Here is a 45,139-nt window from a genome sequence, read left to right as displayed (position 1 = left end):
GAAATGGAAAAACATCGCCTTGTTCACTTTAAGACAGAACGTATATACAGATCCTCAGGTGCCGATGCAGGTTGAACAAAAGATATATAAGATCGGAGAGCCTACGACAGATTCGCCTCTGGCGATCACGACAAATTTCTCTCTCACATATTTTATTGTCTCTGGAGAGATCGAAAACAGCAAAACCCCAAGCTGGCTGGCTGTAATGGATTGCGAAGGATTATCTGTCTTGACTGCATGGGCAGCAGGAAAGTTCACTGCCTCAAAAATAGCTCAATTCATCAAGGACAGCGGCGTAGAAAACATGGTCAAACACCGTGAACTGATAATCCCAGGATACGTTGCTATATTGAGCGGTGCAATCGAGGAAAAACTCGAAGGCTGGAAAGTTACCGTTGGTCCCAGAGAGGCAAACGCACTTCCGGCTTTCTTTAAAGCAAGAAACTAGTTAAAAGCTAAATTTTTTAAAAATAACCGTTTGATTAAAAAACGAGGAGGTCAGGATGTCCAAGCTAATTGCATCTGCAGCCATTAGAGGCGCTAACAAACTTGTTAAGCAGGCTGAAGAGATGCTTGAAAAAGTTACTGCTGAAAAAGGCAAGGATTATGTTTTTGAGTTCCCGGACACTGCATTTTATCTGCCTATGATATATGCGATGACCGCATTTCCTGTGAAAACACTTGCAGATATGAAAGTTGCGCTAGGCATGGCAAAAGATATGCTTCATGACGAACCTGATGAAAAACTCTGGAAACCGTATCTTGGAGAAGCGCTTGATTCAGGAATGGCAACATTGTTTGCAGAGGAGATACTGCTTGCTCTTCGCTATATAAAAGGACTTGAACCTGTAAAAGATGCGGAAACAGGGTTTGTCTATAATGGTTTTATCACTGACACAATACAGCGCAATTTAGGAATACAGCTGGTTGACGGGACAATGCCAGGCTTTGCCGCGATAATCGGCGCTGCGCCGACAGATGATATAGCTGTAAATATAGTAAGAGAACTACAGGAAAAAAACATCCTCACATTTCTTTCAGGCCAGTCTAATGGGAACAGCGTAACAAAACAGCTACTAAGAAAAGGAGTTGAGCTTGGCTGGGATACAAGAATTGTTCCATTAGGTCCTGACACCGAACACACACTTTATGCCTTAGACTGGGCAATCAGAGCATCATTAATTTTCGGCGGCAAAAAGCCCGGTGATTTTAAAGAACATCTGAAATATCAAAAAGACAGAGTATTTGCCTTTGCAATTGTGCTTGGTCCTCTGGATGACATCAAATGGTCAACAGGCGCAGGCGCAATCAATATGGGATTCCCTGCAGTAGGCGATACAGATATTCCTGTAATCCACCCAACAGGCGTTTGTATATATGAAGAAGTTGATAAAGAACTTGATCACAGCAAGATAGTCCAGAGAGCTATCGAAATGAGAGGACTGAAAATCACAGTTGAGAAACCTCCTATACCTGTTGCTTATGGACCTGCATTTGAAGGAGAGAGAATAAGAAAAGAAGATATGTTCATCGAGTTCGGAGGACAGAGAACACCGGCTTTTGAATGGGTAAGAATGAAGGAACTCAATGAGATCGAGGATAACAAGGTGATAGTTATCGGTGAAAACTGGCAGGAAAGATATGAAAAAGGCGGACAGATGCCTATCGGTATTGTTATAGATGTTGCCGGCAGAAAAATGCAGAAAGACTTTGAGTCTGTCATGGAAAGAAAGATTCACTCAAACATTAACGAAGCGCAAGGCATATGGCATATGGGACAGCGCGACATTAACTGGATAAGAATAAGCACAGCGGCAAAGAAGCTGGGTTTTACTCTCGAACATCTGGGAGTATTGAATGCAACAATGACACACCATAGATTTAAGTCAATTGTTGATAAAGTGCAGGTAACGATCTATGTTGATGAAAAGGATGTGATCAAAGTCCAGGATGAAGCAAGAAAGGCATATAAAGAAAGAGATCTCAGACTGGGTTCATTAACAGACGAAGCAGTTGATACATTCTATTCCTGTCTGCTCTGTCAGTCATTCGCACCAAGCCACGTTTGTGTTATAAGCCCTGAAAGGCTTGGACTCTGCGGCGCATACAACTGGCTTGACGGCAAGGCAGCATTCGAGATAGACCCTACAGGCGGAAATCAGCCTATACCAAAAGGCACAATGCTAGATAAGAGATACGGAAGATATTCAGGGATTGATGAGTATCTCAAGAAAGCGTCAGGCGGAGCTGTAGAAACACTCAATCTATACACAATCATGTCTAACCCAATGACATCATGCGGATGTTTTGAGTGCATAATCGCGATAATACCCGAGGCAAACGGCATTATGCTTGTTCAAAGAGGCCACACAGGAATGACTCCGGCAGGAATGAAATTCTCAACACTCGCTGGAAGCGTAGGAGGCGGCACACAAAACCCAGGGTTTATGGGCGTTGGAAGAAATTTCATCATAAGCAAAAAGTTCCTGTACGGTGACGGCGGCATAAAGAGAATTGTATGGATGACAAAAAATCTAAAGGAAAGTCTCAAGGAGCAGTTCAATCAAAGAGCAGCAGAGGAAGGCATCCCTGACCTGCTCGACAAAATTGCTGATGAAACCATTTGTGAGGATTCAGAGAAACTTCTCGAACATCTCGCAAAGACCGGACATCCGGCGCTTGAGATGGAACCGATTTTATAAAATGGAGGGAAAAATGGATAAGAAAACTAGAAGCGCTAATCCTTCAGCAGAAAAAATAATCGAGTGGGGGAAAGCAAATAATATAGAAACATGTTTTGACCGGGCAGAAAAACTTAAACCCTGCCCCATCGGTCATATAGGAGCATGTTGCAAACACTGTCATATGGGTCCATGCAGACTAACAGGCAAAAACGCAGAGGAGGAAGCTCGAGGCGTATGCGGAGCAACACTCTCTACAGTTACAGCTAGAAATCTTTTAAGAATGATTGCAGCAGGAACAGCTGCACACTCTGATCACGCAAGAGGAATGGTGTTAGCTCTTCTTGCCGTTGCAACAGGAGAAACAAAAGATTTCAAGATTACTGATGTTAGAAAATTATATAAGGTCGCTGGAATTCTTGAAATAGAATTCGAAGGAAGACCTGTAAATGACGTTGCAAAAGACATTGCACTGAAACTGCTTGAGGATTTCGGCAGACAGACAGGAGAGATAAATTATTTAAAACGTGCGCCGAAAAAGACACAGGAAAGATGGAAGAAATGGGGTGTTGTGCCAAGAGGGATAGACAGAGAGGTCTGCGAAACAATGCATCGGACTGCAATAGGCGTTGACCATGATCCAGACCATCTCCTGCTTCAGGGATTGAGGACATCCCTTGCTGACGGCTGGGCAGGCTCAATGATATCAACTGACATCACAGACATCCTCTTCGGAACACCGCAGCCTGTAAAAGCAGAGGCAAGTTTCGGGATTTTCAAGGAAGATGAGGTAAATCTCATCGTGCACGGACATGAACCATTGCTGGCTGAAACCATCGTTGATATCTCATCAGAACCTGAGATGATATCTTATGCAAAATCCAAGGGCGCAAAAGGCATCAACATCGGAGGCATGTGCTGCACAGCAAATGAAGTTCTGATGAGACACGGAATACCCACAGCAGGCGGATTCACAAACCAAGAGCTTGGTATCATGACAGGTCTTGTTGATGCAATGACCGTTGATGTCCAGTGCATAATGCCTGCAATCACTGAACTTGCGAAAAAATTTCATACAAAGGTTATCACAACTTCTGAAAAGGCAAAGATTCAGGGGGCAATGCATATTGAATTCAATGAACATAAGGCGAAAGAAATAGCAAGAGAGATAATTAAGCTGGCAGCAGACAATTTTCCTAACAGAAAAAAAACTGGAAGCCACATATCAGAAAAGTTCCCTGTTATAGCAGGGTTCTCGCATGAATATATAGAGTATATGCAGGGAGGCAGATGGAGGGGATCATTCAGGCCGCTGAACGATGCTATTACCGCAGGAAGAATACGCGGCGTAGTCGGTCTTGCCGGATGCGACAACCCGAGAGTTCCTTCAACAGGACTCCACAGATTCCTTGCTACAGAACTGATAAAAAATGATGTGCTTATAGTATCAACAGGCTGCGGTTCAGCTGCCTGCGGTACAGCAGGGTATCTCACACCTGAGATGGCTCTGGAAAATGCAGGACCGGGATTGCGCGAGGTATGCGAGGCAATAGGGATCCCTCCGATACTTCACTTAGGTTCATGCGTTGATAATTCACGGATACTCACAATTGCAAGCGCAATGGCTGAAGAAGGCGGACTCTCAGACGAGATCGGCGGAATGCCGGCAGTCGGAATTGCGCCAGAGTGGATGTCTGAAAAAGCGATTGCAATTGGATGCTATTTCGCAGCATCAGGCGTTCCTGTCATATTCGGCGGAAGTTCACCTGTCGAGGCAAGCAAAGAAGTAACTAAAATAATGACTGATGTATGGTTCGAGAGATTTAAGGGTGCGCTCCACTTTGAGCCGAATCCCGAGAAAGTACTCTCTATGGCTCTTGAATACATTGACAATGCAAGAACAGCGCTTAAATTAAAAAAGTATGAGCGTGGGCAGTTCGGCACAGAAAAAGTGCTTATGGATATGGCTGCAAGACGTGAACTTGAGAAATCAGCAAAACCTCATATGGGAATATACTAACAATAGATACATAAGAATTAAACAGCGCCATTTTTAAGCAGGTGCTGTTTAATTCTTAAACCAATTGGATATCAAAATAAACAATTATGGCTAAGATTTTAGAAAAAAAAATAATCCGCAATCCTGATGTATTCTATTTCAAAATAGATGCCCCTCTTATTTCTAAGAAGGCACAGCCCGGACAGTTTGTTATTCTGCGCATTCATGACAAGGGTGAGAGAATACCGATATCACTTGCTGATATAAATCCTGATGAAGGAACAATAAGTCTTATTGTCATGGCAGTAGGAAAAACAACAACCGAGATGTCCATGCTGAAAGCCGGTGATAATATTCTCGATCTCTGCGGTCCGCTTGGCCAGCCGACACACATAGAAAAAATCGGAAAAGTCATTCTTGTAGGTGGAGGTTTTGGAGTTGCTCCTCTGTACCCGATCGGACGGGCATTCAAGGCAGCAGGAAATCATGTAGTAACAATAATGGGCGCAAGAAGCAATGACCTGCTTATTTACGAAGAGGAAATGAATATGGTAAGCGATAAAGTCATCATAACTACTGATGACGGAAGCAAAGGGATCAAGGGATTTGTAACAAAAGCACTTGAGCAGGAGTTAGTGGAAAATGGAGCAGAGCTTGTTGTAACAGTCGGCCCTGCAGTAATGATGCGTTCTGTCTGCAAAACAACAGAACCATTTAGTACAAAGACTATTGTCAGTCTTAACTCAATAATGATTGACGGCACAGGAATGTGCGGAGGATGCAGGGTGTATGTTAAAGGCGAGACAAAATTTGCATGTGTTGACGGCCCTGATTTTGACGGACATTTAGTCGACTGGGATGTTCTTATGAGCAGACAAAAAACATACATTGATAAAGAGAAAGAATCATTTGATGAATGGAAAAAGCGACATGCAGGAGTACTCTCTGAATAGAGGATAGAAAGTCAAAATATGGCTGAACCAAAAAAAATCATACCTAAAAAAAATCCAATGCCTGAACAGAACCCTATGGAAAGGGCAAAAAAATTCACAGAGGTTGCTCTCGGATATCAGGAAGAAACCGCATTAAAAGAAGCAGAGCGATGCCTTCAATGTAAAGTTCCAAAATGTATTGAGGGATGCCCTGTAAGCGTTCCGATTCCCAGATTCATAAAGGCTATTACAGAAAAAGATTATAAAAAAGCATTCGACATTATAAGAGAGGTTAATGTCCTGCCTGCAGTGTGCGGAAGAGTCTGCCCTCAAGAAAGCCAGTGTGAAAAATACTGTACTCTGACAAAAAAGTTCGAGTCAGTCGCAATCGGAAGGCTTGAGAGATTTGCAGCGGACTGGGTAATAAAAAACGGTCTTACTGAAATCCCTGTGTCAGCTCCTCCAACAGGCAAAAAAATAGCGGTTGTGGGAAGCGGACCATCCGGGCTTACATGTGCCTTTGATCTGGCAAAATCAGGACATAAGGTTACGATATTCGAGGCATTGCATGAGCCCGGGGGAGTGCTTATATACGGTATCCCTGAGTTCAGACTTCCTAAAAACATTGTTGCTAAAGAAATCGACACTCTGAAAAAAATGGGTGTTGAGATTACAACAAATGCTGTAGTAGGAAAATTAATGACTGTCGATGAGCTGATGCATGAATTTGATGCATGTTTCATCGGGACAGGCGCTGGACTTCCAAGATTTATGGGCATTGATGGTGAAAACCTAAATGGAGTCTATTCGGCAAATGAATTTCTCACGCGCGCAAATCTTATGAGGGCGTATAATTTCCCTGAGTATGACACTCCGATAAAAATCGGCGAGAGAGTTGCTGTTGTCGGAGGCGGAAATGTTGCCATGGATTCTGTAAGAACTGCAAAAAGACTTGGGGCAAAAGAGGCGATCATAATTTATCGGCGTTCCGAAGAAGAAATGCCTGCGAGACTAGAAGAAGTACACCATGCAAAAGAAGAAGGCATAAGATTCGAGATGCTTACTAATCCAGTGAGAATAATCGGAGAAAATGGCTGGGTCAAGGCAATAGAATGCATCAAAATGGATTTGAGCGAACCTGATGAGTCGGGCAGGAGAAAACCTGTTCAGAAAAAAGGATCTGAATTCCAGATACCAATTGATATTGTGATAATGGCTGTAGGAACAAGTGTTAATCCTCTTGTTCCAAGAAGCACAAAAGACCTTAAGCTTACAAAATGGGGATATATCATAGTTGATGAGACAACAGGAAAAACAAGCAGAGAGGGAATTTATGCTGGCGGTGATATTGTCACCGGCTCTGCTACAGTCATATCCGCAATGGGCGCAGGAAGAAAAGCTGCAAAAGCTATCAACGAATACCTCAGCAAAAAAAGCAAATAGTCATGCTTATCTGTTAGAATATCTGCAAATCAAACTTAAGAACCTGACCTGTGGAAGAAGAATATAAAATAAAAATACCTGTTTTCGAAGGTCCTCTTGATCTCCTGCTTCATCTTATCAAAGAGAACAAGCTCGACATTTATGACATACCAATCTCGCTCATAACCGGTCAGTATCTTAAATACATAGAGATAATGAAAGAGCTCAACCTTGAAATTGCCGGAGAATTCCTTGTCATAGCGGCAACGCTTATTCATATTAAATCAAGGATGATGCTGCCTCCTGATGAAGAAACTCCTCCTGAGGAACAGGAAGATCCAAGACTTGAACTTGTGCAGAGGCTGCTTGAATATCAAACCTACAAAGAAGCTGCTCTGGGGCTTAAGGAAAAGGAAGATGATTGGGCAAAGGTATTTCAAAGAGAACCTGCTGCAATAGAAGAAGAACCAGAAGGAATAGAACCAGAACTCTGCCTTTTTGATATAAATCTTTTTGATCTCTTAGGAGCTTTTAAAAAAATAATAGACAAAGCTCCGACTGAACTTAAGGAGATAACAAGGGAAACTCTCACTGTAAAAGATAAGATATCGTTGATTATCGATATACTGGAAAACAAAGAGACTATAAGGTTCGAGGAACTTTTTCAGGAAGACAGGACAAGACCTCAGCTTATAGTCACATTCATGGCATTACTGGAAATTATACGATTAGGTCTTGCCAGAGTGTATCAGGAAAAAGACTTTGGGAATATATGGGTAATCAATCCTCAGAAAAAAGAAGCAGAGAGTCCAGCCTAAAATAATATCAATGTTATTTCTGAAAAACGCAAAGGAATAGAAATCAGCCCTGAAATCTATTTGAATTAATTAGAACAAATTGTTAAAGTTATTCTATAAGTTATGCTGTCAATTTTCTTAAAAATATGGCAGATACGTGCTAAGCAGAGTATCCTGCGAGGTGTCTATCAAGACAACCTAAGGATAATCAGCAAGAACAATTATACTGTCCCGTCAAGAATATTTTTCAGACTGAAAAAAACTTTTTTATTTTCTATCGTACTTTTCGGAATAATTCTAGGTCAGGGGAATTATCTTGATATTCCATTTTTTTCTGAGAAAGAGCTTATTACAACAGCAAATTTAATTACACAGAATCCAGTTGCTCGGAATGCAGAAAAACCATTAGAGGCAAATCTGTCAGAATACACAAACTTCATAGACACAAAACAAACACCAATCAGCCGCATTTTCGGCCTGGGCGTGAAAAAAATAATGATTGATCCAGGTCATGGCGGCAATGACCCAGGTACCATTGGCAGACTTGGTGCAAAAGAAAAAGAGATTACACTTGATATAGCCAAAAGACTAAAAGACAGACTTAAAAAACATAAAAATTTAATTGTGATCATGACAAGAGAAAATGATACAACTATGCCCCTAAGCAAAAGAGTAGAAATGGCCCGCACGGAAAGAGCTGATTTATTCATATCCGTACATCTTAATTATCTACCGTTCAAACCCATAAATATCATAGAGACATATTATTTCGGTCCTTCCAGCGATATAAAAACATTAAAACTTGCAGAGCAGGAAAATGCAGGTTCGCAGTTTGCAATCAGTGAATTCAAACAGCTCATTGAAAAAATAGGTTATACATTAAAACTAGAGGAATCCAGAAAACTGGCGACATCAATTCAAAAAAGTTTATACTTCAACAGTAAAAAAAATAACAGCACTATTCATAATTTCGGAGTAAAGAGAGCGCCATTTGTTGTTCTGGTCGGAGTTGATGTGCCTTCTGTTTTAGCAGAGGTTTCATGCCTTAGCAATAAAGAAGAAGAAATCCAACTTAATAATGAAATGCACAGAGATAATATTGCTCGTTATCTGGAAGCAGGTATTCTCGAATATCTAAAAAAAGGAGAACTGAATTATGAAGCAAAAAGATGAAAACACACTATATGCAGGAATCGATCTTGGAACATCCAGGAGTTCAATCTCATCAAGTAACGGTTCAAGAGAATGGATAGAGAGCTATGTTGGCTGGCCTAAAGACTTTATTGCTGCTCAGGTTATAGGCAAATCAGTTCTTTTCGGTTCAGATGCTCTCCAGAACAGACTGTCTCTTGATCTGTGCAGGCCTCTTGAGCATGGCGTGATCAAAGAAGGCATAGAGAAAAATGAAGAGGCAGTAAAGGAAATTATTAAGCATCTTATAGAACTTGCAAAACCAGCTTCTGGACAGAAGATACATGCAGTTGTAGGAGTGCCGGCAGACACATTGAAGGTTAATAAATTATCAATCAGGAAAGCGGTTGCAGGGTTTGCCCAATCCCTTATGGTTGTATCAGAACCTTTTGCAGTGGCATATGGATTAAGTCTCCTTAATAACGCTCTTGTGATAGACATTGGCGCCGGTACAACTGATTTCTGCATTATGCATGGCACTGTTCCTTCTGAAGAAGATCAAAAGACAATACTCTTTGCAGGCGATTATATCGATGAACAACTGTTCAATTACCTGAATGAAAAATATCCCAATTCAAAATTTAACAAAAATATGGTACGCCAGTTCAAGGAAAAATACAGTTTTGTTAAAAAAATTCCTAACGAAATAAAAGTGGATATCCCTGTTGACGGCAAACCTGTAATCCACGACATAACTAATGAAATAAAACGCTCATGCGAAAGCATCATGCCTGCTATAATAGATACAACAATCGAATTGATAGCAAAATTTGACCCTGAATTTCAGGCAAAGATTAAAAACAACATTGTCCTTGCGGGCGGAGGAAGTCTTATTAAGGGGATTCGTGAATATCTTCAGGACGCACTCAAAGATTACAGGGAATGCAGAGTTACAACTGTTCAAGACCCATTATTTGCCGGTTCAAATGGAGCATTGAAACTTGCAGAAGATATGCCTGCAAAATACTGGGAACCTTTATAAAAATCGATAGTCGCATTGGAGAGAGATAAGTGGCCAGGGAAACCATACTAGTAATAGACAATGACAAAGAGGCTATAAGACAGATTGCATCCATATTGGAGTCTGAGGAATATCTCGTATTTACTGCTCCTAATGCTGACGTAGGTATAGAAGTAGCTGAAAGAGTCAATCCGCGGTTGATTTTCGTAAACCCGATTATTGAAGGTTCAAGCGGACTTGAGCTCTGCACAAAAATACACAGCACTGAAAATCTCAACAGTGTGCCTATAATAGTTCTTTCTGCATTCGAAGGGGCAAATGATCCGCGCTATACATCTCTTTACGGTATAGTAGGAAGCATTAAAAAACCGATTAACGATGATGAATTATTAAAAAAGACAACAAGCGCTCTCACACCGCAAGCTGCTAGTCCTGCTCCTGTTTATTCTTCTACATCCGCATCTACTGCTGAGATCCATGAAAATACAAAATTTTCTGCTGATAAGACAGATATAATCAAACCAGAAAAAAACAAAGAAGAGCTTACAGATACCGTTGTTCTAAAACCTGTTAATGCTGAAGAAACCAAAGCAAAGACTGATTTTAAGAAAATAATAAGCGAAAGTCCTTATGACACAAATGTTGGTTATCAGAGGACTTATACTCTTAAAACAAACATCAGGAGGAGAAGTATGGTAGGCAAATTTATAAAATTCATTTTTTTAATAATAGTACTTGTTGTTATAGCCGGAGGTGGGTTTATTCTTTACAACAAGGGCATGCTTAAAGGAGAAAAGATTGAAGGATTTATTTCATCAATGACATCTCTTGTAATGCCGTCAAAAGATCAGCCTCAAAAGAAACCTTCTCTTCCTGTTCAGCAAACAGCCAAGACACCTCAACAAAACACTCCCCCTATTGTTCCTGCAACCACAGAGCCTGTTAAATCTTTACCGGGTTCAATTACACAGGCTACAACTCAATCTGTTCCCCAGCAAACAAAACCTGTAACGCCAATAGCTCCTGCGGCAACTCAACCTGCGCCTGCTGCTGTTCAAAAAATACCTGTTCCAGCAGCAACAACTTCTCCAACTTTCCAACAGCCTGCAAAAACTGAGACCAAACAAACAAGTACAGCCCCATATCACGTTCAGATAGGTGCATTCAAAAATAATGATAACGCAGATGCGCTCACAAAAAAACTCAAGGAAAAAGGTTATGAGGCATTTACAAAACAAGGAACACTAAAAAACAAAGAAACGATATACAGAGTTCTGATAGGAAATTTTGAAACACAAAAAGAAGCTTCCAAGACAGCAAAAAAGGTTAGCACAAAAGAAAAAATAAAAGCAGTTATCTATAAAGACTGATTTTTTAAATTTTATTTTCTCTAATAAGATTTAATAATATTTACTATTCCGATACGTATCATCATTACTGCAATTGATGCAAGGAGTATAGCCATTATCTTTGATATTGCAGCAATTCCCCCTTTGCCGAATATTTTCAATATCCTTTCTGCTTTTATAAAAGAAAAATAAACAATAACGAAATTTAACAGCAGGGATACAATTGTCGGCAGCGCTCCATAATGATCCACAAGAACCAGTATTGTTGTAAGTACAGCAGGGCCAACGATTAATGGCACTCCTATAGGAACTACTCCCATGTAACCGCTGAATTTTCTATTATCTTCACTATGTTTGACAATATCCAAAATAGCAAAGACAAGCAGGACAAGTCCGCCGGCGATCTTAAAATCATCAGAAGTTATTCCAAGAATTCTGAATATTATTTCACCTATAGCAACAAAGATGAGACTAACTGCAAGTGCTGTAAAAATAGATTCTCTGACCACCTTTACTCTTTTATCACCTGATATCCCGTCTGTAATAGAGATAAAAAGAGGAAGAACAACAAAAATATCAATAGCAACAAAAATTGGTATAAATGTGTTTATTAATGCACTCAAGAAATTATTCATAAAAACTCCTCTTAGTTTCCTGCATCCATTTCCTCAGCTTTTCTTAGTCCTTCAACAGCTCTTGCGTTCGAAGGGTTTATCCTTAATGCCTTTTCAAAATTAGTCTTTGCCCGTTTAGGAAAATTCAGCAAAAGAAATACATATCCAAGTTCTGTTAAATATTCATGGTTCTGAGGTGATTTTTCTGAAGCTCTTGAAATAGCTCTTTCAGCCTCTTTATGCCTTCCCATTTTTAGAAGGCAAAGACCATAATAAAAATGATATTCAGGCACCTTGTTATCAAGGTATACTGATTGGCCGAATAACTGAAATGAAACAGAATAATTGCCTTTTCTGAATTCTATTCTGCCTTGCTCAAATTTTACTTTTGCCATCGCGACATTATCTGCCGTTCCTGAATGTTTGTCATCGGAACGCATATCATATTCTGCTTTTTTCTGAGGATTTGCAAGGATTGTGTAGGCTTCAGTTATATAGGTAAAAATCGTATTAAGTTTTTCCTTGAGAGAATCTGATTTAAGATGCAGGTGTTTGTCAGGATGAAATTCCTTTGCAGCTTTATAATATGCTTTTTTTATTTCATTTGAATCCGCCCATTTATTCAATTGAAGAACGCCATAATAGCCTTCACGTTCATAAGAGGAATATATTTTATCGACTTTTTTGAAAAAATTCTCGTCAACGATCTGATCCTGTTCATCTATGACATCACCTGCTGATACGCCAGTATTTATTCCATTATTATTCTTCAACTCAATTATTCTGGCGCTGAGCAAAGCATACAGAGTTCTCAGAACAATAATATCATTGATAGATGATATAGAAATAATCTCTTTTATTGTTCTTTCCCCGTTAACAAGCGAAAAGATTTTTCTTTCAATTCCCTCTATATTCACTTTCTGAAATAAATCGAGAGGATCTTCTGAAAAACCCATCACTGACTCCAGAGAAATCTTTAAGGACTGAAAATGTTTCTGCGGGTTTACGAATCTTTTTACGCCTTGATAGATAATATTTCCAGTACTCAATTTCAAAGAAATAACTTCTTCAAGCGGAAGTGTACCTTCAATAAATTTGAACTCAGCATCATTAAAATTGAAGGTACTGAACACAATTTCTTCTGCCATGCGCCTGACCATTTCAGGAATATCTTTTGAATTTATGCAGCCTAGTTCAACAAGGAGCGCGCCTTCTTTTCTTTTTGATGTCTGAATCTCTGCAATGTAATTTTTATATTGTTCAATATTAATTTTTCGTATTTTAAATAAAAATTCTCCGAGCCGGTCTGCATGAAGATTTGAAGAAGCAAAAATTATATCTCCGTTACTGATATAAATTTTTTTTAGTGTATCTTCTTTCTCGACTTCAAAAGTGCCTGTTACCCCGCATCTCTGCATGCCCAAGAAAATATCTGCGAGGAAATAGTCCTTTAAATTTCCTTTTCTTGGAAACTCGATTCTTTTCAAACCGAGAGCAATGCCAGAATCTGACGGTGCTGTCCACTTAATCTCGCCTTTTGCATAAATAGCAGGGGAATCAATATCTATTTCAACAAGCGATCCTTTCTCTATTGGCGGGCTATTGTAAAGAAATACACCTATACCGTCTAAAGAATAGTCCTTTAATTCACCCTTAACTGTTTTCCCGTTTATCTTCGTACTAAAATCGCTTTTTGATAAATATCTTTTGTAATCTCTTCTGCTGTCTTTCTCACTCATCAGCATATATTATCACACTGTCAAAAGACTCTCAATACAGCACTATTATTACAAGATAAAAAACAGGTGAGCTTTTTTTATATCTGTTGGAAACTAATTTACAGCTATTATCTTTTTTGCACCAATGTAATCATGGCATTTATTACAGAAATTATCAGGATGTTGATGACATACAAAGCATTCCTGAGTTTTATATTTTCCTGAATTAAGTTCATCCATATGTCTCGCCATCCAAATTTTTTTTGGATTGTGATAATCAGGGGCTGACAGACCCTTAGATATTTCGAGCCCCAGAGGTCCCTTTCCTCCAATAGCTGGTTTTTCAACGATCTCGCAGGAAGCTAATAAGGATAAAACCGTAAAAGACAAAATAATTCTCAAAACACTCATCACAAGCCTTCCTTTTCTCCCAATACAATTGCCCTGTTAACCAGCTGATGAACACCGCCAACCTCTTCCATATTATAGCCATATATTGGGAATATGCCTGTGAACTGAGCCTTGCAAATAGCGCAAATTAGAGCAAGAAAATTAACATTGTGCTTATCTTTTACTAACTTTATCGCCTGCATTCTTGGCATTGAACCTTTTACTCTAATAGGAAGCATATCATCGCCAAGGAGCCCCTGACCTGCGCCGCAGCAGAATGTTCTTTCTTTAATCGTATCTTTTGGCATCTCAATAAATTTATTAACGCAAGCTTTTATAATCTGTCTTGGTATTTCATATGGTCCATTCTTTGTTCCGCCCATTTCAGAGCCTCTTGCAATCTGGCATGAATCATGGTAAGTAACGATAAAATTATCGTTCATGGTTTTATCAATTTTTATTGCTTTTCTCTTTATAAGGTCAAGAGTGAATTCACATATATGCTGGGGTATCGGATATCTATTATCCAGCCAGTCAAACTTTCCCCACATTGTATTGCTATATGAAGAAAGAACCCGCCACATATGCCCGCACTCCCCTCCAACAACTCTCTTAACCCTCAATTCTTTCGCCGCATCCCATATTCTTTTGTTTATTATTTTCATATTATTGTAGTTAGAAACAAACGAACCAAAGTTTGAACCTTCTGAGGCATATGTACTGACCGTCCAGCTTATTCCAGCCTGATGAAACACCTTTGCATAGCCGTAAAGAGATTCAATATGCGGAGTTGCAAAAAAATCTGCTGAAGGAGACACAAAAAGCACATCAGCATCTTTTATATCCACTGGAATTTTTATGTCTTTGCCTGTTTGTTCTTTAAGATCTGCTTCGACAAATTCAATGGAATTTTTCAAGGCGGCAGGTATCATGCCGAGATTATTTCCAAAATATTGAGACTTATCCATTATCTCATGAGTATATCTCTGTACAAGTCCGATACTGTTTAATATTTCTCTTGCAGCCATTGTAATCTCTGCTGTGTCAATGCCATAAGGGCAGAAAACAGAGCATCGTCTGCACTCAGAACACTGATAAAAATACGTATACCAAAGCACAAGCATTTCCTCTGTTAGAACTTCCGAAGAAGTCACATGATGGATAAGATTGCCTGCGGGGATAAAATGGTTCATGTAAATTTTTCTCATTAACCCCTGCCTTGCAACAGGCATATTAAGAGGATCGCCCGTCCCAAGATAGAAATGACATTTATCTGTGCACGCACCGCATCTGACACAAATGTCCATGAAAAGCTTAACTGATCTGTACTTATTAAGAACTTCCTTCATCTTCTGCAGAAACTTTTCTCTCCAGTCCGGGACAAGTCCGTCAAGCGGATAACCAAGTCTTTTTAACGCTTCCTTGTTTTTAAATAATTGCGGGAAGTATTTTCTCGATGCATTGGTTTTTAATGGAGGAACTATTATTTTGCCGGACAGTTCAGGAACCTCATAATTCTGTCTTTCCCATTTCATTAACTCTTCTATTTTTTTAACAGGTTTTTCTTCGTCGTTTATCTCTGGCATCTTTTACTCCATTGTTCAACTGACCATGGTTTATATGAATCCGCTTCATTTGCAGAATCTTTAAGTTTCTCAGTCCATTCTTTATCAGCCCATGGATTAATGTGTTTTTTTAATCTTGGATTGTTAATCATCAGTCTTGTTGGCGTGATAAAAACACCTCCTGCATGCATTAATTTGCTGAAAGGAAATATTATTAAGATAAGAAGCACAAAACATAAATGAAGGATAAAAAACCATCCAACTGTCTCGGGCAAGCGGATAGGACTCAGCGCATTTATATGCAGAATAAAATCTTTGATATCCACCAAGACAGGTCTTGCAACAAATTTCATTATCAAGCCGGTCAAGCCTATTGAAAACAAAACCAAAAGATAAAAATAATCTATTGGTTTTGATATATAACGCATCCTGTCAATCGCAATTTTTCTTATAATCAGATAGAGAATTGACAACATAAAAATGAATACTGTATAAATTCTAAGGCTGGAGAAGAAGAGAACCCATGCAGGAACAGGATAAAAAAAATATCTTAGATGACCCAGGACTGTCATTAAAAGCAAGAGATGGAATAAATAACTGCCCAGCCACAGCCCTTTTTCACCCTTGCCAAGGCTTGTGAAAAAAATAATTTCACTGCTTGCCCTGATAAAGGTACCGACAGCATTTGTAGGCGCTGCTCCCGATGGAATTTTTAAGGGATTCGGGCTTCTAAGCCAGTAAATAAAATGCCAAACAATACCAACTGCAAAAATTAAGACTGCAGCATATATTATTGCTGGTAGTATAAATAAAAACGTCGGCATATTCAGCCCCTTAAAACATAAGGCAATGCTTTTTGCATTGCCTTATGTTTATCTACTTATAATTATACCTTAGATTTATACACAGCCTGTGGGTTTTGGAAGGCCTGCATATTTACATGCCTGTCTTGCAGGACCGCCAGGGAATAATTCATACAGATATTTTGTATTCCCTTTTTCAGGGCCAAGAACCTTGCCGACTTCCCTTGCAAGAATCTTTATCATAGGAGCAATCTGGTATTGTTTGTAATAGTTTCTGAGAAAATCTATTACCTCCCAGTGCGCTGGTGTAAGCTTGACGCCATCGAGCACTGCCAGATGTTCAGCAAGTTCTTTATTCCATTCTTCGAGATTTACAATATAGCCATCATCGTCAATCTCAAATTGCTTTCCCTTAAACTCAAGCATCGGCATATCGAAATCCTCCTTGTGTATTTAGCTCAGCATTAACTTCTCAGTTATATACCATTACTTTAGATGCTAATACATTTTCACATTCCCGGTCAAATAATTTTTTCTGATGAAACTATAATTTATACCCTATTTTCCGCAGGAATTCCTTTCTTTCTGTCTTGTCTTCTTGTGTTTCTGTCCCTTTGGGTGCAAAGCCATCCACAACACCGAGTATTCCGTTTCCTTGCAGCATATTCGCTATCACAACCTCTACGGGATTTGATGTTGCGCAGAAAATTCTGCATATTTCAGGACAGTTTTTTATCTGGTTAAGAACATTTATAGGATAGGCATCTTTCAGGAGAATACAAAAAACATGACCTGATCCAAGAGCCTGAATATTTGCAACACAAACATCAATCAAATGATTGTCATTCCCTTCTGTTCTTATAAGGCATGGACCTGATGCTTCGCTAAATGCAATCCCGAATTTTGCCTTTGGGACTGTTGTAACTAATATTTCGTAAAGGTCCTCTGCTGTCTTGATAAAATGAGTCTGTCCCAGTATGAGATTGCATCCCTCTGGAATATTGAGTTTAATGCTTCTTATTTCCATAAAATCCCCCTTTATGCTGCTGACTAATAGCTATAATCAGTATGTTATAATTAAAAATAAATTTTTCATAGGAGACATCAAGCTTAAATTGACTACAAGAAAAAGCAATCATGTTTTTGTTCTGTTATTTCTTTTTGCCTCTATTATGCTCACACCGCTGTTTTCTGAATCTGCAGAGATAATTGGACCAGAGACAACTGTCATAAACAATGAAATATTTGTTACAACAGGCGTCATATTGGATGAGATACATGTTGAAGATTTAAAAAACGGAATTTCAAAAGAAATAACCTTTTATATTGATTTATTCAGGGTTTGGAGCATATGGCCCAATGAATTTATTCTAGGGAAAGTCATTGTAAAAACATTAAAATCAGATCCAATAAAAAAAGAATATGTTGCGTCATCCTTTGACGGGATGGTTATAACCGAAAGACGATTTAATAATTTTAATTCAATGCTTAAATGGGCTCTTTCAGTGAATAAGATTAAGCTTACAAACATAAAAGAATTAGATCAAGACGAATATTTCATAAAAATAACTGTTGAATCAAAACTAAGAAGACTGCCTCTGGTTCTGAGTTATCTCTTCTTTTTTGTGCCTGAAAAAGAATTCAAGGTCACAAAAGACTCTCAGAAAATCCAGCTCAGGATTACAAAATGAAGAACGTTAGATATGGAATAACAATCATAGGTATTTTCATTCTAATAATAGCAGCAACTGCGATTGAACTGCACTATATGCGGCTTCAGACCGTCTCCATTATGACCAGGATTCTCCTTGTCATATTATTCAACTTGAATATAATTGCACTGTTAACTTTAATGTTCTACGTAGGCAAAAGCCTTTTAAGGATATACATTGAGCGAAAACAAAAAATTCTCGGCTATAAATTCAAAACAAAAATAGTTGTTGTATTTGTTATTCTCACGTCAATCCCTTCTGCACTTCTCTTTTTTGTTGCAAGCGGTCTTGTTACTAATTACATAGACAAATTGCTCACCCCGCAGTTCAGACAGCCTTTTGTAAGCACAATTGAAGTGGCAAAAACATTATACGACATGGAAAAGCAGAGAACTCTGGATTTTGCAAAAACAGCAGTTGAAGGCAGCAGAATATCTCCTCAGTACAAGGTTACACACCTGAATAAACTGCCTGATAACCCTTCAGAGACTGTCAAATTCGCATTTAATGGGAAGGAGGGAACTGAGGTCATTTCAAGTGAAAACGGGGATATAATAAGAGCAGTTGTTCCTGACAAATCATCTGTAAAAACACCCGGGGTCATTGTAGTAGAGACTCATCTGCCCAAGAGCATTTCTGCAAATGTAGAAAAGATAAAAGAAGCCTATGAAGATTATCTGAAGCTTGAATCATGGAAAGTGCCGCTGAAGATGAACTACATGATGATATTAACTTTTTTCACTCTGATCATTGTGTTCATGTCCCTATGGGTTGCACTGAGGATATCAAGAGGAATAACAGACCCCATACAAAAACTTGCACAGGCAACAGAGGAAGTTGCATCAGGCAATCTGAATTTTGCTTTAAAAATGCAACGGGAAGATGAGATAGGCCTGCTGATTAATTCATTCAACCACATGGTGACTGAATTAAAAAGCGGCAAAGAAGTTCTTCAAAAAGCACATATGGAATCTGACAGGCGCAGACTCTGGATGGAAAATATTCTTGCTAATATCAATTCTGGCGTTCTGTTTCTGGATATATCCGGGAAAATTCTCACAATCAACAGCGCTGCCTACTCAATCCTTAATCTTAATCGGGAAGACGTCATAGGCAAAACCTACAAAGAATTAATGCAGAAGATTAAATCAGATGAACTCCATGCACTAATAAGGGGAATTATTATAAAAGACCTCAGCGGTGTTGAAAAAAACGTAAAGGTAACAACATCAGAAAAAAATCTTACCTTGAGGGTTTTTGTCACCACATTAAGGGATATAACTCATACGCCCATAGGACTCCTCGCTGTTTTTGATGATATTACAGACATTATAAGGGCTCAACAGAACCTTATATGGGAAGAGGCTGCAAGAAGAATAGCGCACGAGATAAAAAATCCCTTAACGCCCATAAAACTATCAGCAGAGAGAATGCAAAAAAAATGGGAACAGAAAGATAAAAACTTTGGCCAGATATTCGAGCATGCTACAAAGGCGATAGTTAAAGAAGTAGACAGCCTTAAAAAACTTGTTGATGATTTCTCAACTTTAGGCAAAATGCCTGAGATTAAAAAAACACCAATAAATATTGTCAGCATTATAGATGAAATTATTGAATTATATAAAGGTTATAAAGAATTTAGCATAAAGACAACAATACCTGATAAAATGATACTGGTAGAGCTTGATGGAGAACAGTTTAAAAGAGTTTTGATCAATATTGTTGATAATGCATTTCAGGCAATGGGGTACAGCGGCAATATAGAAATTAAAGTGTATAAAGATGATTCTGCTAACAAATTGTTGATTGATATTGCTGATGACGGTCCTGGAATAACAGAAGAAGATAAGGAAAAAATATTCAAACCTTACTTCTCTACAAAAAAAGGCGGAACAGGGCTTGGTCTTGCTATTGCAAATAAAATAATAGCAGAGCACAAGGGGTATATAAGAGTGAAAGATAATAATCCTAATGGAGCTGTGTTTACTATATCAATACCAATAAAGTCGTATGACTTATAAAAAAGGAGCAGCGGATTGCCAAAACCATTAGTTCTTATTGTTGATGATGAAGAAGGGATAAGGGACAGCCTTTCGGGAATATTCGAAGACGAAGGCTATGAGACAATTACTGCGAATTCAGCAGAAGATGCGCTGGAAATTTTAAAAAATTCATCTCCAGATTTAGACCTGATACTTCTTGATGTCTGGCTACCCGGTATAGACGGTATTCAGGCGCTTGATGAGATAAAGGTAAAATGGCCTGAAATCCCTGTAGTCATGATATCAGGGCATGGGAATATAGAAGTTGCAGTTAAAGCAACAAAGATTGGGGCTTATGATTTTCTGGAAAAACCTCTTTCACTAGAACGAGTGTTACTCGTGTCCAACAGGGCACTTGAAAGACGCAATCTCGAAATTGAGAACATAACACTCAAAAAAAATCTCACAAAAAAATGGGTCTTGATTGGCGAATCTGCAGAAATAGCCGATATCAAAAAACAGATAGACATGGCATCGCAAAGCAGCAGCAGAGTCTTGATAACAGGCGAGAGCGGAACCGGTAAAGAGGTTGTTGCAAGACTCCTGCATGAAAAAAGTCCTCGTGCAGACAAACCTTTTATCGAGGTTAACTGTGCAGCTATACCACAGGAACTTATTGAAAGCGAGCTTTTCGGCCATGAAAAAGGCTCATTCACAGGGGCATTTGAACAGAAAAAAGGAAAGTTCGAACTCGCTGATAATGGCACATTGTTCCTAGATGAGATAGGGGACATGTCTCTTCAGACCCAGTCAAAAGTTCTTCGCGTTATCGAGACTCAGGAATTTCAGAGAGTCGGAGGAAGCAAAAAAATAAATGTAGATGTATGGATAATCGCAGCAACAAATAAAAATCTAAAAGAAGAAGTAAAAAAAGGCAACTTTAGAGAAGATCTGTTTTTCAGGCTTAATGTTATACCTTTCGAAATTCCTCCGCTTAGAGAAAGGAAACAGGACATCCCTTTTATTATTAATTATTTTCTTGAGAGTATCAGTACAGAGTACGGTAAACCTTTGAAAAAAATTGACATCGAAGGAATAAAGACGCTTGTTGATTATGACTGGCCGGGCAATGTAAGAGAATTAAGAAATCTAATCGAAAGATTTTTTATAATGACACCCTCCAATATAATAACAAGCAAAGATATGTTCATACCAGGTAAGCTTGAAAGCGCAGAATACCTTAATTATAAAAAACTAAAAGATGCAAGAGATGCATTTGAAAAAGATTATATTACCAAGAAACTCGAAGAAAATAGCTGGAACATATCAAAGACAGCAGACATACTTGATATAGAAAGAAGCAACCTCCACCGCAAGATAAAACAGTATGAAATAAAGACGCCCTGACCACTAGCCTGTTATAGTGTGCAGCTTCATCAAATTTGTTTTTCCGCGCGTAAGCAGAGGCGAACTTGCAGTTATAACAATATTGTCGCCTTTTCTGGCAAAATTATTTTTAATAAGCGACTGTTCGACAGCCTTTATCATCTCATCAGTATTTGAGAGATACCTTATGAGCACAGGATAAACACCCCAGTAAAGAATCATCCTGCGCTTAATATTTATATGCGGCGTAAAGGCAATTATCGGAACATTAGGCCTGAATTTTGACATTAGCCTGCCGGTAAAACCCGATTGTGTGAAGGCAATTATAGCCTTGGCCTTTATATCCTCCGCTGCCCTGCATGAAGAATCTGCAACCGCTCCGGAAAAATCAGATGTGGTTATGCGAGATTCAAATCTGTTATTTGCTGTATTTATCTCAGTGTATCTTATAATCCTGTCCATCATTTTCAAAGCATCTATCGGATATTTTCCAGCCGCTGTTTCTGCTGAAAGCATTAAAGCGTCAGTGCCGTCTATCACAGCATTTGCCACATCGGTTGTCTCTGCGCGAGTAGGTCTCCTGTGAGATGTCATTGATTCGAGCATCTGGGTGGCAGTTATTACTATCTTTCCTTTTTCATTAGCCTTATTAATGAGAGCCTTTTGTATCAACGGCACTTCTTCAGAAGAGACTTCTACTCCGAGATCTCCTCTTGCAATCATTATCCCGTCAACTTCATCAAAAATATTATCTATATCCTTTAGAGCTTCAGGCTTTTCGATCTTTGCTATTAAAGACACTGCTTTTATATTTTTTCCAAGCCATTTTTTTACTGTTCTTACATCTTCTGCATTTCTCACAAATGAAAGTGCTACATAATCGACTCCGTTCTTTAGTCCGAATGCAATATCTTTTCTGTCTTTTGAAGTGAATGATGATACTGTCGTCTTCATCCCAGGGAAATTCACGCCTTTTTTATCTTTTAAAACACCACCTTCAATAATCCTTATCTTTACACCGTCTTTTGTTTTAGCGGTAACTACAGACTGGATCAAGCCGTCATCAAAAAGAATTCTGTCGCCAATCCTTGCATCTTTTTTAAGCGCAGGATAAGAAACATAAATATTTTTATCAGTGCTTATCTCTAAACCGCTGTGTAGTAAAATCTCAGCGCCTTTTTTTAACTGAACAGAACCGTCAGAAACAAGCCCTACTCTTATCTTTATCCCCTGGAGGTCTTGAAGTATTGCAACAGTCTTATTCAGTTTTTTTGATTCTTCCATAATCATCTTGATTGCTTTTTTATGGAACTTATAATTCCCGTGCGAGAAATTAAGACGGGCAACATCCATACCATGTTTGATAAAAGAATTGATCGTGTCACTGTCCGCAGAAGCAGGCCCTATTGTGCAGATTATCTTTGATTTTCTGTAATTCATAAACTTATTGTAGCAGTGAAAAAGAATAAATTGAATGGTTATATTTAAATTTTATTTTTTGCCCATGTTATATGTTTCTGCCAGCCATTAACTTTATCACTAAAGTCAGACCTGTAGTGTGCACCGACACTTCCGTTTCTGAGCAGTGAAGCCTCTGTAATTAAAAGTGCGGATGTAAGCATGTTCTTTAACTCAAGCTCACGTCTTGTGTAAAAAGTCTTGTCCAGTATAAATCTCCATTCAGAAAGTTTCTTCTTCGCCTCATCAAGAGATTTTTTGCATCTTATTATGCCAACCTTTTCCCACATGTATTTTCTGAGTGTTATTCTTATCTCATCATGCCCTGGGATAGTATGATATGCCATGGCATATTTTGCTGTCTGCTCTTTTACTGCATCAAGTTTTTCTGAAATATCAGACGATGCGCATGCTGATTTACCGGCGCGTGCACCATAAACAAGTCCCTCAAGAAGGCTGTTGCTTGCAAGTCTGTTTGCTCCATGAACGCCTGTGCATGCAACTTCCCCGGCTGCATAAAGCCTATGCATATTAGTCATGCCATTTAAATCAGTCTTTATCCCTCCCATTATGTAATGGGCAGCAGGAGAAACAGGTATTAATTCCTGCGTTATATCAAGGTTGTACTGTATGCATGTCGAGTAAACTTTAGGAAATCTGTTTTTTACAAAATCTTTTTCAAGATGAGTCATGTCGAGAAAAACATTACTGCTCTTTGTCTTTACCATTTCGGAGACGATTGCACGAGATACAATATCCCTTGGTGCAAGTTCTGCGTCAGGATGATAATTCTTCATAAAAAGTTCTTTATTTATATTTCTCAATATGCCGCCTTCTCCTCTTATCGACTCAGTGAGAAGAAAACTCGGAGCATACGGCGAATAAAGACTCGTAGGGTGAAATTGAACAAATTCTATATCCTCAAGCACTGCACCTGCCCGATAAGCTATTGCCATTCCATCGCCTGTTGCAACCAAAGGATTTGTTGTTCTTAAATATATCTGTCCTGCTCCGCCAGTGCAGAGTATAGTTGACTTCGCAATAATAGCAACCATTTTTCTGTCTTTAAGAACATAAGCGCCAAAACATTCGCCGTTTAATGCAATCAAATCTACAGTAAAAGAAAAGGGATATTTTTTAACTGACGGGAATGACCGAACTTTATTAAGAAGCACACGCTCAAGCTCTTTGCCTGTAGAATCCCCATGCGAATGCAAAACTCTTCTTCTTGAATGAGCAGCCTCCATTGTAAAATCAAGCTTTGTCCCAGCCTTATCAAACTCAACTCCCCATGAAATAAGTTCGTTAATTCTTTCAGGCCCTTCTTCAACAAGAATTTTCACTGCGTCTTCATTGCAAAGGCCGTCTCCTGCTTTCAGTGTATCTTCAAAATGAATTCCGACTTCATCTTCATCGCTTAATGCAACAGCAATTCCGCCCTGAGCGTATTCAGTGCTGCTCTCTGTCGGCATGTCCTTTGTAACAATCAACACATTGCCATAAGAAGCAAGTTCGATAGCTGCTCTAAGACCAGCCACACCGCTCCCGATAATAAGATGATCAACAATCTCTATATCCACAAATCCTCCGAGCTATTTCTCACTAACACCTATTATAGGCGTTAAACGCAAGATGGGATAGTGCTAGGTAATATTATTACCCTTTAATTACAAAACTACTTCATCAATTCATTAAAATCAAATATATGCAAAAAATTGTCAGAAAGCTTGGATTGGTTTTTTGAATTTGCTTTTGCCTTGTGAAGAATGTATTTTATCCCGTACTTAGCTGCTGTTTCCAATACCTCCAGCGTATCATCAATAAAAAGCGTCTCGTCCTTAGTAAAACCAAGATGCTTTTCTGCATTCTCCCAGAACTCCAGCATTTCCTTTGGATATCCCATATCAAACGATGTGATAACTTTGTCGAAATATTTCCCAATCTCTGTTTTCTTAAGCTTGAGGTCAAGAACTTTATAATGTGCATTGGTTGCAAGAAATATCTTCTTTTTTTGTTTTCTGAGCATACAAAGAAAGTCTTCGACACGAGGATGAACTTCTATCAAGTGTCTTATCTGCTCCTTTAATGCAGGGATATCAAGGGCAAGCTCTTTTGACCAGAAATCTATATCAGTCCAGTTTAAAGTTCCTTCATGATGCTTATATTTTTTTAGAAGCTCTTTTTTTGCCCTGCCAAAGGTCATAGTGTTCTTCTCAGCATATTTCTCAGGCACAAGATGCTCCCAGAAATAATCGTCAAAATACTTATCAAGCAGTGTGCCGTCCATATCAAGAAGCACGTATTTGATCTCATTCAATGGAATTTTAGAGTGCAATAACATTATTTCTCCTAAATGACAGGATATAGTATTTGAGCGGCATCAGAGATTTTTCGGTAACAGTTCTTAGTGAAATGAAGCGACCACATCCTCAACTGTTTGAAACCGAAGGTCAAGTTTCGAGGATGTAGCGCAATGAACTTTAGAACTGTCGAAAAATATCGTAGCAAGCAAGAGCCAGTCATGTTTTTTTCTGAGCGAGAATGCTGTATCCCATCTAATTAAATCACACATATCTTGAATTCTTACATCAGCCCTTTTGTTGTAGGCAAGCCTTTTACTTTTTTATTCATCGAGACTGCCTCTCCAAGCGCTTTTCCGAGTCCTTTAAAAATCGCTTCAATAATGTGATGCTCATTTCTGCCGTATGGCACATTCACATGGAGCGTGAGATTCCCGTTGCTTACGAATGCCTGAAGAAAATCCTGCACAAGGTCAGGATCGAAATTTCTTATCTTTGTTTTTTTAGGAAGCTTCACATTATAAACAAGATATGGCCTTCCGCTGATGTCAAGACTTATCTCAGCCAACGCCTCATCCATTGGCACAGATGCCTTGCCGTAACGTGTTATCCCTTTCATATTGCCAAGCGCGTCTTTTAATGCCTTGCCGAAAACTATTCCTATATCTTCTACAGTGTGGTGATAGTCAATGTCTGTATCGCCTTTAGCCTTGAGCTTCATATCAATCAAGCCGTGTTTGCACATCAAAGAAAGCATATGATCGAAAAACGGGATGGATGTGTTTATTGCGTAATTCCCCTTGCCCTCAAGAATAATTTCCAGAGATATATCCGTTTCTTTTGTCTTTCTCTTAATCAATGCCTTTCTCATCGTAGCTCCTTTATAAGTGCATTCAGAAAAATATCGTTTTCCTCTTTTGTCCCTACTGTCACTCTCAGACATCCATCAACAACGCCTTTCATATTCTTTACAAGAATGCCTTTTTTCAAAAGAATATTATAGATTTTATCAGAATTCTTTGTTTTAAATAATATAAAATTTGCCTCTGATGGATATGGCTTAATATTTCTAATCTTAGACAGCTCATCCATGAGTCTGTCTCTTTCTGAAATAATCGCCTTTATAAAAAAATTTAATTTATTTTTATTTTTAAGAGCATGTATTGCAATTGCCTGAGAAAAAGAGTTCACATTAAAAGGCAGTCTGATTTTATTTATAACCGAGATTATTTCAGAATCTGCTATCATAAAACCTACTCTCAACCCTGCCATTCCTATTTTGCTCACAGTGCGTAGTATTACCATGTTCTTATAATCCTTAAGCAATGGCAGAAAACCTTTTTCACTTGCAAAAGGCTGATATGCTTCATCAATAACAACAATGCCTTTTGAAGCATCGATTATCTTTAAAATCCTGTCTGCTGAAAAGCAATTGCCTGTTGGATTATTCGGAGTGCTCAGGAAAATCAGCCTTGGATTTTGTTTTTTAATTACTGATAAAATTTTATCTATATCAAGATCAAACTCTTCATCAAGAGGAACAGCGATATTTTTTTGAGCAAGCACCTGAGAAATTATGCCATACATTGAAAATGTTGGCGTAGGATATAAAACAGGACCACCAAATGTTGTAATTAGATAATAGATAAGCTCGTCAGAGCCATTTCCAATAAGCAGATTCTCAGGCTTTACTCCGAGATTTTTTGAAATGATTTTTTTCAGCTCCCTTGCCTCTGGGTCAGGATAGCGGTTGGTTTTTATTTTTAAGACAGAGCTGTCAATTTTTAATCCGAAAGGGCTCTCGTTTGCATCAAGCTTAACCCTGCATGAAATTTCCTTTGCAATATATGCATTCAGAGACAACACATTGGGGTTGGCGAGTTTTTTGATATTCATGATGAGAAATTATAACATCTGTCCTGTACATTTTTCTTGACACACGCATTAAAAAGCTAAAAGATGATAAGATACATCCATGAAATGTACGCAATATTTTTTGTTCATCAGGCAGCGACCAGACAGGGCAATTATTAAAGAAGAATGGATATTGGATACCATCAGAAAACCCGTGAAAACAGAAATGCAGAGCGATGGAAGAATAAGGAAATGGAGATTTATTGAAGAAGCAAGGAAGTATTTAAGGGTAATCCTTTTAGAGGATGGAGAGACCGTTCATAATGTTTTCTTTGATAGAAACTTTAAGGAGGAAGAAAAATGAAAATCAGGTATTTCTCGGATACGGATACAGCATTGATTGAGTTTGCAAATGTGCCTGTCGTTGAGACAAAAGAAGTATCAGAAAACCTTTACATTGACATGGATGAAAAAGGCAATCTTGTAAGCATGACTATTGAGCATGCGAAGGAAAAGGCAGGTATTTCAGAAGTATCTTTCTTGCAAATGGAAAAAACAAGCGCCTAACGAATTATTCGTGCACATTGCGAATAGCTACCGCATAATTCAGTAGTTAGCTAAAAATTATTGATAATTATTTTAATGTTGGAGATGGTAGTGGCTTCAAATAAGCTGACATACAAAGATGACAAAATTACTTGGTATCCTGCGCCAATAAGCAGACTCGAAGAGCACTTGTGTGTTGTCCTGGTACCTTGCCATCACTTACCCCCAAGTGTTTTAAATCCAACTAGCAAGAACATAGCTTACAATTTACAATATATCGAATTTCTTGATAGGCTAATAAAAGACATCAAACTGAGTTCGGTATTATGGACTCAAAATATTAAATCATTCATAATCCACTCTGCCGCTGTGATTGAATCTATTTTCCATTACGTTGTTATCAGTACTGGGCACGCAAATGTGATAGAATGGAAATCATGTAACAAATTCAAAAGTAACCCCTATGAAATTAATGGCAGCGCGCTCCTGTGCGAGACAGAAATCTTTATTAAGTCAGAAGATCTAAATATTGCTGATATGACATTTGATCAACTGGCTAAAAAAGTCGAGTCGCATAAGCTTCTTGGCAACGTAAATGACTTATACAAAGAGATAAGCAAAATAAGAAAGTTGCGTAATAAAATACATCTCTATGGCGTTGAGCACCCAACAGATACGGATTTTATGACCTTCGGAAAATCTGAATATGAATTAACGAGGCGGGTTTTACTTGGCGTGCTTGTTTGCCCTCTTTTTGACAGAAGTAAATGTCGTAACTATTTTGACTATTTAAAAATAAGCTAACCCGTCGCTAGAGCCGATCGCAGCCCGCGGGGCTCAGCCCGGCATTAAGTGTGAGACTATAAGACATGGATAAACGCAAAACTTTAAAAAAACTAGAACAGTTGCACGAACAAGTCAACCACCAAAGAAGGTTTAAATCAAAAGATGATTTTCTGGTCTGGGCTGCAAAAGTTGAACCGCTTCTGTCATTTAACGTTGCATATCAAGATCGATTTCGTGTCGATTTGAATATGATTCATACCAACCTGTCTTCTCAGACTGCTGAGCCTCTGGCTAATCGGATGAGAACGACACTGCTCCAAGCTATCGAGCAGCTAAAGCACGAATTGGACACGACTGATCAGCCCCAGGGAATTAAGATAGCAACATCATCAAAGGAATACATCCATCCAGAGAGAATAAAAGAGCTGCGGGGAGTTGCATCTGACAAATACGATTTGTGTAAACTGCTGAAGCTGTGCGAAGAGCTAAACGCTGCCTATTTGAATAACAGCGTTCTTTCTATCATTTTGCTTACTCGAACTCTTATAGATCATGTCCCTCCTATTTTTGACTGCAGAACCTTCAATGAGGTCGTTAATAACTATCAAGGAACGAAGTCATTTAAGGAAAGCATGGGGAAATTGAATTCTTCTAGTAGAACAATTGCAGACCAACATTTACATACACCGGTTAGAAAAAGCGAATCTGTTCCTACAATGAATCAAGTTGACTTTTCTAATGATATAGATGTTTTACTCGCGGAAGTTTACAGAATATCAAAACGACCATGAGTCTTAACCACGCCGTCGAGAGAAACGCTGAGACCCGCGTTCCTCATGGCGGCGTTCCAATACAAACATCTGGGGTGAAGGTAGATTCAAAAAAAAGTCTTAGTCCTCATCATCCACTCTACGGAATCACCTTATTCAACTGATACTCCACTATAGCTTCTGCTCCTGCCATCTTGAGCTTGGGAATAATATCACGCACAGTCTTCTCGTCAATGATAACCTCAAGCGCATACCATCCCTTATCAGTCAACTGTGAGATCGTTGGAGAGTGCATTGATGAAAGAAGACTCATCACGCGCTTGAATGATCTTTCAGATACATTCATCTTTAGCCCTACTCTCTCCTCAGCAGTGAGAGCGCCTTTTAAAAGCATCGCAATATTATTCATCTTCTGTTTTTTCCAAGAATCCTGCCATGCCTTTTTATTGGCAATGAACCTTGTGCTGGATTGAAGAATAGTCTCTACAATCCTAAGATTATTTGCCCTGAGAGAAGAACCTGTTTCTGTTAGTTCGACTATCGCATCACAAAGGTGCGGAGGCTTAACCTCTGTTGCGCCCCATGAAAAATCAACAGATGCTTTTATTCCTTTTGATTTAAGATATCTCTTTGTGAAACCTACCAGTTCTGTTGAAATCCTCTTGTTGTTCAGGTCTTTCAGTTTCTTTATCTTGGAATCATTAGGAACAGCAATAACCCATTTTACAGGCCTCAACCCTTCCTTTGCATAATTCAGCTCAACGATTTCATGCACATCGGCATTCTGCTCCATTATCCAGTCCTTGCCTGTAAGTCCGCAGTCAAGTATCCCGTCTTGAACATACTTTGACATTTCCTGCGCCCTTATGAGCATTGCCTCAATCTCAATGTCATCAACACTCGGATAATAAGAACGCGATGAGACTGAGATGCTATATCCAGCCTTTTTGAACAGTTTTAATGTTGATTCTTGAAGGCTTCCCTTTGGAAGACCGAGTTTTAAAATTTTACTCATGACATTTTCCCTCTCAATTCATTTATTTAAAACATATAATACACAACACCATGGTAATTATTCAAATTCAGGAAACAGCTCTTGTGCTATAATCTGCATTATGGTCAGGGTTAAGATTTGCGGTATAACCAATCTTGATGATGCCCTTGCAGCAGTGGACTTTGGAGCTGATGCGCTTGGATTTGTTTTTTTCAAAAAAAGCCCGAGATGTATAACTCCGTCGAATGCAAAGAAAATAATAAAAAAACTCCCTCCTTTTATCACAACTGTTGGACTGTTTGTTAATGAAGGCAGAGACAAAATGGAAACAATTTCTAAGCTTGCAGGCTTAAACGCGATACAGCTGCACGGCAATGAAACTTCGTCAGCATGCAATATAAAAGGCTGCAAGATAATAAAAGCCATACGAATAGAATCAATTTCAAACCTTGAACTGATAACAAAATATAAAGACAAGGTCTCTGCCATTTTACTTGACACCTACTCTTCTGCAAAATTTGGCGGAACAGGAAAGATATTTAACTGGGATATTGCTTTAGAGGCAAAAAAATTCGGCAGGATCATCCTTGCAGGCGGTCTGAATCCTGAAAACATTTCAGAGGCTGTGAATTATGTGCAACCTTATGCTGTGGATGTGAGCAGCGGAGTCGAGGCAGAAAAAGGCAGAAAAGATCATAAGAAGATGAAGATGTTTATTGAAAGAGCAAAAAGAAACCTCTAAACAGTCTGTAGTCGAGAAATATATTTAACGGTTTATTAAATAGTCCAAAAAGATTTCCTGCGGTCTTTCCCAGATCTTCTTTCTTTGCCGACCCTGCGTTCAGGTCCCTTGTAGCTTGGGTCATTGGATTTCCTGCGGTCATCTCCTGATCTCTGATTGCCTTCAGTCTTGCGTTTATTCCCCATAATCAAGCCTCCTGTGATTTATTAGTCGTCTTCTTTAGAACAGACTCTTATCACTGTTTTAACATTTCCGCGCGGATTGAAATCACCTATTACTTCGAGAAATCTCGGGTTAAGTCTGTTTTCAATCTCAGAATAAATCTTGTTTGTAACTTCTTCATGCGATATGTGAGTGTCTCTGTATGAATTGAGGTATAGTTTCAGGGCTTTTAATTCTAGAATTTTTTTATTAGGAATATATATGATTTTTATATTTGCAAAATCAGGATATCCTGAGCGCGGGCAGAGACAGGTGAATTCAGGAAAATTTATGTTTATCTCGTAATCCCTCTCAGGAGTTGGATTGGCCCATGTTTCCAGTTTTGCTTTCGTGACAGCTTTTTCCCCGTATCGCATACAGAGAAATTTAACATGCAGCTATTGACAAAAGCAACTTTGTTTTTGTAAGATTTAGCATCGATCAATCTCTTACTGATTAAACCTTCCCAGGATAGAGTCAAAAAACCGCAAAGTCGGTAATGACCTACCGGGTAATAAAAATAATAAAAACCGCAATAAATCCCATATTAGGAGTGTAGGATGGACAACAATATTTCAATATCAGAACTAAAGGACAAAACCATTGATGAGCTTACTACTGTAGCAAAAGGACTTAATGTCGAAGGCGCAACAGGGTTGAGAAAGCAGGATCTAATTTTTGCAATACTTCAGGCACAAACAGAAAAAACAGGAAATGTATTCGGAGAAGGCGTGCTTGAGATACTGCCTGATGGATTCGGGTTTCTCAGGTCTTCTGACTACAGTTATCTTCCCGGTCCTGATGATATATATGTATCTCCGTCCCAGATCAGGCGATTTAATCTAAGAACAGGAGATCTTGTCTCCGGGCAGATAAGACCCCCTAAAGAGAGCGAAAGATATTTTGCTCTGTTAAAAGTTGAGGCCGTTAATCATGAATCTCCAGAAGACAGCATTAACAGAACGCTGTTTGATAATCTCATCCCTTATTATCCAACTGAAAGGATAAAACTGGAATATGATGCTAATGATTATTCTACAAGGGTTATGGAATTTATAACTCCTGTCGGCAAAGGCCAAAGAGGCATGATCGTTGCCGCACCCAGAACCGGCAAAACAATGCTCCTGCAGTCAATTGCAAAGGGCATAAAGAAAAACCATCGTGAAATACATCTTATAATTTTACTTATAGATGAGCGTCCTGAGGAAGTTACAGACTGGAAAAGGCAGGTTCCGGGAGCAGAGATAATCAGCTCAACATTTGATGAGCCGCCACAGAGGCATTGTCAGGTATCTGAGATGGTTATTGAAAGGGCAAAGCGACTTGTAGAGAGCAAGAGAGATGTGGTTGTTCTTCTCGACAGCATAACAAGACTGGCAAGGGCTCATAATGCTATCATGCCTACAAGCGGAAAAGTATTATCAGGAGGACTTGATTCAAATGCGCTACAAAAGCCAAAAAGATTTTTTGGAGCTGCAAGAAACATAGAAAACGGCGGAAGTATAACCATACTCGCAACTGCGCTTGTCGACACAGGAAGCAGAATGGATGACGTTATATTTGAAGAATTCAAAGGCACAGGAAATATGGAACTTCACCTTGACAGAAAACTTGTTGAGAAGAGAATATTCCCGACGATTGACATCAATGCATCCGGCACAAGAAAAGAAGAACTTCTTGTTGATAAGGATGTTCTTAACAAAATGTGGATTCTAAGAAAAGTTCTTAATCCTCTCAGCACTGTTGAGAGCATGGAATTTTTGCTTGGCAAGCTCACAGGCACAAAGAGCAATAAGGACTTTCTTGACCTGATGAATACTTAGTCTCCGGTTACTTATTTTTTTTAATAAGGCTCAGCGCTGTTTCCCTGAACCTCTTGATATGCGAGCCTTCCCAGTATATACTGCTGCAAATATCGCATCTCTGAAATTTATTGCACTCAACATATATGTGCTCAGGGATTTCTGCTCTTATGCTGTCTTTATCATTAACTACAATTAGAATTCCATTGCACTTGACACATCTTGAGGACCCCAAATCTGCAAATCCGTAAACATTAAGCACCTCTGAAAACTGATCTTTTGTGTTGTTAGATTTGATAAAAAGATAATTGCTAAAGTTCCTTCTTTTTAAAAAATGTGTGTCTCTTGTGAGAATTATCCTGTTTTCTTGTTTTGAAATTCTTAGCAGAGTATTGTCATCAATGTCAGAGAAGTAAAATACATCAAAGCCTATAAGCCTCAGCCATTTTGCAAGACGGCCCAGCATTGAATCAGCTATAAACTTCATAATTATTATTATTTTACTAAAACAAAAAAAGGATTCAAGGCTTAGCCTTGAATCCTTTTAATATATTTACCTATCGTCTCAGCTATTCTTCTATTGCAGCAGGTGTTTCAGAAGAGAATAGAGGCTTCTGCGGTTCTCTTTCCACAAATGTGTTGTAGTATTTTTCAATGCCAGTACCGCCAGGAATAATTCTTCCCATTATCACATTCTCTTTCAGTCCTCTGAGATCATCAATCAAGCCGTTGATCGCTGCCTCTGTGAGAACTCTTGTTGTCTCCTGGAAGGATGCTGCTGACACAAAACTCTCTGTTGTAAGAGATGCCTTTGTGATACCAAGAAGCAGCGGTTTTCCCTGAGCAGGCTTCTTGCCTTTTGCCTTCACCCTGGCATTTTCTTCCTTGAACGCCACTCTATCAACCTGTTCGCCAATAAGGAATATGGTGTCTCCCGGATCTTCGATCCTTACCTTCTTCATCATCTGTCTTACAATGACCTCGATGTGTTTGTCATTTATCGTAACACCCTGGAGCCTGTAAACCTTCTGTACCTCATCGACTAGATATCTCTGAAGTTCCTTTGGCCCAAGTATATCAAGAATACTGTGCGGGTTAACAGCGCCGTCCATTAATGGTTCGCCAGCCCTTACCCAGTCACCCTCATGAACACTCACGTGCTTGCCTTTTGGTATGAGGTATTCTCTGGACTCAGTGCTTCCTCTAACAACAATAACGCGCATACCTTTATGTGCGCCTCTGAACTCAACCATACCATCAATCTCTGTTACGATTGCCTGTTCCTTAGGACGTCTTGCCTCAAAAAGTTCTGCAACTCTTGGCAGACCGCCTGTTATGTCCTTTGTCTTGCTTGTTTCCCTAGGCATCTTTGCAAGGATATCTCCTGGTGCAACAATACTGTTTTTCTCAACCACAATATGAGCGCCTGCTGGAAGCAGATATCTTGCCAGATTGTTTGTGCTTGGGATTTTTAGAGTTGCCTTGCCGTGTTCGTCCTTGATCGAGAGTCTTGGTCTCATGTTTGTCGGATAATCAATAATAACCTTGTGTGAAAGACCTGTCACCTCATCAACTTCTTCTTTAACAGTTACATTTTCTACTATATCTCCAAAGGCGATTTTACCGCCGACCTCAGTCAAAATTGGATTTGAGTATGGATCCCACTCAACTATCCTTTGACCAATATCAACTTTCTGCCCATTGCTTACGAGCAGTTTTGCACCGTAAACAATAGGATATTTTTCCTTTTCTCTTCCTTTTGCATCAACAACAGCAATGCTGCCGTTTCTGTTTATAACAACATGGAGACCTTCTCTGTTTTTAACAGTACTTATATTCAAGAACTTTATCGAACCTGAGTTCTTTGTCTCAAGGACTGTTTGTTCTACAATTTTTGAAGCAGCTCCGCCAATATGGAACGTTCTCATTGTAAGCTGTGTGCCAGGCTCGCCGATAGATTGTGCAGCTATTACACCAACAGACTCGCCAAGTCCAACAGACTCGCCTCTTGCCAAATCTCTGCCATAACATAAACCACAAGCGCCGAATTTTGACTGGCATGTAAGAACAGACTTGATCTTAATCTTATCAATACCTGCCTCAACTATTTTCAGTGTCAGTTCTTCATCTATCGGGCTGTTTTTCTTGGCAACTATATCTTTAGAAATTGGGTCTCTCAAATCCTCTGCAAGAGTCCTTCCCAAGATTCTCTCCTCTATAGGCTGTATTATCTCGCCGCCTTCTATAAGGGATGTAACTGTAATGCCGTCAGTTGTTCCGCAATCTTCTTCCATAATGATTACATCCTGAGCAACATCGACAAGTCTTCTTGTGAGATATCCTGAGTTAGCTGTCTTAAGCGCTGTATCAGCAAGACCTTTTCTTGCCCCATGTGTAGATATAAAATACTGCACTGGTGTAAGACCTTCTCTGAAGTTAGCGGTAATAGGAGTCTCGATGATCTCGCCTGAAGGTTTTGCCATAAGCCCTCTCATACCCGCCAACTGTCTCAACTGCGCTGTGCTTCCTCTTGCGCCGGAATCAGCCATCATATAGACGCTGTTGAATGATCTTCTTTCCTGAAGCTCTTCCTCAGAGAACTTTTTGCCTTCTTCAGCTCCAAGTTCTTCCATCATCTCTTCAGCTATCTTCTCAGTAACATTCGCCCATATGTCTATAACCTTGTTGTAACGTTCGCCCTGTGTTATAAAACCGTCTGCATATTGTTTCTGCACATCGATAACTTCCTGCTCAGCCTCTTTAATAAGTTCAGGCTTTTTGGAAGGTATATGCATATCAACCATTGATATCGATATCCCTGATTTTGTAGCATACTTAAAACCAAGCTTTTCAAGATTATCAAGGAATACAACTGTTGCTCTCTTTCCAGCCTTTATATAGGCAAACTCGATTATCCTGGCAAGCTCTTTCTTCGTAAGCTCTTTATTTATTGCCGCAAAAGATATTACATCAGGAACTATCTCACTGAACAATACTCTTCCGGATGTTGTATCAACATACTTCCCGTCAATTTTGAATTTTATGGCTGCATGCTCATCAAGCATTCCAGAATCGTATGCAATTCTGACATCTTCCACATCTCTGAATACCTTGCCTTCGCCCTTTACACCTTTTCTTGCTTTTGTCAGATAATATATTCCCAAAACCATATCCTGTGTAGGGACAACTATCGGCTTCCCGTTTGCAGGCGAAAGTATATTATTGACAGACATCATGAGCACCCTTGCCTCTATCTGCGCCTCTATCGACAACGGCACATGAACAGCCATCTGGTCACCGTCAAAATCAGCGTTGAAAGCAGTACATACCAGAGGATGAAGCTTGATAGCCTTGCCCTCAACAAGCACTGGATCAAATGCCTGTATGCCAAGTCTGTGAAGGGTTGGAGCACGGTTCAGGAGAACAGGATGTTCTTTTATAACTTCTTCAAGTGCATCCCATACCTCTGGGATTTCCTTCTCAACCAATTTTTTTGCTGCTTTTATTGTTGTTGCAAAATTCTTTTCCTCAAGTTTATTGAATATCATCGGCTTGAATAGTTCCAAAGCCATTCTCTTTGGAATACCGCACTGGTGAAGATTAAGTTCAGGACCTACGACAATAACTGACCTGCCTGAATAATCAACACGCTTACCAAGCAGGTTCTGCCTGAAACGGCCCTGCTTTCCTTTTATCATATCGCTCAAAGATTTGAGCGGTCTTTTTGTTGAACTCTTCAGAACTCTGCTTCTTCTTCCATTATCGAACAAAGCATCAACTGCTTCCTGGAGCATTCTCTTTTCGTTCTTTATAATTACGCTTGGCGCCTTGAGCTCCATAAGTCTCTTTAATCTGTTGTTCCTGTTTATGACCCTTCTGTAAAGATCATTGAGGTCAGATGTTGCAAACCTTCCGCCCTCAAGCGGGACAAGCGGTCTGAGATCAGGAGGAAGAACAGGAATAACATCCATTATCATCCACTCTGGTTTGTTTCCAGAACTTCTGAATGCCTCTACAACCTTCAGCCTCTTAGTGAGTTTCTTTTTTATCCCAATAGAGGATGCGTTTTTTATTTTTGTTTTTAATTCTTTGCTGAGAACATCGAGATCAACCCTTCTGAGGAGCTCTCTTATTGCCTCAGCTCCCATACCTGCCTTGAACCTTGGTCCAAATTCAGCAGTCTTTTTCTTATAATCTTCTTCTGAAAGAAGCTCCTTATCCTTGAGATTGGTATCGCCTTTGTCAATAACAACATTGCTCTCAAAGTAGAGAACCTTTTCAAGGTGTCTCATGGTCATATCAAGCAGAGTTCCTATTCTGCTCGGCACACCTTTGAGGAACCATATATGGGCTACTGGAGTTGCAAGCTCTATATGTCCAAGTCTGTGTCTTCTGACCTTTGCCTGGATAACTTCAACGCCGCACTTATCACAGACAACTCCTCTGTGCTTCATCCTCTTGTATTTTCCGCATATACATTCCCAGTCCTTCATAGGACCGAAAATTTTTGCACAGAAGAGGCCGTCTCTCTCAGGTTTGAATGTACGGTAGTTTATTGTCTCTGGTTTTTTTACCTCTCCATACGACCATTCTCTGATTTTCTCAGGAGAAGCAAGTTTTACCCTTATTGCCTTAAAATCCGTAGGATTCTTTGGTCTCTGAAAAACTGTATAGGTTTCCTCTGCCAATCTAGTCCACCTTTTCCTTTCTCTCTAAGAGCTCTACATCAAGCGCCAAGCTCTGGAGTTCTTTTATTAAAACATGGAAAGACTCAGGAACACCTGGTTCCAAAGTCGCATCACCTTTAACTATTGCTTCATACATTCGTGTCCTTCCCGTTACATCATCGCTCTTGACAGTTAGGAACTCCTGTAAAGTATATGCAGCGCCATAAGCCTCAAGCGCCCAAACTTCCATCTCCCCAAGTCTCTGTCCTCCAAACTGAGCCTTACCTCCAAGCGGCTGCTGTGTGACAAGCGAATATGGTCCGATCGAACGTGCATGCATCTTATCATCAACAAGATGATGAAGTTTTAACATATACATCTGTCCTACTGTAACAGGTCTGTCAAAAGGCTCGCCTGTCCTTCCATCACTCAGCATTATCTGTCCAGTTGAAGGAAGATTTGCTTTCTTCAGGAGTTCTTTAATCTCGTTTTCATTTGCTCCTTCAAATACTGGCGTTGCAACATGAAGACCTAATGCCTTTGCAGCCCAGCCAAGATGGGTTTCGAGAACCTGCCCCACATTCATTCTTGATGGAACCCCGAGAGGATTTAAAACAACATCTACAGGTGTTCCATCAGGAAGATAAGGCATATCCTCTTCAGGCATAACCATAGAAACAACACCTTTGTTCCCGTGTCTTCCTGCCATTTTGTCGCCGATCTGAAGTTTGCGTTTCATTGCAATGTAAACCTTAACTACTTTGCTTACACCAGGCTGAAGCTCGTCGCCTCTTTTTACTCTGTCAACACTCTGGTCATAGCGCGATTCAAGATAATGAATATGCTGTGTTGTTTCTTCATCTACAGCCCTTATTTTATCTATTACATCGCTGTCTGCTATCTTTATATTCATAAGGTGCTCATTTTTGACTCTCTCAAGCTGAGAATCTGTAAGCTTCTTCCCTTTATGACATATAACTTCTTTTGTCTTTGAATCCTTGACATCCTCCATAACCTTTTGATCAATGAGAAGCTCTCTGATCCTTTTTGCCTTGTCTTCTTTTGCAATTCGGACTTCTTCTTCAAGATCTCGTTGAAGTCTAAGGATGTCATCGTCTTCTATGCTCTTTGCCCTTACATCTTTCTCTGAACCTTTCTTTGAAAAGACTCTTGCATCAACGATTGTTCCCTCTATCCCAGGCGGAACATAAAGACAGTTTTCCTTTACATCCTCGGCCTTTTCCCCAAATATTGCGCGAAGGAGTTTTTCTTCAGGCGTGAGTTGGGTTTCACCTTTAGGAGTTACTTTTCCGACAAGCATATCTCCGGGTTTTACTTCAGCTCCGATTCTTATAATTCCACTGTCATCCAGATCCTTCAGGGCTTCTTCGCCGACATTCGGGATGTCCCTTGTAATTTCCTCGGGACCAAGCTTTGTTTCTCTAGCTTCTACTTCAAATTCTTCTATATGAACTGATGTGAATACATCTTCTTTTACAATTCTTTCGCTTATGAGTATAGCATCCTCAAAGTTGTAACCTCCCCATGGCATGAATGCTACAAGAATATTTTTGCCGAGTGCGAGTTCTCCTCTATCAGTACATGGTCCGTCTGCAAGCACATCACCTTTACCAACCTTGTCGCCGACATTAACAACAGGTTTTTGGTTTATGCATGTGGCCTGATTCGATCTTTGAAATTTTATTAAATTGTATATGTCAACGCCTCCGCCTTCCACCATACTCTTTACAACAATTCTGGTTGCATCTATGCTCTCAATAATGCCTGCCCTTTTTGCCAGTACAAGCGCGCCTGAATCCCTTGCAGCAACATGTTCCATTCCTGTTCCTACAATAGGCGCCTCTGAACAAAGCAACGGCACTGCCTGACGCTGCATGTTAGAGCCCATCAGTGCTCTGTTAGCATCGTCATTTTCTAGAAATGGCACAAGAGCTGCTGACACACCCACTATCTGCTTTGGAGACACATCCATATAATGAACTTCCTGCGGAGTAACCATTCTGAAGTCTCCGCCAACTCTTGCAGAAACTGTCTCCCCGACAATTTTCCCGTCTTTATCTAAATGAGTCGTTGCCTCAGCAATGATATATTTTTCCCCATCGATTGCAGACAACAGATCAACCTGTCCCGTAACCTTTCCGTTAACAACCTTTCTATATGGAACCTCTATGAAACCAAAGTCATTAACCCTTGCATATGATGCAAGTGATGTTATAAGCCCGATGTTCGGACCTTCTGGAGTCTCAACTGGACATATTCTGCCGTAATGCGTTGGATGAACATCTCTGACCTCGAAACCAGCTCTTTCTCTTGTCAGTCCTCCTGGACCTAAAGCAGAAAGTCTTCTCTTGTGTGTAATCTCAGACAAAGGATTAGTCTGATCCATGAACTGACTTAATTGGCTTGTGCCGAAAAACTCCTTTACTGCAGCCATCACAGGTTTTGCATTTATCAGGTCATGCGGCATTGCCTTATCAAGTTCAGCAAGCGACATCTTCTCTTTAATCGTTCTTTCCATTCTTACAAGTCCGATTCTGAACTGATTCTCAAGAAGCTCGCCTACTCCTCTTATTCTTCTGTTACCAAGATGATCTATGTCATCAACCTCGCCCTTACCTGTTCTTAATGAAAGCAGATAACGAACAATTTCGATAATATCCTTATCTGTGAGCACTCGTGTTTCAAGCGGCACATCAAGATCAAGTCTTTTGTTGAGTTTAAGTCTTCCAACCGGAGAAAGGTCGTATCTCTTTGGATCAAAGAAAAGACCGCTAAACAATTCTCTGGCAGCATTTACTGTAGGGGGCTCTCCTGGCCTAAGTTTTCTGTAAACCTCTACCAATCCCTCTTCCTGAGTATTAATTTTATCTGTGAGAAGTGTATCTCTTAGTGAAGGTAGATAATTTACATTATCAATAAACAGAAGAGACAAAGTCTCAATTTTTGCAGCAAGTATTTTTTTGAATATATCCTCGGTTATGACCTCATTGCCTTCCAGTATTATCTCACCCGTATCAGGGTCAACAATATCAGTGAGGGTAACTCTTTCTACTATCTCGTTCTGAGCTATAGGGATCTCTTTTATATTTGAAGCCTCCATTTTCTTGATGGCGGCTTTTGTGATTTTGCTTCCTTCTTTTACTATCAATTCCTTTGTTTTTGGAACAATAATATTCTGAGTAGATTTAATACCAGCAAGGGTTTCACTAACCAATCTCGTGAAGCTGCCTTTAGCAAGCTTTATCGTCTCGATAGGATAGAAAATCTTAAGCAAATCTTCATTCTTGTATCCAAGAGCCTTCAACACTATAGTTGCCGGCAGTCTCTTTCTCCTGTCAATCCTGACATAAAGAATGTCTTTTGTATCAAATTCAAAATCCAGCCATGAACCCCTTGATGGAATTACACGGGCTGAATAAAGAACCTTGCCGCTGACATGGGTTTTGCCCTTATCATGGCTGAAGAATACTCCCGGAGAACGATGAAGCTGACTGACGATTACACGCTCTGTACCATTAATAACAAACGTGCCTGTGTCTGTCATCAGCGGTATTTCGCCGATGTATACCTCCTGCTCTCTTGATTCCCTGAGTCTTTTGTTCTTGCTCCCCTCAGGTATCTCATATAGATTGAGTTTTACCTTTATCTTAAGCGGAGCAGAATGTGTTACTCCCTTTTGAAGACAGTCCCTTACATTGAACTTGGGCTCTTTTAACATGTAGTAAAGAAAATCAAGTGTCGCTGTCTCATTGTAATCAACAATAGGGAAAACATTCATGAGAGCTGACTGCAACCCGAAATTTTCCCTCTTCTCTGGCTGTACATCCTTTTGCAAAAATTTCTCGAATGAGCTCTTCTGTATCTCTATCAGGTTTGGTACTTCCAGAAAAGGAGGAACCTTCCCAAAATTTAGCCTTTCTCTAAGAACCCTTGCCATATTTCTCCTTCTTCCAACTAAAAATAAATTAAGGCTTAAGGGCCATGTTGATTTTTATCATGGCCCTAACACCCCTTTAGATTAATTATTTTATGTCTATTTTTGCGCCCTGTTCTTCGAGCTTTGCCTTCATAGACTCTGCTTCTTCCTTAGATACACCTGTCTTAATTGCCTTAGGTGCACCCTCAACGACATCCTTTGCTTCTTTAAGACCGAGACCTGTAAGTTCTCTAACAACTTTAATCACCTGAATCTTCTTGTCTCCTGCTGAAGAGAGAATTACATCAAAGCTTGATTTCTCTTCCGCTGCCGGTGCTGCTCCTCCAGCTGCCGGCGCTGCTGCCATTGCAACTGGCGCTGCTGCTGTAACTCCATATCTCTCTTCAAATTCCTTTATAAACTTTGACATGTCTAATACTGTCATATTATCGAAAAACTCGAAAACCTGTTCTCTTGTTACTCCTGCCATTATTAAATAACCTCCTGGTATATTTTTAAACCTTAAAACTAATTGCTTTTTTTGTTCTTTAATGCTTCAGCTGCATAAGCAAATGTTGCAATTGTAGCATTTAGGGTGCCGGCCATCTTGCTTAGCGGCGCTTGAAGAACTCCGGCAAGCATACTCAACAGAATCTCTCTTGGCGGCAGCGCTGCTAACGACTTTATCTCCTGCACATTGCAGAACATCCCTTCGACCACTCCACCGCTTATCTTAAGCTTCTCATTTTTTTTGGAGTACTCGAGGACTCTCTTTGCAACCTGAACAGGATCTGAATAACCGATTGCAACACCTACAGTACCCTTAAACAAATCATTTGCCGGAGAGATAGACGTAGTGCTCGCAGCTGATTTTGCAAGAGTATTCTTGACAACTTTATACTCTATGTCTGCACCGCGCAGGTTCTTCCTGAATTCAAAGAGTTCAGCTACAGTAAGGCCTTTATAATCAGTGAATACAACCGCCTTTGCCTTGCTGAATTTATCTTTGAGATCTGCTATAAGGTTTGCTTTTTCTGCCCTTTTCAGTTTCTCCTCCTTTCCCAGAGACCGAGTCAAGCAACTTTACCATTGCGTGACTACGAGGAAAGTGTCTCGGCAGGCTGGCTTTTTTACCGATTAAAGCCCGGTTAATGTTTTCCGGACTGCCCGCTGTCTCTGACTTTAGTTTTAAATTTTATTTTTAAAATTTCTATTTTACAAAACTACTTTACTGTCATGCTTCCAACATCTATCTTTAAGCCAGGCCCCATTGTAGATGAGACAGATATCTTTTTGAGATATTTACCCTTGCTTGTTGCAGGCTTGGACTTAACAATAGAATCAATAATGACCGTTGCATTCTCTACAAGCTTTTGCTTGTCGAATGATACCTTTCCAATAGAAACATGTATTATTCCGGCCTTCTCAGTCTTGTATTCAACCTTGCCTGATTTGAGCTCTTTTACGGCCTTTCCAACATCGAATGTAACAGTGCCAAGCTTTGGGTTTGGCATCAGGCCTCTTGGTCCTAAAACCTTTCCAAGTTTTCCAACAAGCCCCATTATCTCAGGAGTGGCAACCACCTTGTCAAAATCAAGCCATCCCTTCTGAACCTTATCAACAAAATCCTCAGCTCCGACAAAATCTGCGCCTGCATCTCTTGCCTCTTTTTCTTTTTCTCCCTTTGCAAACACAAGAACCTTTACTTTCTTCCCTGTGCCGTGCGGAAGCACAACTGCGCCTCTTATCATCTGGTCAGTCTTTTTTGCATCAATTCCCAGATTTATTGCAATATCAACACCCTCGTCAAATTTGGTAAATTTAGCATCTTTTACAATGCCAATTGCCTCTTCAAGAGAGTATTCTTTTTCTCTTTCTACTTTTTCTCTAGCCGCTGTTATTTTTTTAGCCATTTTATATTCCCCCAATTACTATATCTTTAATCAGTGACATCCACTCCCATGCTTCTTGCAGTGCCGCGTATAATCTTTGCTGCCTGCTCAAGGGAGCTTGCATTGAGGTCAGGTAGTTTTGTGCGGGCTATATCCAAGACCTGTGCAGAAGTCAATTTGCCAACCTTATCCTTATTTGGAACACCTGAACCTTTAATAATGCCTGCTGCCTTCTTAATAAGTTCAGATGCAGGCGGAGTTTTTGTTATAAAGGTGAATGACCTGTCTGAATATATTGTGAGAACGACAGGAATAATAGTATCACCCAATGCCTGTGTCTGCGCATTAAATTGTTTGCAAAACTCCATAATATTGATACCATGCGGACCAAGCGCCGGACCTACAGGCGGAGCAGGATTTGCTTTTCCTGCTGATATCTGAAGCTTTACCAGCGCACTTACATCTTTCTTAGCCATTTATACCTCCAAAATTATTAAATCCAATATTTATAAAAACTACAAATTTATTATCTATGCCTTTTCCACTTGGAAAAAATTCAGCTCAACAGGCGTCTGTCTGCCGAATATGCTGACCATAACGTGAAGCCTTCCATGATCCATATCAACATCTTCAACATATCCAGTAAAATTGGAGAATGGTCCATCTATTATTCTTACGCTTTCATTCTTCTGATATTGGGTCTTGACCTGAACAGCATGACCCTTTTCCATCTGCTGCAATATGACTTCTATCTCTTCATTAGAAAGTGCAACTGGTTTTGAGCCTCCCACAAATCCTGTTACTCTTGGACTCTTTCTTATAAGATGCCAAGTCTCATCATCAAGCTCCATCTCCACCAATATATAACCAGGATAGAATTTTTTATCACTCTCTCTTTTTTTCTTACTGCTGCCGCGGAGCTCGACTACTTTCTCTGTTGGAACAAGTATCCTTGATATCCTTTCTTCAAGATTCAGCTTCTTGGCCATATCTTCTATAGACTGTCTGACCTTTTCCTCAGAGCCAGAATATGTGTGAATTACATACCAGCTTTTTTCCATTTCTCTCCTTACCTCAATAACCTGCTGACAAATTTTGCGAGACCAAGATCAACAATGCCCAAGAATACCGAAATAACTATGACTGTAATTATGACCACCCATGTAGAACCCTTAAGTTCCTCCCAGCTTGGGTAGGTAACCTTTCTTATCTCTACATTCACTTCTTTAAAAAATTCTCTCAGCTTCTGCATCTCTTGCCTCTTTTCTATCCTCTTTAATAGTTATATGGCAGGCCAGGAGGGATTTGAACCCCCAACCCCCGGATTTGGAGTCCGACGCTCTGCCGTTAGAGCTACTGGCCTTTTCCTATGCCTTAGTCTCCTTGTGCAGTGTGTGCTTTCTGCAATGCCTGCAATATTTTTTCAGCTGCAATTTCTCAGTTGTGTTTTTTTTGTTCTTCATGCTCGAATAGTTTCTATTCTTGCAATCACCGCACTGAAAAAGAATTATCTCACGCATTTCTTATCTCCCTGCCTCCATTACTTTTTATGCAATCACCTCAGTTACGACTCCAGCGCCCACTGTACGTCCGCCTTCTCTTATTGCAAACCTCAGTTCTTTTTCCATGGCTATCGGCGCTATTAACTCTACTGTTATTGTTACGTTGTCTCCAGGCATTACCATCTC

General features: G+C 39.6%; 44 protein-coding genes and 1 tRNA gene. 18 read left to right on the top strand and 27 right to left on the bottom strand.

Annotated features, from left to right (window positions below; translation table 11 throughout):
- The 9 genes from LLF28_05130 to LLF28_05090 form a co-directional block, all read left to right on the top strand.
- On the top strand, window positions 1-448 hold a 448-nt coding region (locus LLF28_05130; GenBank protein MCE5194829.1), incomplete at its 5' end, for a hypothetical protein.
- A gap of 55 nt (window positions 449-503) precedes the next feature.
- Window positions 504-2,702, top strand: a complete 2,199-nt coding sequence (gene cdhC / locus LLF28_05125; protein ID MCE5194828.1) for a CO dehydrogenase/CO-methylating acetyl-CoA synthase complex subunit beta — start codon at window positions 504-506, stop codon at window positions 2,700-2,702.
- 13 nt (window positions 2,703-2,715) lie between these two features.
- Window positions 2,716-4,701, top strand: coding sequence for an anaerobic carbon-monoxide dehydrogenase catalytic subunit (gene cooS, locus LLF28_05120; protein ID MCE5194827.1), 1,986 nt, complete (start codon window positions 2,716-2,718; stop codon window positions 4,699-4,701).
- An 86-nt stretch (window positions 4,702-4,787) separates the two neighbouring features.
- The gene (locus tag LLF28_05115) at window positions 4,788-5,633 is read left to right on the top strand and encodes a sulfide/dihydroorotate dehydrogenase-like FAD/NAD-binding protein (protein MCE5194826.1); all 846 of its coding nucleotides are present in this window, start codon (window positions 4,788-4,790) and stop codon (window positions 5,631-5,633) included.
- Window positions 5,634-5,651: 18 nt separating this feature from the next.
- On the top strand, window positions 5,652-7,055 hold the full coding sequence (gltA, locus tag LLF28_05110) for an NADPH-dependent glutamate synthase (protein MCE5194825.1): 1,404 nt from the start codon (window positions 5,652-5,654) through the stop codon (window positions 7,053-7,055).
- A gap of 50 nt (window positions 7,056-7,105) precedes the next feature.
- A complete protein-coding gene (locus LLF28_05105) occupies window positions 7,106-7,852 on the top strand; it encodes a segregation/condensation protein A (protein MCE5194824.1) in 747 nt (248 codons plus the stop codon).
- A 102-nt stretch (window positions 7,853-7,954) separates the two neighbouring features.
- The gene (locus LLF28_05100; protein MCE5194823.1) at window positions 7,955-9,004 is read left to right on the top strand and encodes an N-acetylmuramoyl-L-alanine amidase; all 1,050 of its coding nucleotides are present in this window, start codon (window positions 7,955-7,957) and stop codon (window positions 9,002-9,004) included.
- Window positions 8,988-10,004, top strand: a complete 1,017-nt coding sequence (locus tag LLF28_05095; protein ID MCE5194822.1) for a rod shape-determining protein — start codon at window positions 8,988-8,990, stop codon at window positions 10,002-10,004. Before LLF28_05100 ends, LLF28_05095 begins: the two co-directional genes overlap by 17 nt.
- A 29-nt stretch (window positions 10,005-10,033) precedes the next feature.
- Window positions 10,034-11,353: an SPOR domain-containing protein gene (locus LLF28_05090; protein MCE5194821.1), complete on the top strand. Its 1,320-nt coding sequence runs from the start codon at window positions 10,034-10,036 to the stop codon at window positions 11,351-11,353.
- Between the two features lie 20 nt (window positions 11,354-11,373).
- On the opposite strand, the gene LLF28_05085 is transcribed toward LLF28_05090, so the two are convergent.
- From LLF28_05085 to LLF28_05055, 7 genes are all read right to left on the bottom strand, one after another.
- Window positions 11,374-11,967, bottom strand: coding sequence for a MarC family protein (locus tag LLF28_05085; GenBank protein MCE5194820.1), 594 nt, complete (start codon window positions 11,965-11,967; stop codon window positions 11,374-11,376).
- Between the two features lie 11 nt (window positions 11,968-11,978).
- Window positions 11,979-13,685, bottom strand: a complete 1,707-nt coding sequence (locus LLF28_05080) for a DnaJ domain-containing protein (GenBank protein MCE5194819.1) — start codon at window positions 13,683-13,685, stop codon at window positions 11,979-11,981.
- A 93-nt stretch (window positions 13,686-13,778) separates the two neighbouring features.
- Window positions 13,779-14,075 (bottom strand): hypothetical protein, encoded by a 297-nt coding sequence (locus tag LLF28_05075; GenBank protein MCE5194818.1) that lies wholly within the window; start codon window positions 14,073-14,075, stop codon window positions 13,779-13,781.
- The gene (locus tag LLF28_05070) at window positions 14,075-15,640 is read right to left on the bottom strand and encodes a (Fe-S)-binding protein (protein ID MCE5194817.1); all 1,566 of its coding nucleotides are present in this window, start codon (window positions 15,638-15,640) and stop codon (window positions 14,075-14,077) included. Before LLF28_05070 ends, LLF28_05075 begins: the two co-directional genes overlap by 1 nt.
- Window positions 15,628-16,443, bottom strand: a complete 816-nt coding sequence (locus LLF28_05065; GenBank protein ID MCE5194816.1) for a respiratory nitrate reductase subunit gamma — start codon at window positions 16,441-16,443, stop codon at window positions 15,628-15,630. Before LLF28_05065 ends, LLF28_05070 begins: the two co-directional genes overlap by 13 nt.
- Window positions 16,444-16,518: 75 nt before the next feature.
- The gene (locus tag LLF28_05060) at window positions 16,519-16,854 is read right to left on the bottom strand and encodes a TusE/DsrC/DsvC family sulfur relay protein (GenBank protein MCE5194815.1); all 336 of its coding nucleotides are present in this window, start codon (window positions 16,852-16,854) and stop codon (window positions 16,519-16,521) included.
- Window positions 16,855-16,966: 112 nt separating this feature from the next.
- On the bottom strand, window positions 16,967-17,449 hold the full coding sequence (locus LLF28_05055; protein ID MCE5194814.1) for an adenosine-specific kinase: 483 nt from the start codon (window positions 17,447-17,449) through the stop codon (window positions 16,967-16,969).
- 88 nt (window positions 17,450-17,537) lie between these two features.
- Between LLF28_05055 and LLF28_05050 the strand changes: the two genes are divergently transcribed.
- The 3 genes from LLF28_05050 to LLF28_05040 are packed head-to-tail and all read left to right on the top strand — an operon-like array spanning window position 17,538 to window position 21,523.
- Entirely contained in the window at window positions 17,538-18,113 is a 576-nt protein-coding gene (locus tag LLF28_05050) for a DUF4390 domain-containing protein (GenBank protein ID MCE5194813.1), read from the top strand.
- Window positions 18,110-20,155, top strand: coding sequence for a PAS domain-containing protein (locus LLF28_05045; GenBank protein MCE5194812.1), 2,046 nt, complete (start codon window positions 18,110-18,112; stop codon window positions 20,153-20,155). The genes LLF28_05050 and LLF28_05045 overlap by 4 nt, the downstream gene beginning before the upstream one ends.
- Before the next feature lie 15 nt (window positions 20,156-20,170).
- Window positions 20,171-21,523: a sigma-54 dependent transcriptional regulator gene (locus tag LLF28_05040; protein ID MCE5194811.1), complete on the top strand. Its 1,353-nt coding sequence runs from the start codon at window positions 20,171-20,173 to the stop codon at window positions 21,521-21,523.
- Window positions 21,524-21,526: 3 nt separating this feature from the next.
- Here LLF28_05040 and pyk read toward each other — a convergent pair whose 3' ends face one another.
- From pyk to hisC, 5 genes are all read right to left on the bottom strand, one after another.
- Entirely contained in the window at window positions 21,527-22,942 is a 1,416-nt protein-coding gene (gene pyk / locus LLF28_05035) for a pyruvate kinase (GenBank protein ID MCE5194810.1), read from the bottom strand.
- A gap of 44 nt (window positions 22,943-22,986) precedes the next feature.
- Complete coding sequence (gene nadB / locus LLF28_05030; protein ID MCE5194809.1) at window positions 22,987-24,540, bottom strand: L-aspartate oxidase; 1,554 nt, start codon at window positions 24,538-24,540, stop codon at window positions 22,987-22,989.
- A gap of 95 nt (window positions 24,541-24,635) precedes the next feature.
- Window positions 24,636-25,301 carry an HAD-IA family hydrolase gene (locus LLF28_05025; protein MCE5194808.1) on the bottom strand — a complete coding sequence of 222 codons (666 nt, stop codon included), beginning with the start codon at window positions 25,299-25,301 and terminating at the stop codon, window positions 24,636-24,638.
- Between the two features lie 242 nt (window positions 25,302-25,543).
- The gene (gene hisB / locus LLF28_05020; protein ID MCE5194807.1) at window positions 25,544-26,131 is read right to left on the bottom strand and encodes an imidazoleglycerol-phosphate dehydratase HisB; all 588 of its coding nucleotides are present in this window, start codon (window positions 26,129-26,131) and stop codon (window positions 25,544-25,546) included.
- The gene (gene hisC, locus LLF28_05015; GenBank protein ID MCE5194806.1) at window positions 26,128-27,156 is read right to left on the bottom strand and encodes a histidinol-phosphate transaminase; all 1,029 of its coding nucleotides are present in this window, start codon (window positions 27,154-27,156) and stop codon (window positions 26,128-26,130) included. Before hisC ends, hisB begins: the two co-directional genes overlap by 4 nt.
- A gap of 79 nt (window positions 27,157-27,235) precedes the next feature.
- Here hisC and LLF28_05010 point away from each other — a divergent pair, with 79 nt between their 5' ends.
- From LLF28_05010 to LLF28_04995, 4 genes are all read left to right on the top strand, one after another.
- On the top strand, window positions 27,236-27,478 hold the full coding sequence (locus LLF28_05010) for a hypothetical protein (protein MCE5194805.1): 243 nt from the start codon (window positions 27,236-27,238) through the stop codon (window positions 27,476-27,478).
- Window positions 27,475-27,681 (top strand): DUF2283 domain-containing protein, encoded by a 207-nt coding sequence (locus LLF28_05005; protein ID MCE5194804.1) that lies wholly within the window; start codon window positions 27,475-27,477, stop codon window positions 27,679-27,681. The genes LLF28_05010 and LLF28_05005 overlap by 4 nt, the downstream gene beginning before the upstream one ends.
- Window positions 27,682-27,771: 90 nt before the next feature.
- On the top strand, window positions 27,772-28,464 hold the full coding sequence (locus LLF28_05000; GenBank protein ID MCE5194803.1) for a hypothetical protein: 693 nt from the start codon (window positions 27,772-27,774) through the stop codon (window positions 28,462-28,464).
- A gap of 65 nt (window positions 28,465-28,529) precedes the next feature.
- Window positions 28,530-29,237, top strand: coding sequence for a hypothetical protein (locus LLF28_04995; GenBank protein MCE5194802.1), 708 nt, complete (start codon window positions 28,530-28,532; stop codon window positions 29,235-29,237).
- A 118-nt stretch (window positions 29,238-29,355) separates the two neighbouring features.
- Here LLF28_04995 and hisG read toward each other — a convergent pair whose 3' ends face one another.
- Window positions 29,356-30,231 carry an ATP phosphoribosyltransferase gene (gene hisG, locus LLF28_04990; GenBank protein MCE5194801.1) on the bottom strand — a complete coding sequence of 292 codons (876 nt, stop codon included), beginning with the start codon at window positions 30,229-30,231 and terminating at the stop codon, window positions 29,356-29,358.
- A gap of 100 nt (window positions 30,232-30,331) precedes the next feature.
- Here hisG and LLF28_04985 point away from each other — a divergent pair, with 100 nt between their 5' ends.
- Window positions 30,332-30,952 carry a phosphoribosylanthranilate isomerase gene (locus LLF28_04985; protein ID MCE5194800.1) on the top strand — a complete coding sequence of 207 codons (621 nt, stop codon included), beginning with the start codon at window positions 30,332-30,334 and terminating at the stop codon, window positions 30,950-30,952.
- A gap of 35 nt (window positions 30,953-30,987) precedes the next feature.
- Here the strand turns inward: LLF28_04985 and LLF28_04980 are convergent, their stop codons facing one another.
- Together LLF28_04980 and queF are read right to left on the bottom strand one after the other, a co-directional pair.
- On the bottom strand, window positions 30,988-31,137 hold the full coding sequence (locus LLF28_04980) for a hypothetical protein (protein ID MCE5194799.1): 150 nt from the start codon (window positions 31,135-31,137) through the stop codon (window positions 30,988-30,990).
- Between the two features lie 21 nt (window positions 31,138-31,158).
- Window positions 31,159-31,530 carry a preQ(1) synthase gene (gene queF, locus LLF28_04975; protein ID MCE5194798.1) on the bottom strand — a complete coding sequence of 124 codons (372 nt, stop codon included), beginning with the start codon at window positions 31,528-31,530 and terminating at the stop codon, window positions 31,159-31,161.
- A gap of 195 nt (window positions 31,531-31,725) precedes the next feature.
- Between queF and rho the strand changes: the two genes are divergently transcribed.
- A complete protein-coding gene (gene rho, locus LLF28_04970; protein ID MCE5194797.1) occupies window positions 31,726-32,976 on the top strand; it encodes a transcription termination factor Rho in 1,251 nt (416 codons plus the stop codon).
- Between the two features lie 7 nt (window positions 32,977-32,983).
- On the opposite strand, the gene LLF28_04965 is transcribed toward rho, so the two are convergent.
- From LLF28_04965 to tuf, 12 genes are all read right to left on the bottom strand, one after another.
- A complete protein-coding gene (locus LLF28_04965; GenBank protein MCE5194796.1) occupies window positions 32,984-33,442 on the bottom strand; it encodes a Mut7-C RNAse domain-containing protein in 459 nt (152 codons plus the stop codon).
- 82 nt (window positions 33,443-33,524) lie between these two features.
- Entirely contained in the window at window positions 33,525-37,643 is a 4,119-nt protein-coding gene (gene rpoC / locus LLF28_04960; protein MCE5194795.1) for a DNA-directed RNA polymerase subunit beta', read from the bottom strand.
- A gap of 1 nt (window position 37,644) precedes the next feature.
- Window positions 37,645-41,580, bottom strand: a complete 3,936-nt coding sequence (gene rpoB, locus LLF28_04955; protein MCE5194794.1) for a DNA-directed RNA polymerase subunit beta — start codon at window positions 41,578-41,580, stop codon at window positions 37,645-37,647.
- Between the two features lie 85 nt (window positions 41,581-41,665).
- Window positions 41,666-42,049 carry a 50S ribosomal protein L7/L12 gene (gene rplL, locus LLF28_04950; GenBank protein MCE5194793.1) on the bottom strand — a complete coding sequence of 128 codons (384 nt, stop codon included), beginning with the start codon at window positions 42,047-42,049 and terminating at the stop codon, window positions 41,666-41,668.
- Between the two features lie 38 nt (window positions 42,050-42,087).
- Window positions 42,088-42,636 carry a 50S ribosomal protein L10 gene (gene rplJ / locus LLF28_04945; GenBank protein ID MCE5194792.1) on the bottom strand — a complete coding sequence of 183 codons (549 nt, stop codon included), beginning with the start codon at window positions 42,634-42,636 and terminating at the stop codon, window positions 42,088-42,090.
- A gap of 146 nt (window positions 42,637-42,782) precedes the next feature.
- The gene (gene rplA / locus LLF28_04940) at window positions 42,783-43,472 is read right to left on the bottom strand and encodes a 50S ribosomal protein L1 (protein ID MCE5194791.1); all 690 of its coding nucleotides are present in this window, start codon (window positions 43,470-43,472) and stop codon (window positions 42,783-42,785) included.
- A 26-nt stretch (window positions 43,473-43,498) separates the two neighbouring features.
- Window positions 43,499-43,927, bottom strand: coding sequence for a 50S ribosomal protein L11 (rplK, locus tag LLF28_04935; GenBank protein ID MCE5194790.1), 429 nt, complete (start codon window positions 43,925-43,927; stop codon window positions 43,499-43,501).
- Between the two features lie 54 nt (window positions 43,928-43,981).
- Window positions 43,982-44,512, bottom strand: a complete 531-nt coding sequence (gene nusG, locus LLF28_04930; GenBank protein MCE5194789.1) for a transcription termination/antitermination protein NusG — start codon at window positions 44,510-44,512, stop codon at window positions 43,982-43,984.
- An 8-nt stretch (window positions 44,513-44,520) separates the two neighbouring features.
- Complete coding sequence (gene secE / locus LLF28_04925) at window positions 44,521-44,703, bottom strand: preprotein translocase subunit SecE (GenBank protein ID MCE5194788.1); 183 nt, start codon at window positions 44,701-44,703, stop codon at window positions 44,521-44,523.
- A 35-nt stretch (window positions 44,704-44,738) separates the two neighbouring features.
- Window positions 44,739-44,814, bottom strand: a tRNA-Trp gene (locus LLF28_04920).
- A gap of 4 nt (window positions 44,815-44,818) precedes the next feature.
- On the bottom strand, window positions 44,819-44,971 hold the full coding sequence (gene rpmG, locus LLF28_04915; GenBank protein ID MCE5194787.1) for a 50S ribosomal protein L33: 153 nt from the start codon (window positions 44,969-44,971) through the stop codon (window positions 44,819-44,821).
- A gap of 27 nt (window positions 44,972-44,998) precedes the next feature.
- Window positions 44,999-45,139, bottom strand: a 141-nt coding sequence (tuf, locus tag LLF28_04910) for an elongation factor Tu (GenBank protein ID MCE5194786.1), incomplete at its 5' end; no start/stop codon positions are given.

It is taken from the genome of Nitrospiraceae bacterium (assembly GCA_021373015.1).
Classification (GTDB): domain Bacteria; phylum Nitrospirota; class Thermodesulfovibrionia; order Thermodesulfovibrionales; family UBA1546; genus JAJFTJ01.
The sequence above is the reverse complement of the archived record's forward strand: the minus strand, read 5'-3'. Positions and strand labels throughout refer to the sequence as shown.

Excerpts from the sequence above, each read along its gene's own strand:
- LLF28_05095 (MCE5194822.1), top strand. The coding sequence starts at position 8,988 with ATGAAGCAAAAAGATGAAAACACACTATATGCAGGAATCGATCTTGGA.
- nusG (MCE5194789.1), bottom strand. The coding sequence starts at position 44,512 with ATGGAAAAAAGCTGGTATGTAATTCACACATATTCTGGCTCTGAGGAA.
- gltA (MCE5194825.1), top strand. The coding sequence starts at position 5,652 with ATGGCTGAACCAAAAAAAATCATACCTAAAAAAAATCCAATGCCTGAA.
- LLF28_05075 (MCE5194818.1), bottom strand. The coding sequence starts at position 14,075 with ATGAGTGTTTTGAGAATTATTTTGTCTTTTACGGTTTTATCCTTATTA.
- LLF28_05010 (MCE5194805.1), top strand. The coding sequence starts at position 27,236 with ATGAAATGTACGCAATATTTTTTGTTCATCAGGCAGCGACCAGACAGG.
- LLF28_05080 (MCE5194819.1), bottom strand. The coding sequence starts at position 13,685 with ATGAGTGAGAAAGACAGCAGAAGAGATTACAAAAGATATTTATCAAAA.
- rplL (MCE5194793.1), bottom strand. The coding sequence starts at position 42,049 with ATGGCAGGAGTAACAAGAGAACAGGTTTTCGAGTTTTTCGATAATATG.
- LLF28_04980 (MCE5194799.1), bottom strand. The coding sequence starts at position 31,137 with ATGGGGAATAAACGCAAGACTGAAGGCAATCAGAGATCAGGAGATGAC.
- LLF28_04995 (MCE5194802.1), top strand. The coding sequence starts at position 28,530 with ATGGATAAACGCAAAACTTTAAAAAAACTAGAACAGTTGCACGAACAA.
- hisC (MCE5194806.1), bottom strand. The coding sequence starts at position 27,156 with ATGAATATCAAAAAACTCGCCAACCCCAATGTGTTGTCTCTGAATGCA.
- hisB (MCE5194807.1), bottom strand. The coding sequence starts at position 26,131 with ATGAGAAAGGCATTGATTAAGAGAAAGACAAAAGAAACGGATATATCT.
- LLF28_05045 (MCE5194812.1), top strand. The coding sequence starts at position 18,110 with ATGAAGAACGTTAGATATGGAATAACAATCATAGGTATTTTCATTCTA.
- secE (MCE5194788.1), bottom strand. The coding sequence starts at position 44,703 with ATGCAGAAGCTGAGAGAATTTTTTAAAGAAGTGAATGTAGAGATAAGA.
- rpoB (MCE5194794.1), bottom strand. The coding sequence starts at position 41,580 with ATGGCAAGGGTTCTTAGAGAAAGGCTAAATTTTGGGAAGGTTCCTCCT.
- cooS (MCE5194827.1), top strand. The coding sequence starts at position 2,716 with ATGGATAAGAAAACTAGAAGCGCTAATCCTTCAGCAGAAAAAATAATC.
- queF (MCE5194798.1), bottom strand. The coding sequence starts at position 31,530 with ATGCGATACGGGGAAAAAGCTGTCACGAAAGCAAAACTGGAAACATGG.
- LLF28_05085 (MCE5194820.1), bottom strand. The coding sequence starts at position 11,967 with ATGAATAATTTCTTGAGTGCATTAATAAACACATTTATACCAATTTTT.
- LLF28_04985 (MCE5194800.1), top strand. The coding sequence starts at position 30,332 with ATGGTCAGGGTTAAGATTTGCGGTATAACCAATCTTGATGATGCCCTT.
- LLF28_05070 (MCE5194817.1), bottom strand. The coding sequence starts at position 15,640 with ATGCCAGAGATAAACGACGAAGAAAAACCTGTTAAAAAAATAGAAGAG.
- LLF28_05115 (MCE5194826.1), top strand. The coding sequence starts at position 4,788 with ATGGCTAAGATTTTAGAAAAAAAAATAATCCGCAATCCTGATGTATTC.
- rplK (MCE5194790.1), bottom strand. The coding sequence starts at position 43,927 with ATGGCTAAGAAAGATGTAAGTGCGCTGGTAAAGCTTCAGATATCAGCA.
- LLF28_05100 (MCE5194823.1), top strand. The coding sequence starts at position 7,955 with ATGCTGTCAATTTTCTTAAAAATATGGCAGATACGTGCTAAGCAGAGT.
- hisG (MCE5194801.1), bottom strand. The coding sequence starts at position 30,231 with ATGAGTAAAATTTTAAAACTCGGTCTTCCAAAGGGAAGCCTTCAAGAA.
- cdhC (MCE5194828.1), top strand. The coding sequence starts at position 504 with ATGTCCAAGCTAATTGCATCTGCAGCCATTAGAGGCGCTAACAAACTT.
- LLF28_05060 (MCE5194815.1), bottom strand. The coding sequence starts at position 16,854 with ATGCCGATGCTTGAGTTTAAGGGAAAGCAATTTGAGATTGACGATGAT.
- LLF28_05065 (MCE5194816.1), bottom strand. The coding sequence starts at position 16,443 with ATGCCGACGTTTTTATTTATACTACCAGCAATAATATATGCTGCAGTC.
- pyk (MCE5194810.1), bottom strand. The coding sequence starts at position 22,942 with ATGAATTACAGAAAATCAAAGATAATCTGCACAATAGGGCCTGCTTCT.
- LLF28_05005 (MCE5194804.1), top strand. The coding sequence starts at position 27,475 with ATGAAAATCAGGTATTTCTCGGATACGGATACAGCATTGATTGAGTTT.
- LLF28_05055 (MCE5194814.1), bottom strand. The coding sequence starts at position 17,449 with ATGGAAATAAGAAGCATTAAACTCAATATTCCAGAGGGATGCAATCTC.
- LLF28_04965 (MCE5194796.1), bottom strand. The coding sequence starts at position 33,442 with ATGAAGTTTATAGCTGATTCAATGCTGGGCCGTCTTGCAAAATGGCTG.
- LLF28_05025 (MCE5194808.1), bottom strand. The coding sequence starts at position 25,301 with ATGTTATTGCACTCTAAAATTCCATTGAATGAGATCAAATACGTGCTT.
- rpmG (MCE5194787.1), bottom strand. The coding sequence starts at position 44,971 with ATGCGTGAGATAATTCTTTTTCAGTGCGGTGATTGCAAGAATAGAAAC.
- rplA (MCE5194791.1), bottom strand. The coding sequence starts at position 43,472 with ATGGCTAAAAAAATAACAGCGGCTAGAGAAAAAGTAGAAAGAGAAAAA.